Annotated in this window: 42 protein-coding genes (1 of these 42 running past the window's edge); 22 read left to right on the top strand and 20 right to left on the bottom strand. The window is 38.4% G+C overall.

The features are described 5' to 3' along the window. The first annotated feature begins 108 nt into the window (after positions 1 to 108). The 3 genes from H1R81_RS15140 (at position 109) to glpK (ending at position 4,124) form a co-directional block, all read left to right on the top strand. On the top strand, positions 109 to 1,029 hold the full coding sequence (locus H1R81_RS15140; RefSeq protein WP_181841580.1) for a sugar phosphate isomerase/epimerase: 921 nt from the start codon (positions 109 to 111) through the stop codon (positions 1,027 to 1,029). A 199-nt stretch (positions 1,030 to 1,228) separates the two neighbouring features. Next, the gene (gene fucP, locus H1R81_RS15135; RefSeq protein WP_181841579.1) at positions 1,229 to 2,488 is read left to right on the top strand and encodes an L-fucose:H+ symporter permease; all 1,260 of its coding nucleotides are present in this window, start codon (positions 1,229 to 1,231) and stop codon (positions 2,486 to 2,488) included. Positions 2,489 to 2,627: 139 nt separating this feature from the next. Further along, a complete protein-coding gene (gene glpK / locus H1R81_RS15130) occupies positions 2,628 to 4,124 on the top strand; it encodes a glycerol kinase GlpK (RefSeq protein ID WP_181841578.1) in 1,497 nt (498 codons plus the stop codon). Between the two features lie 102 nt (positions 4,125 to 4,226). Here glpK and H1R81_RS15125 read toward each other — a convergent pair whose 3' ends face one another. Then, the gene (locus H1R81_RS15125) at positions 4,227 to 4,994 is read right to left on the bottom strand and encodes an NrtR DNA-binding winged helix domain-containing protein (RefSeq protein WP_310588081.1); all 768 of its coding nucleotides are present in this window, start codon (positions 4,992 to 4,994) and stop codon (positions 4,227 to 4,229) included. Between the two features lie 221 nt (positions 4,995 to 5,215). Here H1R81_RS15125 and H1R81_RS15120 point away from each other — a divergent pair, with 221 nt between their 5' ends. The 3 genes from H1R81_RS15120 (at position 5,216) to H1R81_RS15110 (ending at position 10,426) form a co-directional block, all read left to right on the top strand. Then, positions 5,216 to 7,942, top strand: a complete 2,727-nt coding sequence (locus H1R81_RS15120) for a PQQ-dependent sugar dehydrogenase (protein ID WP_181841577.1) — start codon at positions 5,216 to 5,218, stop codon at positions 7,940 to 7,942. A 25-nt stretch (positions 7,943 to 7,967) separates the two neighbouring features. Beyond that, on the top strand, positions 7,968 to 8,996 hold the full coding sequence (locus tag H1R81_RS15115) for a sugar phosphate isomerase/epimerase (RefSeq protein ID WP_181841576.1): 1,029 nt from the start codon (positions 7,968 to 7,970) through the stop codon (positions 8,994 to 8,996). Between the two features lie 197 nt (positions 8,997 to 9,193). Continuing rightward, complete coding sequence (locus H1R81_RS15110) at positions 9,194 to 10,426, top strand: thioredoxin family protein (RefSeq protein ID WP_181841575.1); 1,233 nt, start codon at positions 9,194 to 9,196, stop codon at positions 10,424 to 10,426. A gap of 66 nt (positions 10,427 to 10,492) precedes the next feature. On the opposite strand, the gene H1R81_RS15105 is transcribed toward H1R81_RS15110, so the two are convergent. The 8 genes from H1R81_RS15105 to H1R81_RS15070 form a co-directional block, all read right to left on the bottom strand. After that, entirely contained in the window at positions 10,493 to 11,080 is a 588-nt protein-coding gene (locus H1R81_RS15105) for an OmpH family outer membrane protein (RefSeq protein ID WP_181841574.1), read from the bottom strand. Between the two features lie 7 nt (positions 11,081 to 11,087). Beyond that, positions 11,088 to 11,645: an OmpH family outer membrane protein gene (locus H1R81_RS15100; RefSeq protein ID WP_181841573.1), complete on the bottom strand. Its 558-nt coding sequence runs from the start codon at positions 11,643 to 11,645 to the stop codon at positions 11,088 to 11,090. A gap of 137 nt (positions 11,646 to 11,782) precedes the next feature. Next, positions 11,783 to 14,443, bottom strand: coding sequence for an outer membrane protein assembly factor BamA (gene bamA / locus H1R81_RS15095; RefSeq protein ID WP_181841572.1), 2,661 nt, complete (start codon positions 14,441 to 14,443; stop codon positions 11,783 to 11,785). 11 nt (positions 14,444 to 14,454) lie between these two features. Then, positions 14,455 to 15,204, bottom strand: a complete 750-nt coding sequence (locus H1R81_RS15090) for an isoprenyl transferase (RefSeq protein ID WP_181841571.1) — start codon at positions 15,202 to 15,204, stop codon at positions 14,455 to 14,457. Between the two features lie 181 nt (positions 15,205 to 15,385). Continuing rightward, complete coding sequence (locus H1R81_RS15085; protein WP_181841570.1) at positions 15,386 to 16,162, bottom strand: DUF6089 family protein; 777 nt, start codon at positions 16,160 to 16,162, stop codon at positions 15,386 to 15,388. 42 nt (positions 16,163 to 16,204) lie between these two features. Next, entirely contained in the window at positions 16,205 to 17,263 is a 1,059-nt protein-coding gene (locus H1R81_RS15080) for a DUF6089 family protein (RefSeq protein ID WP_181841569.1), read from the bottom strand. 54 nt (positions 17,264 to 17,317) lie between these two features. Further along, positions 17,318 to 18,202 (bottom strand): NAD kinase, encoded by an 885-nt coding sequence (locus H1R81_RS15075; protein ID WP_181841568.1) that lies wholly within the window; start codon positions 18,200 to 18,202, stop codon positions 17,318 to 17,320. 174 nt (positions 18,203 to 18,376) lie between these two features. After that, positions 18,377 to 19,771, bottom strand: coding sequence for an MBL fold metallo-hydrolase RNA specificity domain-containing protein (locus tag H1R81_RS15070; protein WP_181841567.1), 1,395 nt, complete (start codon positions 19,769 to 19,771; stop codon positions 18,377 to 18,379). Between the two features lie 179 nt (positions 19,772 to 19,950). Here H1R81_RS15070 and H1R81_RS15065 point away from each other — a divergent pair, with 179 nt between their 5' ends. The 9 genes from H1R81_RS15065 (at position 19,951) to H1R81_RS15025 (ending at position 31,243) form a co-directional block, all read left to right on the top strand. Then, positions 19,951 to 20,724, top strand: a complete 774-nt coding sequence (locus tag H1R81_RS15065; protein WP_181841566.1) for an SDR family NAD(P)-dependent oxidoreductase — start codon at positions 19,951 to 19,953, stop codon at positions 20,722 to 20,724. Between the two features lie 71 nt (positions 20,725 to 20,795). Beyond that, complete coding sequence (gene nadB / locus H1R81_RS15060; protein WP_181841565.1) at positions 20,796 to 22,385, top strand: L-aspartate oxidase; 1,590 nt, start codon at positions 20,796 to 20,798, stop codon at positions 22,383 to 22,385. 71 nt (positions 22,386 to 22,456) lie between these two features. Further along, complete coding sequence (locus tag H1R81_RS15055; RefSeq protein ID WP_181841564.1) at positions 22,457 to 23,365, top strand: DUF5050 domain-containing protein; 909 nt, start codon at positions 22,457 to 22,459, stop codon at positions 23,363 to 23,365. Between the two features lie 20 nt (positions 23,366 to 23,385). Further along, on the top strand, positions 23,386 to 24,510 hold the full coding sequence (locus H1R81_RS15050; RefSeq protein ID WP_181841563.1) for a Gfo/Idh/MocA family protein: 1,125 nt from the start codon (positions 23,386 to 23,388) through the stop codon (positions 24,508 to 24,510). A 168-nt stretch (positions 24,511 to 24,678) separates the two neighbouring features. Further along, a complete protein-coding gene (locus H1R81_RS15045; protein ID WP_181841562.1) occupies positions 24,679 to 25,017 on the top strand; it encodes a LytTR family DNA-binding domain-containing protein in 339 nt (112 codons plus the stop codon). Positions 25,018 to 25,222: 205 nt separating this feature from the next. Then, the gene (locus H1R81_RS15040) at positions 25,223 to 28,312 is read left to right on the top strand and encodes a two-component regulator propeller domain-containing protein (RefSeq protein ID WP_181841561.1); all 3,090 of its coding nucleotides are present in this window, start codon (positions 25,223 to 25,225) and stop codon (positions 28,310 to 28,312) included. Between the two features lie 12 nt (positions 28,313 to 28,324). Further along, positions 28,325 to 29,068, top strand: a complete 744-nt coding sequence (locus tag H1R81_RS15035; RefSeq protein WP_181841560.1) for a LytTR family DNA-binding domain-containing protein — start codon at positions 28,325 to 28,327, stop codon at positions 29,066 to 29,068. 109 nt (positions 29,069 to 29,177) lie between these two features. Continuing rightward, the gene (locus H1R81_RS15030) at positions 29,178 to 30,218 is read left to right on the top strand and encodes a hypothetical protein (RefSeq protein ID WP_181841559.1); all 1,041 of its coding nucleotides are present in this window, start codon (positions 29,178 to 29,180) and stop codon (positions 30,216 to 30,218) included. An 11-nt stretch (positions 30,219 to 30,229) separates the two neighbouring features. After that, the gene (locus tag H1R81_RS15025; RefSeq protein WP_181841558.1) at positions 30,230 to 31,243 is read left to right on the top strand and encodes an OmpA family protein; all 1,014 of its coding nucleotides are present in this window, start codon (positions 30,230 to 30,232) and stop codon (positions 31,241 to 31,243) included. 82 nt (positions 31,244 to 31,325) lie between these two features. On the opposite strand, the gene H1R81_RS15020 is transcribed toward H1R81_RS15025, so the two are convergent. After that, positions 31,326 to 33,083, bottom strand: coding sequence for an SMP-30/gluconolactonase/LRE family protein (locus H1R81_RS15020; RefSeq protein WP_181841557.1), 1,758 nt, complete (start codon positions 33,081 to 33,083; stop codon positions 31,326 to 31,328). A gap of 317 nt (positions 33,084 to 33,400) precedes the next feature. Between H1R81_RS15020 and H1R81_RS15015 the strand changes: the two genes are divergently transcribed. From H1R81_RS15015 to ahcY, 3 genes are all read left to right on the top strand, one after another. Next, entirely contained in the window at positions 33,401 to 34,060 is a 660-nt protein-coding gene (locus H1R81_RS15015; RefSeq protein ID WP_181841556.1) for a hypothetical protein, read from the top strand. Positions 34,061 to 34,463: 403 nt separating this feature from the next. Continuing rightward, positions 34,464 to 35,405, top strand: a complete 942-nt coding sequence (locus tag H1R81_RS15010) for a hypothetical protein (RefSeq protein WP_181841555.1) — start codon at positions 34,464 to 34,466, stop codon at positions 35,403 to 35,405. A 297-nt stretch (positions 35,406 to 35,702) separates the two neighbouring features. After that, positions 35,703 to 37,013 (top strand): adenosylhomocysteinase, encoded by a 1,311-nt coding sequence (ahcY, locus tag H1R81_RS15005; RefSeq protein ID WP_181841554.1) that lies wholly within the window; start codon positions 35,703 to 35,705, stop codon positions 37,011 to 37,013. Between the two features lie 57 nt (positions 37,014 to 37,070). Here ahcY and pbpC read toward each other — a convergent pair whose 3' ends face one another. Beyond that, on the bottom strand, positions 37,071 to 39,323 hold the full coding sequence (pbpC, locus tag H1R81_RS15000; RefSeq protein ID WP_181841826.1) for a penicillin-binding protein 1C: 2,253 nt from the start codon (positions 39,321 to 39,323) through the stop codon (positions 37,071 to 37,073). 324 nt (positions 39,324 to 39,647) lie between these two features. Here pbpC and H1R81_RS14995 point away from each other — a divergent pair, with 324 nt between their 5' ends. After that, positions 39,648 to 40,169, top strand: a complete 522-nt coding sequence (locus H1R81_RS14995) for an HAD family hydrolase (RefSeq protein WP_181841553.1) — start codon at positions 39,648 to 39,650, stop codon at positions 40,167 to 40,169. A gap of 38 nt (positions 40,170 to 40,207) precedes the next feature. Here H1R81_RS14995 and argC read toward each other — a convergent pair whose 3' ends face one another. Further along, on the bottom strand, positions 40,208 to 41,176 hold the full coding sequence (gene argC, locus H1R81_RS14990) for an N-acetyl-gamma-glutamyl-phosphate reductase (RefSeq protein WP_181841552.1): 969 nt from the start codon (positions 41,174 to 41,176) through the stop codon (positions 40,208 to 40,210). A gap of 216 nt (positions 41,177 to 41,392) precedes the next feature. On the opposite strand from argC, the gene lgt reads away from it, so the two are divergent. After that, the gene (gene lgt, locus H1R81_RS14985) at positions 41,393 to 42,289 is read left to right on the top strand and encodes a prolipoprotein diacylglyceryl transferase (RefSeq protein WP_181841551.1); all 897 of its coding nucleotides are present in this window, start codon (positions 41,393 to 41,395) and stop codon (positions 42,287 to 42,289) included. Between the two features lie 58 nt (positions 42,290 to 42,347). On the opposite strand, the gene prfB is transcribed toward lgt, so the two are convergent. Next, positions 42,348 to 43,422 (bottom strand): peptide chain release factor 2 gene (prfB, locus tag H1R81_RS14980; protein ID WP_181841550.1). Its coding sequence is split into 2 segments (ribosomal slippage): positions 42,348 to 43,361 and positions 43,363 to 43,422, totalling 1,074 coding nucleotides; the frame shifts between segments, so codons are not numbered across the junction. 245 nt (positions 43,423 to 43,667) lie between these two features. Here prfB and H1R81_RS14975 point away from each other — a divergent pair. After that, complete coding sequence (locus H1R81_RS14975; protein ID WP_181841549.1) at positions 43,668 to 44,549, top strand: MerR family transcriptional regulator; 882 nt, start codon at positions 43,668 to 43,670, stop codon at positions 44,547 to 44,549. 168 nt (positions 44,550 to 44,717) lie between these two features. Here H1R81_RS14975 and H1R81_RS14970 read toward each other — a convergent pair whose 3' ends face one another. The 7 genes from H1R81_RS14970 to H1R81_RS14940 all read right to left on the bottom strand — a co-directional run bounded on the left by H1R81_RS14970 (position 44,718) and on the right by H1R81_RS14940 (position 56,410). Continuing rightward, positions 44,718 to 46,205 (bottom strand): serine hydrolase, encoded by a 1,488-nt coding sequence (locus H1R81_RS14970; protein WP_181841548.1) that lies wholly within the window; start codon positions 46,203 to 46,205, stop codon positions 44,718 to 44,720. 227 nt (positions 46,206 to 46,432) lie between these two features. Beyond that, positions 46,433 to 49,441: a protein translocase subunit SecDF gene (gene secDF, locus H1R81_RS14965; RefSeq protein WP_181841547.1), complete on the bottom strand. Its 3,009-nt coding sequence runs from the start codon at positions 49,439 to 49,441 to the stop codon at positions 46,433 to 46,435. A 99-nt stretch (positions 49,442 to 49,540) separates the two neighbouring features. Next, a complete protein-coding gene (locus H1R81_RS14960) occupies positions 49,541 to 49,915 on the bottom strand; it encodes a hypothetical protein (RefSeq protein WP_181841546.1) in 375 nt (124 codons plus the stop codon). Positions 49,916 to 50,056: 141 nt separating this feature from the next. Continuing rightward, positions 50,057 to 51,739 carry an alpha/beta hydrolase-fold protein gene (locus H1R81_RS14955; RefSeq protein WP_181841545.1) on the bottom strand — a complete coding sequence of 561 codons (1,683 nt, stop codon included), beginning with the start codon at positions 51,737 to 51,739 and terminating at the stop codon, positions 50,057 to 50,059. A 33-nt stretch (positions 51,740 to 51,772) separates the two neighbouring features. Beyond that, entirely contained in the window at positions 51,773 to 54,586 is a 2,814-nt protein-coding gene (locus tag H1R81_RS14950; RefSeq protein ID WP_181841544.1) for a PQQ-dependent sugar dehydrogenase, read from the bottom strand. 22 nt (positions 54,587 to 54,608) lie between these two features. Beyond that, a complete protein-coding gene (locus tag H1R81_RS14945) occupies positions 54,609 to 55,358 on the bottom strand; it encodes a LytTR family DNA-binding domain-containing protein (RefSeq protein ID WP_181841543.1) in 750 nt (249 codons plus the stop codon). Then, positions 55,355 to 56,410 carry a sensor histidine kinase gene (locus H1R81_RS14940; protein ID WP_181841542.1) on the bottom strand — a complete coding sequence of 352 codons (1,056 nt, stop codon included), beginning with the start codon at positions 56,408 to 56,410 and terminating at the stop codon, positions 55,355 to 55,357. The genes H1R81_RS14945 and H1R81_RS14940 overlap by 4 nt, the downstream gene beginning before the upstream one ends. Before the next feature lie 351 nt (positions 56,411 to 56,761). Between H1R81_RS14940 and H1R81_RS14935 the strand changes: the two genes are divergently transcribed. Then, positions 56,762 to 57,671: the 5' end (the start) of a TonB-dependent receptor domain-containing protein gene (locus H1R81_RS14935; RefSeq protein ID WP_181841541.1), read on the top strand. It continues 1,643 nt past the right edge of the window; 910 of the gene's 2,553 nt are visible here — the first part of the coding sequence; the start codon lies at positions 56,762 to 56,764; its stop codon lies off the right edge, out of view.

The raw sequence follows: 57,671 nt of genomic DNA, 5'->3' as shown, positions 1-57,671 counted from the left end.
AAAACTGATTTTCTTTCCTACCCTATCTCATAAACGTTTGCTTTTTTTTCGATGATTGAACAAAAAGACTTAATTTACGCCTCAGATATCAACCTCCTTCATACAATTATGTTAAAACTCGGTTTTGTAAGTGCTATTCTGGCCGATTTCGGCTTTGAACACGTCGTAGATTTTGCTTCTAAAAATGGTTTTTCTTGTATCGAAATGATGTGTTGGCCTAAAGATAATGGCGATGCTCGCCGTTATGCAGGAGTAACACATATCAATGTCGATAATTTGGACGATAAACATATTAAGTATATAAAAGACTATACCCACGAAAGAAGCATTACTATTTCTGGATTAGGCTATTACCCAAATCCGCTCGACCCCGACATCAAAAAGTCTGAATTTTATATTGAGCATATCAAGAAAGTAATCAGGGCCTGTAATAAATTGGGTGTTCCGGTCATGAATACGTTTATCGGCCGTGACCCTCAGAAAAATATGAAGGATAATCTCGAAATTTTCAAGAAACTCTGGAAGCCTATCATCGAAACAGCAGAGCAGGAAGGCATCAAGATAGGCATCGAAAACTGTCCGATGTTTTTTACAAATGATGAATGGCCGGGTGGAAAAAACTTGGCAATCTCTCCTGCGGTATGGGACATAATGTTTGAAACTTTCCCAACCCCTCTTTTTGGCTTAAACTATGACCCATCACATATGATTTTCCAGATGATGGACGAGATAAAGCCAATTTATCAATACAAAAACCGCCTGCATCATATTCATATTAAAGATGTAAAGGTATATAGGGATAAACTTGATCGAGTTGGTATTATGGCAAATCCTTTAGAATATCATTCTCCTAAATTGCCAGGATTAGGAGATGTAAACTGGCGTGGATTTTTTGCAGCTTTAACAGACGTAAGATACAGAGGCCCGGTTGTGATTGAGGTAGAGGATAAAGCCTATGAAGGTAGCATTGATGATGTTACAGCTGCTATTCTTACAGCTCGTAATTACATTAAGCAATTTCTTTGTTAAATTAAATCAACATTCCATAGATACTCATAGCGAGGCTTAACCCCTCGCTATTTTATTGTTCTGTTCTTAAATGTGCTCAATTACGGCTTTGAGTAGAGATTTATTTAAAAATTATCTTATTATTTCTTAAAAAATTATCATTTTTGAACAAAATCTGTTCATACAGTCAACATATTCAATTTTAACCCTAAAAACTACTATGGCTTCTATTTCCGGGAACAAACAGAGCTTCCAGACTAACGCTACTCAAAACAACTACCTCGTTCCATTTATTTTAGTTACCAGTCTTTTCTTTTTATGGGGCTTTGCTATCAGTATGCTCGATGTACTGAACAAGCACTTTCAGGAAACCCTTAATCTTACTATTTCACAATCTACATGGGTACAGGTGGTTACTTATGGTGCTTATTTCTTAATTGCGCTTCCGGCAGGTATTTTCATGAGAAAATGGGGATATAAGAAAGGAATCTTAGCAGGCTTATTATTGTATTCGGGAGGAGCATTTCTGGTATATCCGGCTACTGAAGCACAATCATGGACATTCTTCCTGGTTTCATTATTCATATTAGCTTGTGGGCTTGCGTTTCTTGAAACAGCAGCCAACCCTTATGCAACAGTGTTGGGTCCACAAGAGTCCTCTGAAAGACGTCTGAATCTCGCCCAATCTTTCAATGGTTTAGGTGTGATTATAGGGCCATTGGTAGGACGAATGTTGGTGTTCAGCGAACATAAACAATCGGTGGAAGAAGGTTTCAAATCTGTTCAGCTACCCTATCTGATCGTAGGGGGAATAATATTATTAATAGCCTTTTTATTTCTGAGAACTCCAATGCCCGAAATTCAGGAGGCAAGTTCGCATGAAGAGGATAGAGGCACAGATAACGCCTCATTTGGAGAATCGTTAAGTGCTCTCTTTAAACATAAGCATTTTGCTTTAGGTGCATTCGCTCAGTTTTTAAATGTAGGTGTGCAGGGCTGTGTATGGGGTTTATTCATCAACTTCGTGATGGAGGCCATCAGCGTTACTAAATTAGATGCTGCCAGCTTACTTTCAGTGGGTATGTTAGTGTTTATGATTGGTCGTTTTGTAGGTACTTTTCTGATGCGATTTGTTAAGCCCAATATATTGTTAGGTTTGTATTCAACAGGTATCGTATTGGCATTATTGGTTGCATCACAGGTAAAAGGTCAACCGGCTGTTTATGCTTTAATGGCATTCTTCTTTTTTCAAAGTATTACATTTCCTACGATTTTCTCTTTAGGTGTAAAAGACCTGGGGAAATATACAAAACTGGGCTCTTCATTTATAATTATGGGTATTGTGGGTGGTGCAGCATTCCCACCAATTATGGGAGCTATTGCAGATAGCACCTCAATGGCCACATCAATGCTGTTACCAGTTGCCATGTTTGCCTATATTGCCTGGTATGGTTTCTCAGGCTCAAAAGTCAGTAAATAATGTTACAAAATAATACTTGACAGAACTCAACCTCATTCCCTGGATCCCTCTGCCTATTGTTGGTGAGAGGGACTTCAGCCCTCTTCCACATTGTTAGGGAAGGGATAAAGACGGCGTTCAAATCCTACTATTCAATCCTATGAAATACATTGCATCTATCGACCAGGGTACTACCAGTACCCGTTGTATTATCTTCGACCGCAAAGGAAATATCGTTTCTGTCGGACAAAAAGAACATGAGCAGATATATCCTAAACCGGGCTGGGTTGAGCATAATCCGGAAGAAATATGGAAAAATACACTCGAAGTAATTGCTAAAGCCCGTATAGAAAAAAGTATCAAAACAGAAGATATTGCTGCTTGTGGTATTACTAACCAACGTGAAACAACCGTTGTCTGGAACAAACGCACAGGCAAAGCCTACTATAATGCTGTTGTATGGCAGGATACCCGTGTAGATGATACCGTAAAGGCCTTAACAAAAAGCCACGGTTCACAGTTTTTTCAGGATCGCACAGGGTTACCTTTGGCTACTTATTTCAGCGGATTGAAAATTAAATGGATTTTAGATAATGTACCAGGTGTAAGAGAAGACGCTGAAAAGGGCAATGCTATTTTCGGTAATATGGATACATTTCTCATCTGGCATCTGACAGGTGGTATTAACGGAGGTTTACATATTACCGATGTAACCAATGCCAGCCGTACGCAGTTAATGAATCTGAAAACGGTAGCATGGGATGCTGAATTAGCTGAAATCATGAATATCCCATTACAAATGCTTCCTAAAATAGAACCAAGCTCAAAGGTATATGGAAATATTACTTCAGAAGTATTATCAGGTATCCCATTAGCCGGAGATTTAGGAGACCAACAAGCAGCGTTAGTAGGGCAAACCTGCTACCAACCAGGAGAAGCCAAAAACACCTATGGAACCGGCTGTTTTATGTTGATGAATACAGGAACAGAATTAGTACCCTCTAAACATGGCTTACTCTCAACAGTAGCATACCAGTTTGACGGGCAACCAGTACATTATGCCTTGGAGGGCTCGGTAGCTATTGCTGGAGCATTGGTTCAATGGCTACGTGATAACTTAGGCATGATTCAGAAAAGTACAGATATTGAAAAATTAGCCAAAAGTGTAGAGGATAACGGCGGGGCTTATGTGGTTCCTGCTTTTTCAGGGCTTTATGCACCTTACTGGAAATCATCGGCAAGGGGAGTTATTGCCGGATTAACCCGCTATGTCAATAAAGGACATATTGCCCGTGCTGTATTAGAAGCAACAACCTACCAGACCAAAGATGTACTGGAAGCGATGGAAAGTGATTCGGGCATTGAAATCAGTTCTTTAAGGGTAGATGGGGGCATGGTAGTGAACGAATTGCTGATGCAGTTTCAGTCTGATATGTTGAACGTACCTGTTATCAGACCTACCATGATTGAAACCACCGCTTTAGGTGCTGCCTATGCTGCGGGGCTGGCAGTTGGCTATTGGACAAGTTTTGACGATTTGCTGCAAAACTGGGGTATAGATAAACGCTGGAAACCAAAAATGAAAGCCAGACAACGAAATATCCTCTATAAAGGTTGGAAAAAAGCTGTGAAGCGTTCGTTTGACTGGGAGAAGTAATTATGAATGTATGCGATAAACAAAAGGCTCAGTTTACTGGACAGCCCTCCAAAATTAGTGTCTAACTTTTAGGGCTGTGCATAACATAGAGCCTTTTTACTTTTACACTGCAAACAAAATCTCCTCTTGCATGGCTCTGTCATATTTCTCTTTATCAAATCTATATAGGAAAGGAGCTTTAAATGCCCCTCCAGTTCGCTTTTCTGGGAGTTTCTCTAAAATATCGTAGCTCAGCATAAGCTTCTGGAAATTCCGGCGGTCCAATTGTTTACCCAGAATAGTCTCATATAAACGTTGCAATTCTGGCATAGTAAATTTCTCAGGTAATAAATTATAACCTATTGGTTGGTAGCTTAATTGTCGTCTTAGTGCTTTTAATGCCACCTCAATCATTTCATTGTGGTCAAAAAGTAATTTGGGTACTGCCGATATTTCACACCACATACACTCATCTGTGTACCAGTCTGGCGTTGCAACTACTTGTTCAAATTCTACCAGAGCCATATATCCTAATGATACATTACGTTTTATGTATTTTTCATCATAGAAATCCGAACCAAATGCCCACTCCAGTTTTTTGACTAAAGCTTCTACATCCATATTTTTATATCTGTCATTACTTCCGAAAGTATAAAACTGTTGCAGAAAGATTTCTTTCAATCCCGTTCTCTCTTGCAGAATACGCACCGCCGCCTCATTAACAGATTCTTCTAAATAAATTCTTCCACCGGGTAAACTCCACCCATCTATTCCTTTCCATTTCAATAATAAAACTTTTAATTCTCCGGCATGAAAACCAAAAATCACGCAGTCGATAGAAACTTCTTTCAAGGTACTTTCAAGGTATATTCTTAATCCTGGATCCATCATTGGTTGTGTTAGAAAATCAAAATTAAAAAAATCTTTGTGTTTCTTGTACACAATGAAAAAAAATATAATATTGTGTAGTTTTTACGCATTGGCCTATTTATTCACCTAAAAATAATCTTTCCTTATCTGTTTTAAATTCTATTCCTTTATTATTCAATTCAAGCGTAGTATTTAAGGCTCCGAAGGCTTCAAATATTCTATTAAAAACTCTTATTTAATCTATGAAAACATTATTCAATAGCATTCTGACAGGTCTTCTGCCTTTATCTCTATTGGCGCAAGTACCAGAAGAAAATCGCTTTCAGAAAGTGGTTCTGACCGAAAATCTGAATGAACCCCTTGAACTGGCTGTTCTGCCTGATGAAAGAGTAATATTCATTGAGCGTCATGGCTTAGTGAAGATGTATAGCCCTGTGACGAAGAAAACGACAGTTATCGCATCAATTCCGGTAAGTACCAAGTATAATTTTGCAGATGGTGGTCAGCCCGAAGCTGAAGATGGTTTGTTGGGGCTGAATATAGACCCCGATTTTGCTAAAAATCATTGGGTATATCTTTACTATTCTCCTGCCGGAAGTGAGCCTAAAAATATTCTGACACGCTATGAACTGAAAGGTAATACTTTAGACCTCAATAGTAAAAAGGTTATTCTCGAGATTCCTACCCAAAGAGACCAATGCTGCCATACCGGTGGCTCTATTGATTGGGATAGTGCAGGCAATCTGTATTTATCAACTGGCGATAATACAAGCCCGAGAGCGTCAGACGGTTATGCACCAATTGATGAGCGTCCGGGTAGAAGTCCTTATGACGCTCAGAAATCATCTTCTAATACTAATGATTTAAGAGGAAAGATTATTCGTATTCACCCGGAGGTTGACGGCACTTATACTATACCTGAAGGAAATCTTTTTCCAAAAGGAACACCTAAGACCCGCCCGGAAATCTATACGATGGGGCACCGTAACCCTTATCGCATTGCCGTTGATAAAAAGAATGGCTTCTTATATTGGGGTGATGTCGGCCCCGATGCAGGAAAAGATTCAACAGGTTTAGGGCCAGCCGCAGAAGACGAGTTCGGACAGGCACGAAAAGCCGGCAATTTTGGCTGGCCATATTTTGTCGGTGATAACAAAGCTTACTGGGATTTTGATTTTGCTACAATGAAATCCGGAGAAAAATTCAATCCTGAAAAACCAGTTAACAATTCGCCCAATAATACCGGGCTTCAAGAATTACCTCCTGCTCAAAAAGCCTTTATCTGGTATCCTGCCGGCGAATCCAGGAAGTTTCCATTATTAGGCTCAGGCGGGCGTAGTGCCATGGCTGGCCCTGTATATCATAAAGAGTTTTTCCAGAATGCCAAACGGGCATATCCCGACTATTATAATAACAAATTGTTTATTTACGAATGGATGCGAGACTGGATTATTGCTGTAACGATGAACGAACAGGGTGATTATGTAAAAATGGAGCGTTTTTTACCTAATCTAAAACTGGAGCATCCGATTGATATGGCTTTTGGCCCGAATGGTGATTTGTATATGATTGAGTACGGTCAGGGCTGGTTTCTGGCAAATCCAGAATCAAAAATTATCAGAATCGAATACAATGGTGGCAATCGCAAACCAATGGTAGTTGCTAAAGCTGACAAACAAGCCGGAGCACTGCCCTTAACCGTTCAACTGTCGTCAGAAGGCACTATAGATTATGATAAAGATGAATTAAAATATGAGTGGAAAATAAGCTCTCTGGCAGGTGGTGCTCCGACAATATTCACAGAAGCTAATCCCAGCTTTACATTTAAAAAATTAGGCACTTATAGAGCAGTTCTGACAGTCATTGATGCGCAGGGCCTAAAAGATTCAAAAGAATTGATTATAAAAGCCGGAAACGAGCCTCCGCAAGTTTCTCTTGAACAGACGCAAGGCAACAAAACATTCTTCTTTCCGAATAAAGAAATTGGTTACGAAGTAAAAGTATCAGACAAAGAAGACGGTAGTCTGGCAGATAAACGTATTCCTGCTTCAAAAGTAAAAATTACGGCTACCTACCAGGATTCGGAAGATGCTCTACAAACGCAGGGACATCAGACAGCGCCAGTTACTTTTACCGCAGGTAAAAACCTGATTGATAAGAGTGATTGCAAAGCCTGCCATTTTCCTGATAAGAAATCGGTGGGGCCTGCTTTTGTTGAAGTTGCCAGAAAATATAAATCTAATAACAATGCAGTTGCCATATTATCTGATAAAATAATTAAAGGTGGTGCGGGTGTATGGGGCGATGTGGCCATGTCGGCGCACCCGAATATTGGTTTGCCAGAGGCAAATCAGATGATTCAATACATTCTGAGTCTGGCAGACAAGAAAATCCCACCTGTGTTATTACCCCCTAAAGGCAATGTAACGGCCAAAATACCTGATGGCGGAGACCCAAATAAGGGCGTTTATAAACTATTAGCTACCTATACCGATAAAGGAGCGAATGGTTTACCTGTACAAACAGCCGAGCAATTAATTGTTTTGAAAAATCCAACCCTATTGTTGGGCAATGCCGAAGAAACTTCAAAAAATATTATGAAGTTTAAAATGGGAGAAACAAATCTGCTGATTGTGATGGGGACTAATACGTATGCGGCTTTGAAGAACATCGACCTTACAGACGTAAAAACATTGAGCTTCGTTGTGGCTGCACCCAAGCAACAACTGAACTCACAAGGCGGTATTATAGAAGTACATACTGGTTCAGTCGATGGCCCACTATTAGGTAAAACAGACTTTGTTGAACCAAACGACGACCCTAATGCCTTTTCAGGCACTAAACCGCCTAAGCCTTATAAAGTTAGCATCCCGGCAACTAATAGCTTTCAGGATTTATACTTTGTTTTTAAAAACGATAAATCTAAAGGTGCTTTGTTTGTACCATTTTCGGTAACTTTTGAACCATAATCTTTCACTCTATAATATCAAATTTATGAACAATCGTCGTGAATTTCTTAGCCAATTAGGTCTTGCTACAGCAAGTCTTGGCTTATCATCTTTACTACCCGAATCTGTTTTTGCGGCGGAAACCGCCAAAAAGTTTACTTTCGAAATATCTCTTGCCGAATTTTCTTTTGCTTCTGAACTATTCTCAGGCAAAATGAAAAATATGGACTTCCCGGCGAGAGCAAAAAATGAATTTGGTGTTTCAGTTTTAGAGTACGTATCCGGCTTTTTCAATAATAAACATACCGACCAGGCTTATTTGAAAGAATTGAAACAACGCTGCGACGACTTAGGCATGAAAAACCACTTAATTATGGTAGATGGTGCGAACATTGCTGCCCTGGATGCCGAAAAACGTCAGAAAGCAGTAGAGGCGCATTACCCTTGGGTAGATGCTGCTAAATATTTAGGCTGTTCAACTATCCGTGTCAATTTAGGTGATGCAATGGCTGCTATGTCGGGTAAAGGTGAAGAGGGGTCTATGGAAGAAGTAGGCAAGGCAGCGGCAGACGGCTACGAAAAGGTATGTGAATATGCAGCCAAAGCAGGTTTGAATGTGATTGTAGAAAACCACTTTGGATACTCAACAGATCCTGATTGGCTGGTAGGTGTGATGAAGAATGTAAAATCTAAAAACAAAGGCTTCTTACCTGATTTTGGCAATTTCTGTGCTGAAAGAAGCAAACCAGCATCTTCTTCCTTGAAAGACCTTATGGCCACCAAATGTGTAAAAGAGCACGATAAATATGAAGGAACAAAAAAAATGATGCCTTATGCAAGGGGTATCAGTGCCAAGACCCATAAATTTGATGCCAATGGTAATGATATTGATACTGATTTCATCAAAATGTTTAAAATCATTAAAGCATCTGGCTGGACTGGTGGATATGTAGGTATAGAATACGAAGGAGGTTTAATGAGAGATATGGGTGGAGACACCAGTTATTTATCAAATGCTGATGGTATTATAGCTACCAAAAAACTATTGGAAAAAGTACAGAAAGAATTAGCGTAATTTTTAAATTTCAGTAGCTATTACAGCCATCATCTTTCAAACAGGTGATGGCTGTAATTTTAAAGTGTATCTTGAAATGGTTTATCAATTTTTGCTGTTTCAAAGTAGAAGTACCCATAAAAGGCAATTTATCAGATTATGGAACGTTTTTTGCAAATACATCTTCATTATTCATACCAAACACAAGCCTGTTTTCGATGAAAAAAATACTTTTATCTACTATTTTTCTTTTAAGTTTTTGTCTCGCTTTTTCTCAGGGTATTAAATGGGAGCCTACCATACAAGGAGCTTTTGCCAAAGCTAAGGCGCAAAACAAACCTGTTTTTGTAGAGTGTTTTCACCCAAACTGTCCTATCTGTATGGGGCTTGAGCCTACTTTAAAAAATGCAGAGGTTGGAAAATTCTATAATCAGAATTTTATCAATTATAAACTTAATTTAAGCGACGCCAAACAGGTAAAGTTTCTAACCGAGAAGAAAATCTATCTACCAGGATTCCCTTTATTTTTATATTTCGACAAGAATCAGAATATTCTTCATCATACTGATCCTATTAATACGCCAAAAGATTTTGTAAATCATGGCAAATCGGCTCTTGATCCTAACATTCAGTCAGGTTCAGCATGGAAAAGGTATCAGGCAGGTAGCCGTGATGTTGGCATGTTGTCTAATTTAGCTTACTTGCTCCGTATCACCCAAGACACAACTCGTAATATTAAGGTGGCCAATGATCTGTATATGGCCTATCCAAAAGACAAATTGAGCTCTCAGGAAAGCTGGGAAATAGCCAAAAAATGCCTGATGGATGTGGATAACGGCTTTGCAGAATTCTGGCTGAGGAATCTGCCTACTGCCAAAAAATACGAAGATGCAAAAGGCCATGCAGGCAACGAAACCAATGCCATGGGTATGTTGGTTCAAATGGCTATTTATAGTCCTAAGGCAAGCAAGTATTCGTTAGCCAAAGTAAATAAGCTAAAACAATACATGAATCTGATTGGAGCAGGGCAATATGTAACAAGCAATACCTGGCAGATTGAATCACAAGCATTGATTCGTGAGCAAGGACAGGACAAAGCCATGTCTTTTATTCAGAATATGGTGAGTCAGACGGCACAACCACAGATGCTGGTCTATTATGTGACTTTCTATAATGTCAATTTCCCTGACGGAAAACTGGCTTCACAAGTCCGTAATTGGATAAACACAGCATTACCTCAATTAAAAACACCCCTTGATATAGCTAATGCAAGATATGAGTCGGCACGTTTGTATAAAAAAGCCGGAGATACTGCCAAAGCAAAACAAGAATTAGCCTTAGCCAAAACAAGCCTGACGGGCGCAAAAGCTAAAGCAACCGATGCTAATAGTAAAAAAGTGGCTGAGAATCTTGGCAATAGTATTAATCAATTAGGTACGCAGTTGAATTGATTATTATAGAAACTGAAAAGCCGCAAAACTGATCAGTTTTGCGGCTTTTCTTTATTTAAAAACCAATTAGTTTTTCTTTGCTGCCGGGGTAGTGGCTGGTGCAGTTGTTGTAGCAGCAGCTTTAGCCGGAGGTGTTACTCCTAATTTTTTGAATACAAGGTCAGAGATATTATCAGCATCTGGGGCTACTAACAAAATAGGTGTAGTACCAGGGCCAGCATCAGTATTGAAAACATAAATATAGCCGTTTTCTTTAGCTACATCTTTGATAGTTTTGTCAATTTTGTCTAACACTGGAGCTAACAATTGTTGTTGTTTTTGTTGTAATGCGCCTTCAGAATTTTGTTGGAACTCCTGAATAGCATTGTTTTGGTTTTGTAATTCTTTTTCGCGGTCAGCTTTGATTACCGGAGACATTGTAGCTGCATTTTTTTGATAATCTTCATATTTTTTCTGAAAATCGGCAACTTTGTCCTGCAACAATTTATCATATTGTGCTTTTTCGGTTTTCAATTTGGTCTCTATATCTTTAGCGTCTGGTAGATTATTGAGAATGTAGTCAACATTGGTATAGCCAATTTTTTGTTGGGCATTCGCAGTAATACCGACAAACATTATAGCCGCAATCAAAGAGGCAAAAAGCTTTGTTTTCATTTTGTTACTAATTTTTTGGTTTGGTTACTTGGTTATTTTGAGTTTTATCTTCCTTTAACGAAATTCCTAATGACTCCATCACATAATCGGTATAATCATGGCGTGGGTCGGTATAAATCATGCTCATATCTGACGCTTTATCAAAAATAAACATTAATTGTTTCTGGCGGGCAACTTTTGAACAGGCTTTATAGATATCGTCCATGATCGGCTTCATTATTTCCTTTTTTTTGGCAAATAGCAACCCGTTCATACCAAAAACTTTATTGTTAAGTTCTTTTACTTCTTTCTCTTTATCTTCTAATGCTTTCAGTCTTTCACGCTTCATATCCGCAGTTAATAAAATCTCCTCCTGTTGATATTGCTGACGCATTTTTTCTAATTCTGCGTATCTGGTCTGTATATCCTGCACCCACTTTTCTGAGTACTTTTCCATGTCATCCTGGGCTTTTTTATACTCCGGCATTTTACTGGTAATAAACTCAGAATCAATGTACCCAAACTTTTGTGCAAAAGACTGTACAGAAAAGAGTGTCAAAAATAGCAAAATTATTGTCTTCTTCATTCAAAAATAATTACGAATGGATAATATTAGCTAATAATTTATTCTTTGGTCAAATAGTAACGTCTTTTCAGATACTTAATTGCCTTATTAACGCCAGTAATGCCCGGCTTGTATCTTATTAACAGAAATTAACAAACTTATCTGATTTGTTGACCTATACTAAAGGTAAACGATTTCAGTCCACGATTCGGAATTCCAGGAATAGGGTCGAAGCCCTGCCCGAAGTCAAGCCCTAATAAACCGAATGCAGGCATGAAAATTCTGGCACCTACCCCTGCCGTACGGCGGAGTTTGAAAGGATTGATATCTTTGTAGCTACCCCAGCTATTACCTGCCTCCGCAAATACCTGCAAAAAGATAGTTGCCTGTGGGTTTAATGATACCGGGTACCGGATTTCGGCAGTGTATTTACTATAAGCCAATCCACCCAAACGGCTCAGAGTAATTTCACCTTTTCTTAGTCTTTCAGCTTCATCCATTGATAACTCATGCACTACACCTTCGTCATATCCACGCAAACCAATTAGCTCGGCACCTACGTTCATGGCATTTTGCATACCTAACCCGGCACCTCCTAAGATGAAACGACCAAACGGGCTATAGGCTGAGCTAGCACTGTATTTGCCCAGGAACCCTAAGTTAGCCTTAGCATGTAATACAAACTTGCCTACCAATGGTGCATACCAGTCTCCGTCAAACATCCATTTATGGCCTTCAATCCATTTGAATCTATCTGTTGCCGGCCCACCTCTCAATACCGAATACGGAGGGTTAAATGTGGCCGTCAAATTGAACTGAGAACCTGAACGGGTAAATTGTGGATTATCTAAAGCATATCTTGAAATCGAGGCAATTAACGAAAGGTCGTTAGCCACTCCTTTCTGAAAACCCGGAATAAAATAACTGTTATCTACATTATATCTTTGATAAGATAATGATGTATTAAAACTAAAGTTTCTATCAGGCCAGTTTAAGCGTTTTCCGTACGTAATTGAGGCACCTGTATTTTTAAAGTATCCGTTATAAATGCTACTTGTGCCTCCATATAGTGCAAGCAATGCCGGATTATTGCCATATTGTCTTTCGAGAGCTCTCTGATAAGCTCTGTTGTCAGAAGAGGTATGGAAAATACTAACAGTAAATGAATTGGGTTTTTTACCTCCCAGCCAGGGCTCTGTAAATGAAATGGAATAGGTCTGATAGAATCTACCACTGGCTTGCAGGCGTAATGCTAATTTCTGACCATCTCCTGCCGGAAGCGGACGCCACTTAGACCAGTTAGTAATATTTTTGGCCGAGAAATTGTTGAAGACAACCCCGAATGTCCCTACAAAACCCTGTAAACCACCCCAACCACCTGAAAGCTCAATATTATCACTTGGCTTTTCTTCAACATTATATTCAATATCTACAGTACCATCGGCTTGTGGAATCGGTTTCGGTTCAATTTTCTGAGGGTCAAAATAGTTCATTCTGGCCAATATCTGTTGCGACTCTATCAGGTCTGTTTTGCTGAATTTCTGACCCGGACGGGTTAAAATCTCACGCATTACCACGTGGTCGCTGGTTTTGGTGTTTCCATTCAGAATAATACGGTTAATGGTGGCCTGTTTTCCCTCAATAATACGCATTTCAATATCAATAGAATCTCCCTCAACCGATACTTCTACCGGAGTACAGCTAAAGAACAGGTAGCCATCATCCATATAAGCCGAACTCACATCCCCCTGCGGAATACCATTGATTCTCTTATTTAATTCTTCAGGGTTATAAATATCTCCTTTTTCAATTGCTAATATTCTCTGTAAGTCTTCTGTTTTACGCAGGTAGTTGCCTGTCCAGGTAATATTACGATAGTAGAAACGATTACCTTCGTTGATATTTAAAACAATTTTCAGGTTGTTGCCATCAGTAGAGAAAGTAGAATCAGAGGTAATCTGTGCATCACGATAGCCTTTCTTGTTATAATACTCTATAAGTTTCTCCTTATCTTCTTCAAATTTCTTAGGAATGAATTTTGAAGGGGTAAAAATTCTTAACGGAGCTTTGATTTTAGTACTTTTCAGTTTGGCTAAAACTTTCCAGTCAGGCAGTTCTTCTACACCATTCAACTGAATATCGTCAATCTTTACTTTCTTTTTCTTATCAACATACACTATCAAGGCCGCATTATTGGCACGGATTGTATCTATTACCTGTTTGATCTGCACATTGGTATTCAGGAAGCCTTTATCAACATATATTTTCTTTATAGTCAACTGAATGTTTTTAATCAAAGCATCAGTAATTACTTTACCTTTGTTTCCCTTTACTTTATCGCTCACGGTTTCAATCTCTCCTTTACGTAAACCTTTAAAAGTAAATTTATTCAGACGAGGGCGTTCGCGCAGGTTCAAGTCTAACTCTACTTTATCTCCATCTATTTTAGTAATATTAATCGCTACATCTTCAATAATTCCCTGCTCCATCAAGCGACGGATAGCAGTACTGATTCTTTCACCGGGTATAGAGATTTTATCGTTGACGCTCAAACCAGATACAGAAATGAGCGTATTAGGATCAAGAAATCTGATACCACTCACTGTTATTTTTGAGATAGTATATTCCTGCGGTCGTTCGTAAGACACGGTATTGTCTTTGGCCTGATCGCCCTGGCGTCCCACACCGATTCTTAATTGAGCAAATATTCCTGTTGAAGAAAAAAGAAGGGCGATAAAAAGGATACCTTTTTTAATAGTAGTAATGTTTATCCCGAAAGGGTGGTGGTTAAACTGATACTTTTTACTTGTAAAAATCATTATCATATATTTTATACCTTTACAGAAGGTAATTGCTCACTTGTTTTTCCGAAGCGTCTTTCGCGCTGCTGGTACTCATAAATAGCCTCGAACAGGTGTTGCCGACGAAACTCGGGCCAATACAAATCATCCATAAAATACAGTTCGGCATAAGCCAGTTGCCAGAGCAGATAATTACTTATGCGGTGGTCGCCACCGGTGCGAATCATTAAATCTACATCTGGAGCATCTTCTGTTGCTAAATACGAAGAAAATACCTCTTCTGTTATATTTTCAATGGCTAATGCTCCTGATTTTACCTGTTGAGCAATTTTCTTTGTTACCTCCACAATCTCCCATTTACCGCTATAACTCAAGGCCAGGGTCAAGGTAAGACCCTTATTATTTTTTGTTAATTCGATAGAATCCTGTAATGTTTTTCGTGCAGATTTGGGTAGCGATTCTATGTCACCAATAGCTTTAAGCCGGACATTATTTTTATTCAGGTCGGGTACTTCTTCGCCAATTGTTTTAATAAGCAATTGCATGATACCATCCACTTCAAGCTTAGGGCGATTCCAGTTTTCAGTTGAAAAGGTATAGAGTGTAAGGTATTTAACCCCTAATTCCACACAGCCTTCAACGGTCTCTCTTACAGACTTGATACCATGATGATGACCAAATATGCGCATGGCTCCCTGTTTCTTGGCCCAGCGCCCATTACCATCCATAATAACGGCTATATGTTTGGGTAAATTGCTTAAATTAATGTTTTCTTTCACGTAAAAAACAATTATCAATTGATGAATTATTAACCAACAATGATGCTAATTAATAAAAAGGATTGCAAAGTTAGGAAAAAAGAACTTTGTTTGATAAGTTTTTACAGATTTGTAGACTTTTGTTAATATTTTTTAACAAAAAACAGCAGAATCTTTCGCATCAAGACCTGAAACAGATTAATTATCTTCTTGGCGGGCAATGCACTTTGTAGAATAAATAGCTGATTGAGATATTGGTATAGTAATACATATCTTTGGCTCTTGTGCCCGGTACACTGCGTTTGCGATTAAGCAAAACAAAAGGCGTAATAACAGCAGGCAAAGGATCGTTATCATAAGTACCGTCTTTATAATAGCCTAAGCCATCCAGAAAATCATCGTTAATCCATCGTGTACCAAACTCTACTCCCCAGTTCCAGCGGGCATTTAATTCTTTTTTTAAACCAATACCCAGAATCCATGAATTAATACGTGTATTACTACTACCCGATGAAGTGCCGTTAAAAACAAACCCTGTACCCGTATCTATTAAGTTTGTTAAAGAATATTTAGTACTTCTCATAGTAATCGCCCCACCGCCAAATACGTAGGGAGTCCAGTTGTTCACAATACGTGAAGCACTGGTTCTGAAATTCATAAAATTATATTCTATCTGCCCTCCGGCCTCCAAAATACTTGCATTAAAGCTAAAGCCTCTTATTCTATGAAACGGATCGCTCACATCATTGTCATTTCCATGTATTTTACCAATTAAGGCATTTGCTTTCAACGAAAGCGAACGGCTATAATTCATCCGGGCAAATACATTCGCTCCCGGGCCTACCGAAAAGGGTTTAAATGTTGGTAGTACATCTCCTTTATAATTCATTCCACCTACACCTGCGCCTATCTCCCACATCTGGGCTTGCAGCTTTGGTAGTGTTCCAATAAGTAAAATCAGAAAAAGGCCTTTTTTCACAGATAAATTAAGCTTAACTAAGAAATTGATTGAGTGATAGTTTTATTTAATTGGCGGACATTTAATAGTACTACCTATGATATAACTGATTGTTATTTGAGATACAAAATAACTGTCCCATTTCGGAGTCCCTCTGCCTAATCCTGCGGCATATCCTATACCTATATTTTGCTCACCCATTGCACTTGGCGTTATTACTCCAGACTTATTAAGTCCATAAACCGGATTGGTCATAATGTCTTCAAATACTGGTATTCTATCTTTACCTGTTCGGGCAGAATAATCTTCTGCCGTACGGTTAGAATAAATTTTGGCGTCTCCCAATAAAGTAGGATTAGGATATTTGTCTGCACTTACATCATCTAAATAATCAAAGGGGGTTATTCTGAGCCCGCATTCGAAATTGAGATCAAACTTCTCATTGATTTTCATCTTTAGCCCCAAAGCCCCTGGAAATACCACCTGCAACAAAGAATATGATTTCGGAAATGAGGGATCTAAGCCTTGTCCTGCTGTTGTTTGCGTTTTCAAAGGTACCCACCCTTTAGTTACGCTTACTACACCACTCTCAATCGTTACCGGAGCTTTTGCCACCGGATTATGGCCATAGAAGCCAATTCCTAAAACAGCATAAGGCATAAAGTTTCTTCTACCCTGCTGTCCTTTGCCGGTTTGTGGTAAAAGGTTGAATACCCCCGAAAGAGTAAATTCCTTAATATCATTTCTGAAATGTAAATTTCTTAAATAATTCGCATAATATCTGGTTAAATTTCTTTGTGCAAAATTAAAGTCGTCCCCTGCAATTCTGGCATAAGTAAATCCTATTCTGGCACCAACCCGGGGCGAAAGCTGGCGAGTATAATTAAGAGTAGCATTCCAACGAACATTGGTATATAAGCTATAATAAAAAACCCTGTAAGGTGCCAAATCGCCAAAGTAGTGTGAAGAGCCTCCTCCTATGCTCAGATAAGAATATCTATTTATTTTGTTTTTCTTACTGAATATACCATCCTGAGCCAGATTTTCTCCAGCAATCAACAGTACCAGAGAAAAACACAATGCAGTCTTTAATAATGCCCCTTTCAAGTGTTGAAATTTCATATGGAATAGCAATGTTAGTCTGAATTATTTAACGTATGATTAAAAGTTTTATTATTAATTGCGGGCATCTACCCCCCATTTTAGTTTGCTTCTTAGTGTATTTAAAAAATTATTACCATCTATTCGGATCATTCTTGCCTTGAATGCCTCTTTTTTTACAGTAATTGTAGCTTCTTCTTCAGAGGCTATAATCTTGGCTCTTGAGTCCATAGATACCAGATAATTATTACTACGGCTCTCTACTTTCAGCGAAATAACGCTATCGTCTGATACAATCATGGGGCGGACGAAAAGATTGTGCGGACAAATAGGCGTAATAATAAAATTTGCTGAATGAGGCATCACCAAAGGCCCTCCACAACTCAATGAATAGCCTGTTGAGCCAGTCGCAGTTGCTACCATCAGTCCATCAGCCCAATACGTGTTCAAAAACTCTCCGTTGATGTAGGCGTGAACCACAATCATCGAAGATGTATCCGTTTTAGAAATGGCTACTTCATTTAGTGCAAAATTCATGCCCTCTTCAAACAATTCGGTTTCAGAATAAGCAGAAAGCATCGTTCGCTCATCAATATCGTACTGCCCATTCACTAATTGGGCAATGGTTGTTTCGATTTGTTCAGACGAGACTGCGGCAAGGAAGCCTAATCTTCCGAAATTAAATCCAAGAATAGGAATCTCTCTTTTGCCTACATGTGAAAGTGTTTCAAGAAATGTGCCATCTCCACCAAGACTGAAAGCAATATCTGCGTTGAATATTTCCTGAGAGGTGGTATAAACATTTTTGCAGTGCAGCTGAATGCCCGATTGGAGTAAAACACGCTTGAAGGTTTCTGATAGCTGAATTTCGACTTTGTATTTCTGGAGTTCATCAAAAACCTGCTGTACATAATGTACAGACTCCACATTGAATTTTCGGCCGTGAATGGCGATTTTCATTTGGAAAGTTTATTAACGCTATTAATCATAGCAAATGAAGTGCAAAGATGTTAATAATACCTAACATCTGAAATTTTTATACAAAGCTATGATTAATTTCTCTAAACAGGAAAGATTCTTATGAACCCTCCTCCGATGGCTATGGCAGCTATAGTTTCCCTTTTTATAAGTGTTTTATAAATCGAAACCTTCACCTTGCGCGGGTATCAGGATATTGTTGAAGCCTGCCAATGACAAACGGTTTTTAAATGCCAGTTGGCTTGATATTTCTCCATGCACAAGAAACAAGGTTTTTACCTTTGAAGCCTCCTGACATTTCAGATAGGTAATCAGCTCTGAATAATCGGCATGCGCAGAAAACGAATCCATTATTTCTATTCTGGCATTTACCCGATGTACTTCACCAAATATTTTTACGTGTTTGGGTTGTGCTTTCAAAGCGGCTCCTAAACTTTCAGGGGAGCAATATCCTACCAGAAGAATCGTATTGTGCGGATTCTCAACATTATTGGCAATATGATGTTTTACACGCCCTGCCTCTGCCATTCCTGAAGCTGAAATAATAATACAAGGCTCTTTATAAGTATTTAAGGCTTTTGACTGGTTAACATCACTGATATAATGCAGATTATCAAAAGCAAAGGCATCACCATCATGCTTGATGTAAGCTAAAATTTCGGGATTGAAACAGTCTTCATTCTGTTTCATTGCCATAGTAGCTTTTACCGATAGCGGGCTATCTACATATACCTCTATTTTGGGCAGTCTGCCCTCACTTTCTAACTGGTCTAAAGCATAGACTAACTCCTGCGTACGATCAACGGCAAAGGCAGGAATAATCAGTTTTCCACGACGAACAACACAGGTATCGTGTACAATCTTAAGAAGATGGGCTTTCATATCAATCTCCGGCTCATGTAATCGGTCACCATATGTTGATTCACAAATAATATAATCAGCCTGCGGAAAAGCTTCCGGGCTACGGAGTATTTTATCGTTAGGCCGGCCAACATCGCCTGTAAAGAATAAAGTCTTTGTAGCATTCTGCTCTTCGAAAGTTAAATAGATACCCGCGCTCCCCAGAATATGACCACTATCATAGTATTCTGCTTTTACACCTTCTTCTAAATAAAAAGGTGTATGATAATCAATGGTTTTAAACAGGGTAAGGGCGGTTTTTACGTCTTCCTCGCTATACAATAATTCGAGGAGTGGCTCACCACGCTTCTTTCTTCTTTCATTTACTCTTTCCAGATCTTTTTCCTGTATATAGGCCGAGTCATATAACATAATATCACATAAATCTTTGGTAGCGTGGGTTGAGTAGATATCCCCTTTAAACCCTTTTTTTACCAATCTCGGCACCAAGCCCGTGTGGTCTATATGTGCATGGCTTAGTACTAAAATATCTATCTCTTTAGGATCGAAGCCAAATTGCAGGTTCAGGTCAGAGGTATTGATACCTTGAAACAAACCACAATCCAATAAAATTTTTGTTCCTTTCTCGGTGGTAATCAGATGTTTACTTCCGGTTACGCGTTGCGCTGCTCCGTAGAATTGAATTTTCATAAGTCCTTTTCAAATAATATTTTATGAGAAATAAAAACATTTATAAGAAATACAAGTGGCAAATACGCCCATCATTTTGACAAATGTATTTAGAAATATTTTTACTTACAGAATTGACTGCTAATTTTGACGAAATTTTAAGATACAAGCACAAATTTAATCTATTAATTTTTCGTAAAATGTTTCGTCTTGATAATAAAGTAGCCATCGTTACCGGAGGTGCAAGCGGCATAGGTCTTTCAATCTCCAGGCTTTTTGCTAAACAAGGAGCGGCTGTACATATATTTGAATTGAACATTGACCAGGCAGAACGTGAGGCTGACCTCATTAATGCCAACGGTGGTGAGTCATATTTTCATAAAGTAGATGTATCAAAACAGAAAGAAGTAAAAAAAGCTATAGATAAAATAGCCAAAGAAAACACTATTGATATTTTAGTTAATAACGCAGGCATTGCACACATAGGCACTGTTGAAAGTACTACTGAAGAAGATTTTGATAAAGTGTTTAATGTAAATGTAAAAGGCACTTATAATTGCCTTCAAGCTGTTATCCCACATTTCAGAAACAAAGGAGGAGGTGTAATTCTGAACATTGCTTCTATTGCCGCCACCGTTGGGATTCCTGACAGATTTGCTTATTCGATAAGCAAGGGGGCTATTTACACCATGACTTTACAGGTAGCCAAAGATTATCTGAAACATAATATCCGTTGTAATAGTATTTCTCCTGCCCGTGTACATACCCCATTTGTAGATGGATTCCTGAAAAAGACGTATCCGGGCAAGGAAAAAGAAATGTTTGATAAACTTTCAAAAACACAACCGATTGGCCGTATGGCAAAACCGGAAGAAATTGGCGCATTAGCTGTGTATTTATGTTCTGACGAAGCCGGATTTATCACAGGTTGTGATTATCTGATTGATGGAGGGTTTGTAAAGCTCAATAATTAATACCAACATTTGAATGACCTAACGACCACTACTCAATAATTTTTATTGAAAAGTATTCAAATTTTATCTCGATGCAAAAAGTAGATTTTTTAGTGATAGGTTCTGGTATTGCAGGTTTAAGTTTCGCACTTAAAGCAGCAAGCAAGGGAAAAGTATTGGTTCTGACAAAAGTAAATGCCGACGAAACCAATACAAAGTACGCACAAGGTGGTATAGCTGCCGTTTTTGACCCTGAAACCGACTCTTTTGAAAAGCATATCAGCGATACATTGATTGCCGGAGACGGCCTTTGTGACCGCAAGATTGTGGAGATAGTTGTAACCGAAGGCCCTGACCGCATTCAGGAGCTAATAGATTATGGCACCAATTTCGACAAGCACGGTTCAGAGTACGACTTGACACGCGAAGGCGGACACTCAGAAAAGAGAATACTACACTATAAAGACATTACGGGCAAAGAGATTGAACGTGCCCTGCTCGAACAGGTAAGTAAGAATCCAAATATTGAAATTCTGACCCATTATTATGCTGTCGAAATCATTACTCAACACCATTTGGGGATTCAGGTTACGCGTGAAACTAACGATATTACCTGCTTTGGCGTGTATGCGCTTAATGTGCATACCGGTCAGGTTGAAACCATTCTTTCAAAAGTTACCCTGATGGCTACAGGTGGGGCAGGCAATATTTATTCTGCTACAACAAACCCTGTTATCGCTACAGGAGATGGTATCGCAATGGTATATCGGGCAAAAGGCAGAGTAAGAGATATGGAAATGATACAGTTTCACCCGACATCCCTCTATAACCCGGGAGAATATCCGAGTTTCCTGATTACTGAAGCCGTGAGAGGTGAGGGTGGTGTGTTGAAAAACAAAAAGGGCGAGGAGTTTATGCAAAACTACGATCCTCGTGGTTCGTTGGCTCCACGTGATATAGTAGCTCGTTCGATAGATGCAGAAATGAAGAAATCGGGGGAAGATCATGTATATTTAGATATTTCTTTCAAGTCAAAAGAGTTAATCCTGCAACATTTCCCGAATATCTATGAAAAATGTTTGAGCATAGGGCTTGATATTACTAAAGACATGATTCCGGTAGTTCCGGCAGCACATTATCTATGCGGAGGGGTTTTAGTTGATGAATACGGGCATTCAACAATTCATAGGCTATTTGCCTGTGGAGAATGCTCTTCTACCGGCTTACATGGTGCCAATCGTTTAGCATCTAACTCCTTATTGGAAGCAGCGGTTTTCGGGCATCGTATTGCCCACCAGGCTACGGAAGATGTAGACAAAATCAGATTTCAGGAAAATGTACCTGACTGGGACGAATTTGGCACAGAGCAATCGAACGAAGAGATTCTCGTTACCCATAATTTACGTGAAGTTCAGCGCATGATGTCTGACTATGTGGGTATTGTCCGTTCTGATTTCCGTTTAGAGCGCGCTTTGCGCAGATTAAAATTAGTAAAAGATGAAACAGAAGAGTTTTATAAAAAAACCAAGCTTTCAGTAAAGCTTTGCGAATTACGCAACCTGATACAATGCGCTGAATTGGTGATTCGCTGTGCCATGAAACGCAAAGAAAGCCGGGGTCTGCATTATACTACCGACTATCCGTATAAATTAGGTGGTAAACCTGAGAATTCCGTACTTTAATTTTAGTGATTTCGTCAAAAATTGAATACATTTGGTTTCTATTCAACTATAAGCCTAATGTATTCAATTCTATGAAATTCTTACTTTATATATTCCCCGTTGCTGTGTTTGCCCAGACACCCCAGAACGTAGAAAGCACACTGGAAACCATTAATATAAAATCAGGCAAACGAACCATCATTCTTAAAGAAAAACGTCATTTTGAAGCACCCAACTGGTCGAGAGACGGTAAATACTTTATTATCAATGCCAAAGGCTTATTAGAAAAAATCTCTACTACCGGCGAAAAACTGGGTACCATCAATACCGACTTTGCCAATAAATGCAATAACGATCACGGCATTAGCTTTGATGGCAAAATGATTGTTATCAGTCATAATGACGATCGCATGAAAGGTACACCAGGTGGCTCTTCCCGCATTTTCACACTGCCGATCGAAGGTGGTACACCAAAATTAATTACCGAAAAAGCACCTTCTTACTGGCATGGTATTTCGCCTGATGGACAAACGCTTGTATATTGCGCTTCGAGAAACGGAGAATTTGATGTGTATAGTATTCCGGTAACAGGAGGCGAAGAAAAGAGACTAACCAATGCGCAAAGTCTGGACGATGGCCCCGAATACTCTCCTGATGGTAAATACATTTATTTCAACTCGCACCGAACCGGAAAAATGCATCTCTATCGTATGAAACCTGATGGTAGCGAGCAGGAACAATTGACTAACGATGAATACAGCAATTGGTTTGCGCACCCTTCGCCCGATGGTAAATGGATTGTATTCATCACTTATATAGAAGATCAGAAAGCCTCTCACCCATTCGGAAAAGATGTGAAACTCCGACTGATGGACTTGAAAACCAGGAAAATAAAAGACTTAACTGATGTTTTTTTTGGCGGGCAAGGAACTATCAATGTACCGAGTTGGTCGCCGGATAGTAAACAATTAGCTTTCGTAACTTATCGTATAGATAAATAAACTATTTAAACCCTAATCTAATGGCCGAAAATCAATCCCGTCGTTCATTTTTACAAAACTTAGGTGTGGGACTTGGCACCACAGCTGCAGCATTTGCTGTGCCCTCTCTGGTGAGTATTCCTGAATCTAAACCCAAGTATGAAGGCAAGAAGCTGGGTATTGCTTTGGTTGGCTTAGGAAGTTATGCCAAAAACCAGTTAGCCGTTGGTCTGGAGCAAACACCTAATTGTTATCTTGCAGGTATCGTAACAGGTACCCCAGCTAAAGCCGAAGAATGGATGAAGAAATATAATATTCCGAAAAAGAATGTCTATAACTACCAGACTTTCGACCAGATAGCCGACAACAAAGATATTGATGTTGTATATGTAGTGCTTCCCAACTCTATGCATCACGAATACGTAATACGTGCCGCCAAAGCAGGCAAACATGTAATGTGCGAAAAACCAATGGCAAATAGTGTAAAAGAATGCGAGGAGATGATTAAAGCCTGTAAAGATGCCGGAGTACAATTAGGGATAGGTTACCGTATGCACTTTGAGCCATTTACCAAAGAAATTATCAGAATGAGTCGGGAAAAGGTTTTTGGGAATGTTAAATTCATTAATACAAACTTTGGTTTTACTATAGGTGACCCCACTCAATGGCGATTGAAAAAAGCAATGGCTGGTGGTGGCCCTTTGATGGATGTAGGAATTTACTGTGTACAAGGCTCCCGATATATAACAGGTAAAGAACCTTTATCAGTCACTGCTCAATTCGGTCCAATTACAGACCCTGTGCGCTTTAAAGATGTTGAAGAATCACTCTCATGGCAGTTTGATTTCCCCGATGCCGTTACTGTTAACGGCTTTACTTCTTACAAAACCAATATTGAACAGTTATATGCCACTTATGAGAAAGGTTTCATTCAATTAAGCCCTGCCTATAGCTATGGGCCTATTAAGGGTCGGACAAGCCAGGGAGAATTACATATGCCAGTTGTGCATCATCAGGCCAATATGTTAGAAGCTATTGCGCGGGAGTTTCAGGAAACAAAAATGTTTCCAAGCCATATTTCAGGAGAGGAAGGTTTGAAAGATATGAGATACCTGACTGCCATTTATGAAGCTGCACAGACCGGGAAGAGGATAATATTAACCTGATATGTCAGGTACAATTATAGCTTTATTACAAAATCGTTGGATAATACTATCCAACGATTTTGCTTTTTATGCAATTATGCTGAAAATCTGGTACTGTTTGCTGAATTTGGAGTATCTACTACACCCATCAAAATTACAATTTTGTAATACCTTTTAATTTCTTTGACCATGAACAATGAAACCCTGGTGCACGTAGGTGGACGAATGAAGTTTGCACCATCTAAAATAATCTTGCTTGAAAGTGATATTAATTATACCCGCCTATATCTTTCAGATGGCTCCATGTTTCTTACTTCTACCAATATTGGTCAGTTAGAGCGTCGTTTTGCCGCTTATCCTTTCTTTCGTATTAACCGTACCTATCTGATTAATCTGCAATTTATAGAAAACCAGCAGGATACTAATTTAAGAATGTGCAACCAGATGGAAATGAATATTTCTCGCCGCAGAACTACCCATTTTTACAGGTTTCTAAGAAAAACTCTTCCCAAAACCTTAAATAAATGAAAATATAGTATTATTTGAATCCATAATAGCCGAGCCTTTTAGGCAACATCGTTAACGCGTACTCATTTCTGGAATCAATATCAAATAATGCCTGATTTTTTAAGCATGCACACCAAAAATAAAATAATTCTTCCCATTTATTAAAGCACCTTGCGAGTATTTGCCCGATTTATCATCTTTGATAAATCAAAAGCCGCAACCTGTATTGATAAAACTTTTACCTATATTTCTTTTTTTTTATTCTTTAACAGTTATTGCCCAGACTGATAAAGGTGCGAATGCTTTTTCTTATCAGAACCTTCGCTTCGATAACCTCACCCTGAAAGACGGACTTTCTTCTAAAGATATTTCTTTTGTTTATCAAGACCAACGGGGGCTTATCTGGATTGGTAGCAAGGATGGTCTGAATCGTTTTGATGGAATTAATATCAAAATCTTCCGGAAATCACAAAAAGTAAATTCTTTACCTGATAATCGCCTGAATTCTATCGTAGAAGATAATGATGGTACTTTATGGATTGGCACTCAGGGCGGAGTCAGTCATTTCAATCCTTTTTCAGAAACTTTTGAGAATTTTGTACATGACCCGAAAAATCCAAAAAGTCTTTCTGATAACTGGGATTGCAATGTTTTTAAAGACTCAAAAAAAAGGCTTTGGGTAATGAATAATAATGGCCTTCATGTGTTCGACCGTAAGTCCGGAAGCTTTACCACACGGTTTAATACTATCCATAACCCTTTTTATTGTTTCGAAGATGAAACAGGGAATTTCTGGTTGGCAGCCTGGAACGGTATTACAAGATATAATCCTGATAACGGACGGTTTACATATTTAGAAAAAACCAATAGTGTGGCTAACTGTGTACTAAAAGATACCCAGGGAAACTGGTGGTTCGGCGCATGGGATATAGGCTTATGCCGATTTGACCCACAAACCGGAACATATAAAAAAATTCCTTTAAACCCCAAAAAGACTGACGAAAAATACAATGTTTTTGGTCTGAAAGAGATTAACCAGCAATTGTGGGTGAGTACCAATACGGGCTTATTTATTGTTTCTATAGAGCAACTAAACAACCTGAAGACTTTGTCTGAAACCAATCATTATCAGTATCAAAATACAAATCCATTTAGTTTAACAGGCGTAACCTGTACTGGTGTTTTCGGTGACAGGCAAGGTACTATCTGGATTTATACTGATGGAGGTATAAGCCGGGTTTTTCCTTCTAAACAATTATTCAGCAAATTAAGTATTCCTAACAAGGCATTAATCAGTGAGTTTTTCTTTGATGAAAACATTAATCTCATAGGCGGTTGGGGAATGTCTGCACTCACTATTACTGACAAAAAATTCAATATTATACAAGCTTATCGGCATTTCCCCCCTCAATTGAATACACAAGCCAACCATGCCATCAATGCTATTATTAAAGATAAAGACAAGTACTGGATTGGCACAATGAATGGCCTGGTATATTGTGATTTTCTACAAAAGAATTTCAAAGTCTTTCAACATGACGAAAAAAAATCAAATTCATTGGCTCATAGACGCATTAATGCCTTACTGAAGGATAGTAAAGACAGGCTATGGGTTGGATTATATGATTGGGGATTGGATTTGTATGTTCCTGAAACAGAATCATTTATTCATTTTAAAAAAGAAGATAAAAACCCGGATAGTCTTGGTGATAACCTTGTGTGGAAACTGATTGAAGACAAAAAAGGCAATATATGGGTAATACAAAACCTTTGCCTGAGCCGATTTGATGAAAAAACAAGAACATTCAAGCATTTCAGACATGAAGCGAATAACCCTGAAAGTCTGTCGGGTGATAGACTGACTTCTATTTTTCTTGATAAAAAGGGAAGATTATGGATCGGAACAGATAATGGCCTGAATCTATTTGATGAAAAAACACAGAGCTTTCTACACTGGACAACCGACGAGGGTCTGGCAAATAATGAATGTACGAATATTCAGGAAGATGATGACGGTAATATCTGGATTGCTACAGCTAATGGTTTATCGAAATTTGATTTACAAAAACAAAAGTTTTTCAATTTTACAGAATTAGATGGCCTTACTGGCAATGTATTATCAGGAGATTTTGAAAAAGACAAAGATGGTACTTTCTACATCGGGCATTACGAAAGAATAGATAAGATTAATCCTAAAAGTGTAAGAACCAATGATTTGGCTCCTGAAGTTTTATTAACAAATCTGAAAATCTTAAATCAGGAGAAACATTTTGATAAACCTTTAGAGCAAATCGGTGAATTACATTTACCCTATTATGAAAATGAGTTTTCCTGCAATTTCGTAGCTATCAATTATAACAATTCAGCTAAAAACCAGTATGCTTACCGACTGGAAGGCTTAGAACAAAAATGGAACTACGTTGGCAATCAACAACTGGCCACTTATTCTAACTTACGCGAAGGCACTTATGTATTCCATGTAAAAGCAACTAATAATGATGGCATATGGAATGAAGAAGGGGCAAAACTTAAAATCATTATCTCTCCCCCATTCTGGCGAACCTGGTGGTTTTCTGCCTTAATGGCTATTACAGTAACTGGTATAGGTTATGCTTTCTTTGTATTCAGAATTAGCCAGGTGCGTAAAGAGGAAGCACAAAAAAGCGCAATCAGCGAACAAATTGCTGAGCTTCGCATGAGAGCCCTACGTGTACAGATGAATCCGCATTTTATGTTCAATTCATTGAATGCCATTCAGGAATGTGTCATTACAGGTCAAACCGATGCTGCTGTTACATATCTGGCGCAATTCTCGAAATTGATGCGGATGGTTCTGGAAAACTCTGACAAAAGACGTATCCCGTTAGATAAAGAACTGGAGACTATTCGCCTGTATCTGGATTTAGAGAAGCTGCGATTTTCGGAAGTTTTTCATACCGAAATAAATGTCCAAACACATGAGGAAAGCAGTTTGTTAACCATCCCTCCGATGATGATTCAGCCTTTTTTAGAAAATGCAATCTGGCACGGCTTATTAAAGAAAAAAGGAAACAAGATATTGAAAATAAACATCAGTTCAGACGAAACATTCTTATATATTCAGATAGAAGACAATGGTATTGGCAGAGAAGCTGCCGAAAATCAGAAAAACCAGATAAAACCGGAACATACTTCTAAAGCGCTGAGCATTCTGGATGAGCGCATGAAGATTATTACAGAAATCAATCAGATAAAAGCAGAATTTACAATTGTTGATTTATTCAATTCAGCACAGAAACCTTTAGGAACAAGAGTAGAAATAAAGATTCCGATTTAAACACACCAGCCCATGAAAGCTATCATTATTGACGACGAACAAAAAAGCCGAAACTTACTGAAAGAGCTGCTTCACCGCTACTGCCCCGAAGTGCAGGTATTAGATTTAGCAGCGAATGCGCAACAAGGCATTGAAATGATTCAGAAAAACACGCCTGATGTAGTTTTTCTGGATATCCAGATGCCCGACCTGAATGGCTTTCAACTGCTTGATAGTATCAACGAAATCAATTTCGACATCATTTTCGTAACCGCCTATAATGAGTTTGCCGTAAAAGCCTATAAATACACCGCTTTTGATTATCTGCTAAAACCCGTAATACCTGAAGACTTACAAAAAACTATAGGTCGGCTTAAACTAAAGCATGAGAAAAGCAAAATAAACGATCAACTCTCACTTTTACTGAAAATCTGGAAAACACCGAAAGAATTACCCAATAAACTCATCATTAATGCCTTAGAAGGAATTACACTACTTAATATTTCAGAAATAATCTGTCTGGAGGCTGATGGGCCTTATACTACTATTTACACAGTGAATGATGGCAGAATTGTCTCTTCAAAAAATCTCCGTGAATATGAAGATGTGCTGACCGAACACCATTTTTTCAGAACACACCATAGCTTCATGGTCAACCTGAACCATGTGAAGAAATTTATCAAATCAGATAACCTATTGGTACTCACTAATGGGCAAACGGTAGACGTAAGCAAGCGTAAAAAGGAAGAATTTCTGGAAATGTTGAAGAATATCTGATGTGCGCTTTAAATTCTCTCCCGATTATTAAGTAAAACTCCTCACTTATTAAATATTGTAGTTCAGTTTAGTGGTTTTTATGATTTTTAAGTTGCCAAATCGGTCAATTATGTCAATAAAAACAATTATTCTATTTCTATATCTTTCTATTAGTGCTTTAGCCCAAAGACCTGCAGGTGTCACAAAGCAAGATTTGGACAAAGCGTTTGCCGAGAAAGGTGCCCGGCTCTCTTTAAGAGCAGATAAAGATTTACTGGAATCTAACGAAAGTACTGTTCTTTCTATCTGGCTTCTCATTCCACCTAAGACGAATGCAGACGACATTCCAGAAGGGATGCCCTCCGAAATTAAACTCCCTGACACCGAAATCTCTCCATACAGGATTACGAACTGGAGAATTGTTGAAGGTGGTGGGAATCTCATTACAGAAAGTCTGACTGCCTCTTATACTGCCCCGTCGGAAGCTCCTGAGAAAAAAATCATGATTGTCTCTGTGGATTGTGAGCCACTCAGTCCCAATTATCCGAAAGTACAACTCTTAAAAACGCTTTATTTTTCCCGAAATGAAACGGCTGTGGTACTGAATATGCCCACTATGGGCATTGTTAATGCCAAATTTGTAAGTAATATCAGCGGTGGGATAAAAATGCCTGATATCCCTGCCAATCTTAAGCTCCCTCCTGATGTACAGGCTAAGCTAAAGGCTGCGCAGAAAATGGCTCAGGCTCAAAAATCGGAGACGAACGCATTGATGAGTAATAATATGGCGATATACAATGCGAAAGAAAATATTACTGCTGTACGCTTCTCGGATTTAGGAATACAAGCAATGGACGGAAACCTCCAGACAATTCCAAGAATGGGGATTTTGGGTATCTCCTTTAAAGGAAAAGGACAGGGGAGCTATTCTCTTATAGGTAAAGATGTAGGCTTGGTGTTTGCGATTCCGAGTGAGCAAAATGCTTTTGGGTGTAGCAAAGATGCCAAAGACAATGATCATGATTTTAGCTGCACAGGCAATGTGGTAATCACGAAAGACGACGGCAAAAGCATTGAAGGTTATTTTGCAACCAAAGTCTTTTCGGCAGTTGGAAAAGAAGTAGTAGTTGGCAGTATTTATGGTAAATTCTCAGCATTGAAAGCTAATTAAAAATAAACTCTATGAAAAAACTATTGATTGTTATGACTTTACTACCTTTTTGCTCTTTCGCACAAGAAATAAAAGCCTATCAGAACTATGATTTTGTAGCAGGCACTAAAATTATTTTCTCTGATGATTTATCTGATACTCAGGATGGCGAATTTGGCATTCACTGGAAATTGAATGGTGGTCAAGCGGTAGTGAACAAAGTGGGTGATGAAAAAGTGTTTTTTATCACAAAATACTATACTGCTCTATCGCCACGTATGAAAACGCCTAATTATTTACCTGCTGAATTTACTATTGAGTTTGACACCTGGTTAGACGAAAGCTACGATAGTAATCCTGGCGTATCGCTATTATTCAAGAATGGCGAAGACATCCCTGCAAGAATATCTACCAATAATATGTATGTCTCGTTTGAGGGGCCTGACGGTAAACTGAACGGAGATTTTCCAGAGGGTATCCGCTCAGAACAATACTTCAACAAATGGCATCATTATGCCATTGCCTACAAAAATAACCAGATGAAAGTTTACTGCGATCAGTATCGTGTTTTGGTTGTTCCAGATTGCAATTTCAAAGCGGTATCTATCGGTATCGCCGGTGATGCCAGCGATGGCAAGAATATGATGTTCAAGAATTTTAAATTAGCAGCAGGTGGAGATATGAATATGATTAGCAAAGCATTTACAGAAGGCAAATATATCTCACATGGTATCCGTTTCGATGTCAATAAAGCCACCATCAAACCTGAATCAATGGGAGAAATCAATGCCATTGCTAAAATTCTGAAAGATAATGCGGCTTTAAAATTCGAAATCGGTGGACATACTGATTCGGACGGAGATGAAGCCAGCAATGTAAAACTCTCACAGGCTCGAGCAGAAGCTGTAAAAAATCAACTAATTTCTTTAGGGATAGACGCTTCAAGATTGTCTACTAAAGGGTACGGAGAAACCAAACCTATCGGCGATAATAATACCTTTGACGGAAAAGCAAATAACCGCAGAGTAGAATTTTCTAAAATGTAATTTAACTATTATTTGACATATCAAGAATACATGCCACGGTCTTTTACGAACAAGTATAGCCGTGGCACAAAAAAACGGCATTTTAAAGCTTAGGCGCAGCCGGTTTGGTGGGTGTATCAAAAGTATTGGCTCCTTTGACTTTTACTTTTCTGCGATAAACCTTATCTACACAGGTAATATACATCACATCAAAGTTTGGCCCACCAAAACATAGGTTTGAAACCTGCCCTTTGGTTTTGGGTACTGGTAAAATAGCATTTACTCGTCCGGTCTGGTCAAGTACCTGAATACCACTCAACGTGGTAACATATACCCGTCCGTCTCTATCGCATTTTAAGCCATCCGACCAGGCATTTTCATCCGTATCGCGTACATGTAGCCAACCATACTTCTGTTTATGAAAAAGTCTTCCATCGGGCTGAATCTGATATACCCATACCCAATGAGAGGCAGATTCTGTTACATACAATTGTGTCTGGTCAGGCGAGAGCGTTAAGCCATTGGCAAACTTCAAGCCTTCATCTACTTCTACTTTTTCACCATTTGGTCTGATTAAGTATAATTTACTTGGATTACTCACCCCATTTGGTGCTGTAATATATACATTTCCATTTTTAGCTACCACAATATCATTGCCAGTCTGATTATCTGCCACTACTGTTTCTTTACCTGTGGCGTCATAGCTGATAATTTGTTTTGCTCCTCCAGCCACAACATAGCGTTTACCATCAGGGCTAAAAGCTGTACCACTTGATTTTTTAGCATCAATCTCTAAGGTTGTCAGCTTACCATCTATGCCTACTTTATAGGTTTTTGAGTTAGGAATATCCTGATAGAATACTTCACCTGCTGCATTGGCTGCCGTGCCTTCTGTAAAAGTATAGCCCTCGCCCACTAATTCCCAACCTTCATTATCTATCAGAATATCGCTTAAAAACGGGTTCTTTGTTTTGCTCCCTGTTACAGGTTTGGGATAATCTTTCCAAAGCCAGCGCATAGCTTCAGGGAAAACAGCGGTTCCATGTTTGCCATTATGACCTCCTTCACCCCACACATGATTCACTTCATAGCCTGCAAAAATCAAGGCTCTTTCCATCAATTCATTCGATTTCCACCAGTCGCCTGCATAAATATTCAAATCATTCGTACCATCCTGTAAATACACACGAATTGGCTTTGGCTCATATTTACGAATTAATGTCGGATATTCGTTAGCCCCTCTCAAACCCACATACGTACCAATAGCACTAAATACTCTCGAAAAGGCATCCGGGCGTTCCCAGGCAGCCGTAAAGGCACAAACAGCACCGCTACTTGAGCCACCAATGGCTCTATCATTACCGTTTTTAGATAAACGAATCGCACGACCATCGCTTGTTTTCTTCTTTTCTACTTCGGGCAAGATTTCATCCAAAATAAATCTCGCATAATTATCTCCTAAACCATCGTATTCATAACTACGATTAAAACGGTCGAGAGCTGTTTCACCATTGGCTGCCTTAACTCGTCCATGCATCACAAAAACACCAATCGTCACAGGCATTTCTTTTTTATGAATCAGGTTATCAAATACTGTCGGGGCCTTCCATTGAATACCATCCTGATTCACATATACGCAAGCAGGTCTATCAGGCGTATATTGCGCCGGAATATATACCCAGTATTCTCTCCAGGTACCCGGAAAAATTTTAGAATCGGCAAATTCAAACTTTAGAATCTCTCCTTTAGGTACGCCCACTTGTTCAACAGAGGCGGGGTCTTCTGTATATTTTTCATTGGGAGTTTGAGCAAAAGTAGTCACTTGCCAACAGGCAAGCAGAGTGAAGAGTAATTTTTTCATAGTTAAGGTTTAGAATAGTTGAAATAGAATAACCAAATATAACAAAAATCAAAAGACAAATCCTTGCTATTTAATCAGATAGCCTGATTTTTAATTTGATATCAATCCAATTATTGATTCAATGATACACTTGGTTAAACCAATTAGAGCATCTATTAAATACAGGACAACCAAAAATAAATACTTTCGACCTTTCAGTAAATTTTATAGACCAATAATCATTAAAAACTTATACTCTCAATCAGGAATGGCGTTATTAGCATAATCTTTCGGGAATTGTTTCCCATCATTATCTAATACATTTAATCAGTAAATACATGAAAACCTCTTACGCATTCATCATTCTGCTTCTTGTTACGGCAAATACTTTTGCACAGATGTCAAACGATAACACCATGAGTGTCATGATTAATGGCACTGAATATAAAACACAGCCCCGCCAGATTAAAATCGGCAATTATGGCTATTTTACAGGCAACTCTAACAAACCAGACAAAATGGTAAGAATCTGGTTAGGTGATTTCTATGGTCGTTCCGCCGTAGAATCAGGTACTTATCTGATTGTAAACGCAGACCACCCAGATACCAAAGAAAATATCAAAAAAGCACAGGATTTAGGCAAATACAAAGGTATTGCGGCTATCAGATACGTTGAAGAAATCAAAGAACCTCGCATGGAATACCACATGGGTGAGTCACAGAATAATGACGAAACGCTGGAAGTGAAAAATAATGGGGATGGTTTTATCGATATAACTTTCAGTAGCAAATTGGCGGGTACTTACTGGAAAGAGAAAACGTCTGCAACCGTATTCGGCGGCTTAGGCCGATTGAAAGACAAAATGGAAAGCAAAGTCATTACTCAAGCTACTGGTTTCGACTCAAACATTGACCCGGAGGGTAACGGTTACAAGAAACAAGACAAAAAAGACGAGATTATCCTGACTGAAGGGAAGATGCACCTGAAGAACAATTAATCCCAATTTCATTAATGATATTTTATTGCTTGGGAGAAAGACTTATTTTTTCCCCTTTTGTTGTTGCCATGACTAAAAAGCCAAAGTACTGTGTATAACATCCATTTTTCAGGGGCTTATTTAAAGCCATCTATCCTCACAAAAAGCAAAATGAGCTGCTAAATCCCACCAGAAACTGTGGCTAATAAAACATCAGGTCTACCAGATTCTTCCTGGATGAATTTAGATGGAAAGCGTTTTATGAATACCTGTTTGCAATGATATAGTAGCAGTGAATTAAGCTTAATGAAAAAATGCACATAGTGATGGATAGTAGGAATACGGGTAGTTGATGTAGCCAATCAGTCTGAAATTGATGCTGTAAAGGCTTTAGCAAAGGCTTTAAAATTTTAAATAAAAAAACATGAAAAAACTAACCTTATTATTTGTCCTGTTGATAGGAGTAGTTTCGCTCCATTTTACTTTTGATGATTTGAACCGATTCGGAACGAATCAGGAAGAATTTAAAAGCCAGATAACCTTGTTGGCTTCATTTAAAGAGTTTCCGGGTTTTAAGTTCTATTACTCCCCCACTATTAAAAAAGCTTGTATGAGTATTCCAGCGGCCGAACAGGCCTCTGCTGCTAAAATGTTGGGCAAAATGGTAAAGGCATTGGTAATGGGGGCCAGTTTTAAAGCTGATTACGAAAAAAGTTTAGCACAAGACCTCAGAAACACTGACAGGAATTCGGCTGAAATGAAGGAAAAGTATGAAAATGATTACAATAGCAATCTGGTGTCAATACAGACTATCTCTAAAATGCCTGAATTTACCAATCAATTATTCCCTTTGCAGGAATCCATTGCAGAAAACAGTAAAAAGGCTTTAGATGATATTAATAGTAAAGACTTGAATAGCGCATCAGCAGAAGAAAAACAAGCCTTTAAAAGTATGCAGACCCTTTACAAACGTGGTTATGATAATGCACAGGCAATTCTGAAAATTAAACCACTCTTAAAATCAAATCCTGTTGAATTTAATAAGCAATATGCCCGAATAATGGCAGAGCAATCGGTAGAATCAGAAATTGAAAGCAATAAAATATCTAATGAAGAGCTATTGGCTCAGGCTGCTGCAAAGAAAGACTATAAAGCCAATATCAAATTACAGCTGCAACAATTTTTAGATGAATCGGCTGATGTAGATTTCGGTGCGAAAGTACTAAAACAATCGAATGGTTTTGAAAACTTTGAAAATGAAGCTTACAGAGAAAAATCAAGAATCTGGAAACAATGCTATCGAATTGGTAAACCAGCTACAATGGCTTTCAGAGAAATAGCCCAGGAATGGATAAAGGAGTTATAACAAAATCTTCCACAGTTTTTGACATCATAAAACCTACAACCCTGTTTTATTCACGTGGAACAGGGATTTTTTGTATCACGATTTTTCAAATCGTAAAAGCTTCTTATTATAAGATTAAATTCAACCCATTAGTCATCAATTGACTATTTAAAAAATCGTGACACACAGTTTTCTTGCCCCTAAATAAAATTATCCAAATAAAATTTATTTTAACAATAATTTATCCTAATTTTGTCAGTAATTTAGAAAAACCAACTAAATTAACAATTTATTAAGGATAAATTAACTTAAAAGATAATGTCAACAAAAAATTACATTCCTTACAAAGTAAAAGACATAGCCCTTGCCGATTGGGGTCGTAAAGAAATCAAATTAGCCGAAGCAGAAATGCCAGGCTTGATGTCTATCCGTAAAGAATATGGCCCATCTAAACCTTTAGCAGGTGCACGTGTAGCAGGTTGCTTACACATGACTATCCAGACTGCGGTTTTGATTGAAACATTGGTAGAATTAGGTGCTGAAGTTACTTGGTCGTCATGTAATATCTTCTCAACACAAGACCATGCTGCCGCTGCTATTGCTGCTGCGGGTATTCAGGTGTATGCCTGGAAAGGACAAACAGCAGAAGAATTTGACTGGTGTATTGAGCAGACCTTGTTTTTTGGCGAAGAACAAAAACCATTAAACATGATTCTTGATGATGGTGGTGATTTAACCAATATGGTGTTTGACAAATATCCTGAGTTAATTGGCGATATCAAAGGTCTATCAGAAGAAACAACTACAGGTGTTCACCGTCTGTACGAACGTCAGAGAAACGGCACATTACACTTACCGGCTATCAACGTAAACGACTCTGTAACCAAATCTAAATTTGATAATAAATACGGTTGTCGTGAGTCATTAGTTGATGCGATTCGTCGTGCAACAGACCTGATGCTGGCTGGTAAAGTAGCGGTTGTAGCAGGTTATGGTGATGTAGGTAAAGGTTCTGCGGATTCATTGCGTGGCGCAGGTTGTAGAGTATTAGTAACCGAAATCGACCCAATCTGTGCGCTTCAGGCAGCAATGGACGGTTACGAGGTAGTTACGATGGACGAAGCCGCCGCACGTGCAAATATCTTTGTAACAGCTACTGGAAACATCGACATTATCCGTGACCGTCATTTCAAAGCTATGCGTGATAAAGCTGTGGTTTGTAACATTGGTCACTTCGATAACGAAATCGATATGGCCTGGTTGAACAAAAACTACGGACACACAAAATCTACTATCAAGCCACAGGTTGATATGTATGAAGTAGATGGGAAAGAAATCATTATTCTGGCCGAAGGTCGTTTAGTAAATTTAGGTTGTGCTATGGGTCACCCATCATTTGTAATGTCTTGCTCATTCTCGAATCAGACATTGGCACAAATCGAATTGTGGACTTACAGCGATAAATATGAAAATAAAGTATATGTATTGCCTAAGCAATTAGATGAGAAAGTAGCTGCTTTCCATTTGGCTCATGTAGGTGCTAAATTAGATACCTTGAATGAAGATCAGGCCGCTTACATCGGTGTAACAGTTGAGGGTCCATTCAAATCCGAAATGTACCGTTATTAATATTGCTGAGATATTCAACGCACAGAGAGGAATTCGCAAGAGTTCCTCTCTTTTGTTTTATTCGGTTTTAACCATTACAGAAATTGTACTGCTTCTGCCTTTATCATCAGTACACGAAATTCTTAGCTTACCGGCTGTGGGTATAAAAAAGACGGGTTGATTAGCCTTAGACTTTTTAAGCAATTTATCATTAAGGTACCAATATACTTCTTTCACGTCATTAGCCGCCTGACAAGCCAATTGCATTTGCTGAGGGTCTTTGGCATTGATATAGTATTCGCTACCCTCGTTTGGATTAGTAATTATCGGTCGGTTATCTATAGCCCCAAAAACTCTTGTACAAGCCGGATTATGCGGCGGAATCCGCTCATAAAGAATATGCTTTAATTCATAGAAGCTAATCAATTCAGGAGCATAGTTCATGTAGTTTTTCTCCTTATAATTGCCATCAATCGGTAAGCACTGCGTGCAATAACTGAGAGACTCAGCATAATTGACAAAAAACTTCTTGATATGGTTACACTTAAGGGTATGAGAAACATTTCGGATAGAATAATCCAGAATCTTATTAGAGCAATACTCATTCGGCAAATCACCTGATTCGGCACAGACCTGACGAGAGACTACACTCTTCGGTTGCTGAAACCATTCATTGCTTGAATTGTAATCAATACTATTGAAGATTTGAAATAGCAAGGGAGTGGCTATTTCTGCCCCACTCAATTCGGGAACACCTTCTCCCGAAAAGTTACCCACCCAAACACCAATCGTGTATTTCTTATTATAACCAATGCTCCATGCATCGCGTTTACCAAAAGAAGTACCCGTTTTCCACGCGATTTTGGGTAAGCGATAAGTATAGTCAAAATTATTAGGCAAATCAGGTCGTTTAATCTGAGACAAAATCTGCGTAGTCAGGAAACATGATTCTGGCGAAATTAATGGTGCAGCACCTCTTCTTTCTTTCTCCTGTCTTTTCAATCTTGCTCTCTCCCATTTTCCCTGATTGGCAAATACTGCATACAATTGGGTCATTTCTTCCAGCGTTACACCACAGCCTCCTAATACAATTGATAGCCCTAAATCCTTTTCCTGCTTTTTTATAGTCTGGAAACTGGCTTTCTTTAATACTTCAATTAATTCTTTCTTACCTAAATCTCTTACGACCTTTACCGCCGGAATATTCAACGAATTAGCCAAAGCAAATTCTACTGTTACTTTACCATTGAACTTCTTATCAAAGTTTTCAGGTTCAAATCCGCTGAAATTGGTCGGTACATCATTAATGATATTCTTAGGCGTAATAATTCCTTTATCAAAAGCCGTAGCATAGAGCACAGGCTTTAATGCGCTACCTGGTGAACGAATGGCCTGTATGCCATCTACCTGCCCCCCATCAGTTTTATTATAAAAATCTGCCGAACCTACATAACTCTCTACCTGCATGGTTTCATTATTGATAATCAAAATCGCGGCATTATGAATATTCATCGCCCGAACTCTATTGGCATAATTCCCAACAATCTGTTCTACTTTTGCCTGTACAGGTTGTTTAATATAGGTCCTGATGGTTGGCTCATCAGGATATTGCTTTTTGAGCCTTAAAGCTAAATGTGGCACCATCTTAGGCGCTTCGTGTCGGCTTACATGAAGAGGTTCTTTAATTGCGTCATTAATCGACTGATTCTCAAAGGCTTTTTCACTTCTGAATCGCTCTAACCATTTATTCCGTTCTTGCACAATCAGAGGATTTTTTGTGCCTAATTGCAGGCTTGTTGGGCGATTAGGTATAATAGCCAGCGTAGTTACCTCTGCCAGACTTAATCTATCAGGCGATTTCTGAAAATATAAATAAGAGGCTGATTTAATACCCTCAATATTAGACCCATAAGGCACCAGATTGAGATACATTTGCAGAATCTCTTCTTTTGAGTAAAATACCTCCAGTTGTACAGCCCGAGTTATTTCAGATAGTTTATTCCAATAAGTTCTTTTATTCGGATATAGCATACGAACAACCTGCATGGTAATGGTGCTTGCACCTGAAGTTCGCCTGCCCTTTGTAACATTGTTATAGAATGCCCTGATAATAGCAATAGGATTTACACCGAAATGATAATAGAAGTATTTATCTTCTTTGGTAATAATGGCTTTACGAAGGGTTGGGGTGATTTCTTTCAGCTCTACATACATACGCCATTTATCGTCAGGGCTTAGAAAGGCGTGCAACAATGTGCCATCAGAAGATGTAATCAGAGTTGAGTATTTTGTGTTTATTTTTAGCGGAAAAATCAGGTTCAGTAAAATCATTACTCCCAGTAATACAATCACTATTTTTCCATAAATGCTTTTGAGGAAGAAATGGAAAAGTTTTTGAGAGAGAGACTTAAACACGAATTTATTTTTTAGAATTTAACATGAATTAAACGAATTTACACGAATATTGTGATTAGAGTCTGTTTAAATTTTGTCTTTCTGACCGAAAAGAGTATATTTTTTAGATAGGCAAGGTATATTTTGTAGACGTAGCCGGCAGCTACGGTGAAAAAATATAACGCAGTATATCTGAAAAAGATACCTTTGTAGGTCGAAATCCAATTTTTAAAGAGACTCTTATAATCACTATAATTTTTCATGAACCTAAAATTAAAATCCAAGCTTCGTAAAATCACTACCTTTATTTTTGATATAGACGGTGTATTAACAGACTCAACCGTACTTGCCCTCCGAGGAGGCGAATTAGCCCGTACTTTTAATGTAAAAGATGGCTATGCGATGGGAAAAGCTGTAAGATCGGGCTATCATATTGCTATCATTTCGGGGGGAAAAGAGGAAAGCGTAAAAGAACGACTTTCACCATTAGGCATCAAAGATATTTTTTTAGGAATACGAACTGACCAGAAATTGTCTGTTTTCGACCAATATTTAATAGATAATAATTTAACAGCCGATCAAACCATCTATATGGGAGATGATTTGCCTGATTGGGAGATTATGAAGCATAGAAATGTGCTTTCAATTTGCCCTGCGGATGCGGTAGACGAAATCCAGGAGGTGGCTTTATATCGTACAACAAAAGACGGAGGGAAAGGGGCCGTAAGAGAGGTGATAGAAATGGTAATGAAAGAACAAGGGAAATGGATGAAGATATTTTAAAACAAAACAGGGTTAGAACGAACCCTGTTTTGTTTATATTAAAACCCAACCGGTTTCAATTTCAACCCTGCGGTTTCATCTAAGCCAAAAATCAGGTTCATATTCTGTACCGCCTGTCCTGAGGCTCCTTTGGTGAGGTTATCAATGATACTGCTGATTAACAGGTTATCACCATGCTTTTCAAGATGTAAAATACATTTATTTGTATTAACTACCTGCTTTAAATCTATCTCTGACTCATCACTTATATAAGTGAACGGGTGAGCAGCATAGTATTGCTGATACAATTCCTGCGCTTCTGCTATCGTGCCATCAAACTTGGTATAAATATTCGCCATAATGCCTCTTGTAAAGTTTCCACGATAAGGAATGAAATTGATGGCTTTCCCGAAATCAGCCTGCAAAGACTTAATGCTTTGGTTGATTTCTTTTAAATGCTGATGGGTAAATGCTTTATAGATAGAAATATTGTTATTTCGCCAGCTAAAATGAGTAGTGGCTGATAATGATTGCCCTGCTCCTGTGCTACCTGTAATCGCGCTTACGTGCACATCTTCTTTCAAAACGCCTGCATTAGCCAAAGGCAATACTGCTAATTCAATACTTGTAGCAAAACAACCAGGATTAGCAATTTTACTGGCAGTTTTAATTTTTTCTCTTTGCAACTCTGGCAAACCATAGGTAAATCCATTACTTTCGTCACGGAAATCAGTGCTAAGGTCAACTATTTTTACATTTTCAGAAATACTATTTTCGGCTAAGAATTTCTTTGATTCGTTATGGCCAGAACAAAGAAATAGCACATCTGCTTTACTGAAATCCTGTTCATCGGCAAACTTCAGGTCTGTTTCTCCTAATAAATCGCCATGAGTAGCATATACCGGTTTCCCTGCCTGACTCTTCGAATTAACAAAAGCTATATTTGTATTCGGGTGATTTAATAAAATTCTTAGTAATTCTCCGCCTGTATAACCTGCTCCCCCAATGATTCCGATATTTATTTTCATAAATGAGTAAAAAATTTAAAACGATACTAATCGTTTAATTGCCAAAGAGTAATGAAATTATTAAAATATTGTTAGTACAAAGAAATTTTGCCCTATTAAAAGGATATGTAGTATAACAACAGATAGTTTGCAGAAGTTTCTGGTGCAATTTACGAATTTTACAACCATGTATCGGATAAAACTTATAATTTTGAGAAAAAATCAAACCCCTACAACATGATATTTTTAGAAATTCCCTGGAATGTCAATCCAATTATTACAAAACTTGGCGGATTTGAACTGCGTTGGTACGGATTATTATTTGCTTCGGGCTTCCTGATTGGCTACCAGATTATGTCTCATATTTTTAAAAAAGAACATAAACCAGAAAAAGACCTTGATGCACTTTTATTTGTAATGATTATTGCCACAGTGATAGGGGCTCGGTTCGGTCATTATTTCTTCTACGAATTTGATAGTTTCAAACAAAACCCGGGTAAGTTCCTGATAGATATGATTGTGCCACCGTATAATGGTCTGGCCAGTCATGGAGCCACAATTGGTATTTTAACTGCTTTATTTATCTATGGGCGCAAACACAAAGATCAGCCTTTTTTGTGGGTTACAGACAGAGTGGTTATAACTGTAGCTTTAGGTGGGGCGTTTATCCGATTAGGAAACCTGATGAACCACGAGATTTTAGGCAAACCAAGCAATGTACCCTGGGCTTTCAGATTCAACACATTTAGCCTGAACCCTGATGGTTCTATGAAAATGACTCCCGAAGCATTTACCCGCCATCCGGCGCAATTATATGAAGCGCTTTCATGCCTTATTCTTTGTGGACTATTATTTTATTTATGGAACCGGATGAAAGAAAAAATGCCGCATGGCTTATTATTAGGTATATTCCTAATATGGGTATTTACATTAAGATTTTTCTATGAATTCCTGAAAGAAAATCAGGAAGAATTTGAAAATAGTATGGTTTTGAATATGGGACAGATTCTGAGTATTCCGGCGGTCTTACTGGGTATCGGTATTCTCTATTATGCTTTTACCAAAGGCAAAAAAGATGCAGAGTATTATTCGACACATACATTTGAAACAGGTAAAGCCGTTAAATCCAAGTAAAGAAAAGATGCCCGTGAGACAGTCTCACGGGCATCTTTTCTTTACTTGCTTTATACTTTTAGCTGGCCATTAAATAGCCCTTGATAAACTCATCAATTTCTCCGTTTAAAACAGCTTCAGTATTTGATGTCTGAATATTGGTGCGATGGTCTTTTACCCGACGATCGTCTAAGACATAACTACGAATCTGCGAACCCCACTCAATTTTCATTTTCCCTGCTTCGGTTTCTGCTTTGGCTGCATTACGTTTTTCGACTTCTAACTGGTATAGTTTCGATTTCAGCATCTGCATGGCATGTTCACGGTTGGCATGCTGGCTACGTTCTATCTGGCAGGTAATCATAATACCTGTTGGTTTATGAGTCAATTGCACTTTGGTTTCAACCTTGTTCACGTTTTGTCCACCTGCACCACCAGAACGGGAAGTCTGAATTTCAATATCTGCATCTTTTACTTCAATCTCAATTGTATCATCTACTAATGGATAAGCATACACTGAGGCAAAGGAAGTATGGCGACGGGCATTAGAATCAAAAGGCGATACTCTCACCAAACGATGCACGCCATTTTCTGATTTCAGGAATCCATAAGCCATCGGGCCTTCAATCTGCAATGAAACAGATTTTACTCCGGCGGTATCACCATCCTGATAGTCTAATTCGGATACTTTGTAGCCTTTTTTGTTAGCCCACATCATATACATACGCATGAGCATACTTGTCCAGTCCTGGCTTTCTGTTCCACCTGCGCCTGCGTTTATTTCCAATATGGCACTAAACTGGTCTTCCTCATTCGAAAGCATTTTTTTCAATTCCAGTTCTGCCAGTATTTCATCAAATTTCTTTCCTTCTTCGTCTACTTCTTCTTCGGTAGCCTCTCCTAATGTATAAAACTCAAATAAAGTTTCAAGGTCTCCGATGGCACTTTCTGCCTTTTCGTAGCCGGTTGTCCAACCTTTGAGGGCACGTACTTGTTTCATTACACTTTCAGCCTTTTCGGCATCTGTCCAGAACTCAGGTTGAGCCGTCTGGTTTTCGAGGTCATCTAATTGTTCTTTCTTACTATCGTAGTCAAAGATACCCCCTTAAAGCCGCTACTCTGGCTTTTAACTCCTTCAATTGTTCGGTAGTCATATTATTGTTTAAAGATTATTTAACTATCTGATGGATTTATCATTTTTCAAAATCAGGGTGCAAAATTACTCAATTTTATTCATTATCTTTAAAGTTGCTTAAACATAAATATCTGTTTATTAATTTTTAAACAAATTCTACTTGTTTAAGTTATATCTATACTATAACAAATACTGTGTTGAGTTCCCTCAAAAAACATCACCTTTATTTATGCACCACCTTTCAAGCGAAAACCTAAAAAAATAATGAGTAATTACTCCATACGAGATTTAGAGCAGTTATCAGGCATTAAGGCACATACCCTCAGAATCTGGGAGCAACGTTATAATATTATTACTCCTAAAAGAACAGATACTAATATCCGCGTTTATGACGATCAGGACTTAAAATTAGTGCTGAATATTGCCCTTCTGAAAGAACACGAATATAAGATTTCTGAAATTGCCAAACTCTCTACAGAAAAACTATCAAAAGAAGTTGTCAGTATAACTGACAAACAACAGAATTATCCTGACCAGATTCATGCCCTGACGATTGCCATGATTGATCTCGATGAAGAGAAATTTGAAAAGATTATGGCTACAAATGCGCTGAAATTCGGTTTTGAGGAAATGATGATTAATATCATTTACCCTTTTTTAAACAGAATTGGTGTTTTATGGGTGACAGGCTCTATTGGCCCGGCACAAGAGCATTTTATCTCAAACCTGATTCGCCAGAAACTAATTGTAGCCATTGATGGGCAGGTAATACGGGCAAATCCCTATGCTAAAAAGTTTGTTTTATATCTACCAGAAGGAGAGCTACATGAGCTTTCGTTACTATTTGCTAATTATGTAATAAGAGCACGCAACAACAAAGTCATATATCTGGGGCAGACCTTGCCTTTCGATGAACTTGTTTACGTATGTGAAACACAACAACCTGACTATATGTTTGCTGCCATTACTTCATGCCCTGCTCAGGACGAAACACAGAAATATGTCAATAAACTGGAAAAAAGGTTTCCAGATATTAAGATTCTTCTGACTGGTTTTCAGGTAATCGGACAGGGTATAGAGACCAGACCAGATACCAGGATTATAACGCACATTAATCAATTGATAGAGATTGCAGAGAGTATATAAGGTGTAAAGCCTTCTTTCACAGGATTTTATAAACAAAAAAAATCTTTAACTTGAATTCGGTTAAGCCTGAAAATGAAAGTATTCGATTCTTTCAATATTTAGTTCAATTCTCACTGAAATAGCATTTAATGCAGAAGGAATTTACTATTACTCCCGGGCTATATTTAATCATTCTGCCTTTTTTAGTTTTACAATATATGAAAGCCTGGGGGCATTGTTATAATCAATATTCATAGTAGATACTACGCCATACAAGGTGTTTTCTTTTTGGGATAAATAAAACCTTAATGAATAAGGCTCATTGCCCATATCTTCATCAATGGGGATTTTATGTATTAAATTAAACGAAACAACGCCATTTTTATAATTGATGCTGGTAACTTTAATATCATTATCTATTTCAATTTTATTTTCACTATTACATTGAATACAAAGTTTTACAGGCACATTTCCATTAAAAGTTTCGATTTCACCACCCCACTCTCCTTTTAAATCTTCAGAGAATAATTCTCCGGGATTATTTAAGGTTGATGATGTTGTTTTGGTTTGTTTTTCAAAATTCTCTTCAAAATTCTTGTTCAATACGGATAATATCTTGTTTGTAATGGTATTACAATCGGCATGCCCAGAGTTGGCAAGGACTATTACTGCAATTCCTTCTGTAGGAATCAGCCTTATACTTGCCTGAGCATCGGTCGTTCCACCCTGTGCATAAAAGCTTTTAAAACCGAAATAATCCTGGTTTACAGACCAGCCAAAATCATTATTCAGGCTTGTTTCTTTTAGTTTTATTGTTTTTAAAGATAGTATTTCCCGATCTATATAACCTAAGTGTAGAAGAGCAAATTTTGTAAGATCGTTAACACTACTATACGCAGATGAACTTGCCGGAGTATTTGAGATTTTTAATTCTGCCGCACTGAAAGGTGGGCCTCCTCTGTATCTTAATGCGGTATTGGCAGGAATTGCAGTTTCGGCCAAAAAGGAGTTTTTCATTTTTAAAGGACTAAATATTTCTTTTTCAAAATATTTAGCCAAACTCATTTTTGACTGTTCTTTTATAATCTCGCCCAATACCTGGTATCCGATATTTGAATAGTCGAATTTACTTCCAGGCTTCCAGATTACATTGGCATATCTCGAAAAAGTGGTTGCCATTGTAATTGGGCAAGTCATTTTATCCGGATAGCAATCTCTGTCATGAGTAGTAAACCCGGCAGTATGTCCTAAAGTCTTGCGAATAGTTACCGAATCAATATTCCAAAATTTGCTCGTTACTTTGTAGTGGGTCAGGTATTTGTTTACCGGGTCATGCAAAGAAATTTTACCTTTTTCAGCCAATTGCAAAATTGCGGTGGCAGTTATGCTTTTGGTAACTGAAGCTAAATAATAGGGTGTATGGATAGTTGCTACAATTTTTCTTTCTTTATTAGCATATCCATAACTTTCCTCCAGTATTACTTTCCCTTTGTTAATTACAGCAATAGAAATAGAAGCTACATTATTATGGTCAACTTGCTGGATCAGTAAATTTTTGATTTTCTTTTTGTCGATATCAGATAAACTCTGACCAAAAATAAGCGTAGAATTACTTAATAAAATGAAAATTATTATTCCTTTATGTAAGCCATATTTGATTCCCAGGAAATTTTTCATGATTAAAAGATTTTATTTTTTTGCATGAAAACCTGAAAGCTCTGAAATGGTTACAATAAAGCTGTTTAAATTTATTTCTTTTGCCTGTAAATGGTGCTTTCTCGTTCGGATGAATAGTTTTTATCTTCCCCCTGATTACTGCCTATATATATTTATACTTAGATGACGTAATATTCTAATAACCTGCGTTTCGGGATAAAGTTTCATCCCGAAACGCAGGTTATTAATTAAGCCTTTTTAGATTTCTTGGTTTCAACTACTACCGGAGCAGCTGCCAGCTTTTCTTCTTCTTTCTTAATATCACGTTGCATACCATCAACAACGATTGGTGTTGCTACGAATAACGAAGAGTAAGTACCTACAATTACCCCGATAAACATTGCAAATACGAAACCACGGATAGTTTCACCACCAAAAATCAATAATACAAGGAGTACTAACAAAGTAGAGAAACCTGTTACTGCCGTTCTGCTCAAAGTGCTGTTCAAGGCATTGTTGATAACCGTTGGAATATCTTCTTTTACACCACGCTTTTCAGACAGGTACTCACGTACACGGTCGAATACTACAACGGTATCATTCATTGAATACCCCATAATAGTTAGTACCGCACCAACAAAAGCCTGGTCAACATCTAACGAGAATGGCAAGAAACCACGCAGGATAGAGAACACCCCAAGGATAATCAGGACGTCATGTGATAACGCTACCAACGCGCCATAACCGAAAGCGAGTTTCCGGAACCGTATGTAGATATAGGCAAATACTAACGCTATCGACAGTAATACTGCTTTCACTGCACCCCAGATTGCGTCATTGGCAATGGTTGGTCCAACTTTAGACGAACTTACTACCTTACCTGAATTACCGTTTACATTAGCAATAGCCTTATTTACGCTGGCTTGCAATTCTTTTTCAACATCTGTATTGGTATTCTCGATTTTGTAAGGAGTAGTAATTTTTACCTGTTCGAAATTTCCGAAAGTTTTTACCTCAATTGCCTGACCTTCGAAAGTTGGTTTCAGAGCTCTTTCGATATCCTCAGTATTCACCGTTTTCTCAAACTTTGCAATATAAGTACGACCACCTAAGAAATCTACCCCTAAACCAAATCCTTTAAAGAAAATTGAAACAATACCAGCAATAATTATGGCACTTGAAATAGTGTAGTATAATTTACGTTTTGATACGAAATCGAACTGAGAATCTTTGAATAATTTCTCAGACCACTTAGTAGTAAACGAAATATTTTTCCCTTTACCAATATAGTATTCAAACAATAATCTCGAAATAAAGATAGCAGAGAATAAAGAGGTGAAGATACCAATTAAGAGTGTAGTAGCGAAACCAAGAATTAGACCTGTACCAAAAGCAAATAAGACAACCCCTGTAATCAATGTAGTTACGTTTGAGTCGATGATAGATGACATCGCATTTTTGAAACCATCTCTTACTGCGTCTTTAAAGGTTTTGCCCAAAGCCAATTCTTCCTTGATACGCTCATAAATCAGTACGTTCGCATCAACTGATACCCCAACTGATAATACCATACCAGCGATACCCGGTAGTGTCAGAGTTGCACCAAATGAAGCCATAACTCCTAATAACAGGAATAAGTTAACGATAAGGGCGATATCGGCAATTACACCGGCTTTGTTATAATAAATTAATACGAAGCCTAATACTACCAATAGACCTATCAATGATGATATAATACCCGCACGTGCTGCTTCTGACCCTACAGTTGCACCCACAACGTCTTCAGAGATAATGTTGGTAGGCGCAGGTAATTTACCGGCTTTCAATACGTTCGCTAAATCTTGTGCTTCTTCTACTGTAAAGTTACCAGCAATACTTGAACGACCACCACCAATTTCACCATTTACATTTGGTGCAGAATACACATAATTATCAAGAATGATGGCAATCGGACGGCCAATGTTAGCTCCTGTTAATGCTTTCCATTTTCTTGCACCTTCAGCATTCATCTGCATTTCTACGGCCGGTTTTCCACGCTCGTCATAATCCTGATTAGCATTTGTTACTACATCACCTTCTAACGGAGCTTTGCCTAAATCTTTTACGAAATACATATCTACAATTTCCTCATTCACATTTGTGCCGTTTGCACGTGGCTTAATATCAAATACATAACTTGCATTGGCCGGGAACAACGCACGCACATCTGAACGATCCATTACCTCTTTCACACGGGCTATATCTTTTGTACGAACAGCCACGCCATAACCCGTTGGAATAAACAAGTTACTGAAAGCATTGTTCTGACGCTGTGCCAGAGAAGCAGAATCTTTTTTGGTAGAATCGCCTTTTGCACCACCACCTGCTAACTGTGCACTTAAACTGTTTTTAGAGGTATCGGTGCTGGCAGTTGTTGCAGTAGCAGTTGTGTCTTTTTTAGTCCCGCTCGTGGCTGTTGCCTTACTTTTGGCATCAATATCCATTTGCAGTAAAATACCTGCCAGACCATCGAACGAAGGCGCAATTTCCTGCATGGTATATACTTCGCAGAACTCTAATTTTGCTGCACCTGATAATAATTTACGTACACGGTCAGGATTATCAACACCAGGTAGCTCTACCTGAATACGGTTTGTACCCGACAATCTTTGTAAGTTAGGGTTAGCAACCCCGAATTTATCGACACGTGTCTGGATAATTCTGAAAGCACGGTCAAAAGCACCATCAACTTCTTTTTTAATATAGCTAACGACCTGACTATCTGAAGACTCCAGGCTAAGTGTACCACGGTTAGAACTATTGGAGAAAACCTTTGCCAGTTTTACATCTGAAGCCAGTTTTTTGAATTCTTCAGCAAATAAATCAACAAAATTTGCACTGCTTGTAACTGCCCTTTTTTGTGCGTTGGCAATAGCAGTAGCTACTTTAGGGTCTCTTGAGCCTCCGGCTAAAGAACGAACGATTTCGGCAGGAGAAACCTCAAGAATCACACTCATACCGCCTTGCAAGTCAAGACCCAAGCCTAACTCCTGTTTGGTAAGGTCTTCAGTTGTTGTACCTAAAAATACAGGTTGTTTCCACAAAGAATCAAGGTATCTTTGTTTCTTGGCTAAATCTATTTTGCCTGTTTTTTTATCAGTAGCAAATGCTTCTGCATCATTTCTGATGTCGTTTGCTTTCCAGGTACGTAATAAAAAGTAAGCACTAAGTGTTACAAAAGCCACTAAAAGTGCTATAATTCCACCTCTGTTGTTCATTATAGGGAATAATTTAAAAAAATAAAATTGAATGATTAACCGATTTCATGAAGAACTCATGAATGAAAAGAAGGAGACACCCCATACAGGGTCAGAAAACTACGGTGCATTGGGAGCAATATAATGCTCAAACAATTTTTCGAAATACGATAGCCTGTAAAGTGGTTTTGTAAAAGTTTTAACAGACGTCTCAACGATTACATAAATAATTTGCGGAGCAGGTAAAATGATATCGTAGTGTCCAAAATCGAAAGCATGGCTCGGCACAACTACCTCTAAAGATACTTCACTTACAACCGTCTGTTCTTTTGACTGCTCTTCTTTATTGGTCTTTTTGGATTTTATTTTCTCTGCTGCAACAGGTACCTCATTGGAGTGTGTATGGTAAATCTGTTTACCTAAAACACTCGTCAGAACCACCATCATAAACATGAGTAGCCCAAAAGAACGTGATATGTAAGTATTTTTTCTCATTTAGGGTTGCAAAGCTACTATAATTTCTCCTAATAAGTCAAATCTAATGCCAGAATTTAAGTAATTTAAACTAAAACGTGCTTTGTTCCGGAAAATTATATCCGGAACAAAGCACGTCTGCTCTATTAAAAAAGAGTACTACTATTTAAAAACCACCACACCAGAGGCTTTCATTTTATCAGCTTCTGCAGCTGGTAGTGTCCAGTCATTATTGAACCTTCCGCCAGATACTACAGTATTGATAGTTCCTTTGAAGAGTACAAAATCCTGAAATCTGCCTAAAATGTTCATCGGTGCGGGGGAGTTCTGACGTGTGGGAGCATTCGGATTATCTGATAATGTCCACCAGGGTAAACCCGAATTTACCAATACGTAATGGTTTCCTAAAGGAAATACATAGGCCAGCCCATAACTATCTGCTGATGCTTTTAATGATAAAGGGAGCTTATCATTATATTTCTCAATCAGACTATTGGTTTCTTTGTTACCAAACAGAATCAGATTAGAGCTTTCGATATCACTTGCCCGAACTTCTTTATCACTTAATAAACGCGGAAAAACCATTACTCTCCCTAAGAAATCGCCTCTATAAGTAGACCATTCCATAGCCTTTTGGGCCTCTGCACGTCTTTTGGCTAATTCATCAGGTGACGGACTTCCACCTGTTCCATAAACATATATGTGGCGGCTGGCAATAGCCTCAGACATCGGGCCTTCAGCTCCTGTTTTTTTGGCAGAGGTTAGAGTATTCAGCGCATTTACTGCCCAGGCATCTCCACTTTGTGTTAGTGTTAGTATGGCACCTGCATCTGCCCGAATTGTCTGACCGTTAATCACCAGTTCTAAAGGTGATTTTGATTTGAAGCTTGGGTGGTCTGTCAGATTAAGCGTAAAGGTTTTCAAGCCTTTAGTAGTAATTTCCAAATGATTCTTGCCTGTAAATTTAGCATCTATCAAAGCGGTTATACCCGGTGTCAATTCATCTAAAGTTACCCAGTAAGCCTTATTATGTTTATACTGGCTGGTAGCAAAGCGTACACGCTCAGGCATTGGATTACGTTTATGCCTGGCAAACCAATCAAAAATAAACTCATCTTTATAGGCATTTACCCAGCTATCATGTTTCACTCCCGGATACTCGGTATATTCAACCTGTGTTCCGGCGTCTTTCAGTCGTTGAACCCATTTACGCGTTGAATCTACTTTCACAGCAGGGTCGGCGTCTCCCTGAAAAAAATACACCGGAAAATTAAGGGCATTGGGCACTAATTCTAAAGTTCCGCCCGGAGGAGCCGGACAAACTGGTGCAATAGCAGCCCAAATATCAGGACGGCTCAGGCCAATCCACATAGTTCCACCGCCACCCATTGATAGGCCTGTCAGATACGTGCGGTTTTCATCAATATTAAAACGCTTTTTAGTATCTGCAAGCATATCCATTACATCTTTTTCCACTACTCCCTGATACCCCATAGTACCTCGGGCGAAAGAGCTTATTACAATATACTCAACATCTTTCCACTCAGGGAAATAACGGCTTGCTTCTACATCTGACTCTCCTTCGGCATTACTTTTACCAAATACCCGGCGTAAAGCCAAACGGTGGTTAGAGCCGGCTCCATGCAACATCACAACAAGCGGATACTTTTTCTTTGGATTATAGTTTTTAGGTAGATATAAACCATAAGGTTGCTCTGTGTCGTCGGTATCTGAATGAAAAGTCAGCACCTGTGGACCAGAAGATAGTTTCTGCCCGAACAAAACCAGATTGAACGATAAAAGAACAACCCCTGAAAGGATTGTTCTGAATTTCAGGATTTTCATAATATACAAGTAGGTTGAATAGTTTAAATGATTTTACAAGTTACCATTACTTTTAAAATCTATTCCCATTAATTGCATTACAATTTGCGTAGCTAATGCTTTTTCGTTTTTAAAGACAAAATATACATCATGGAAACCCTCTGCTGATATTTTTACAGGGGCCATAACTGCCCCTCTTCTTACAGCCATCACCATTTCTGGTCTTACACCCGGAAGGTCATTTGCCTGCGCTTGCTGCCCTTGTGTCGGCGGGCGGAACGGGGCTGGTTCTTTTACTGCAATCATTTCTGTCTTACCTGCCAATGGGCCAGTAGGAGAGTCAAGGTGGATTTCTATTATCCCTCCTGCGGCTCCTACACGGGTGGTTGCCTGTACATAAAAGTCAATCTGGCTTATATTAGTGAAATCTATTTTATCATACCCAATATAAGAATCATTACCTACCATAAAGAATGATTTCGAAGGCGTCATTACTTTTTGTGTACCTCTGGCTTTATTAGCTAATTCAGGGTCTAAGAAAGAGTTTCTTAAAACAATCGTCTGTTCTGAAGCTAAAGCCGGCATGAGTTTAGTACCCCTGTCTTTATAAGAAGCCCTTAATACAAAAGAACCGTTTTCTTTTTGCCCGGCAGGGATAGCTGTTGTATAACTGCCTGTGGTAGGATAGGTTTTTATATCTTTTTTCTCACCTATGCTTAAAATGTATTCAACCATTGAGGTAGCATCACTTTGTGAAAGTTGCGGGTGCGCACTCATAGCGTGTTCGCCCCAAACGCCCATTCCCCCATTAATTACTTTTTTAGCCAATGTTTCTACCATTGCGGTATTCCCTCTGTACTTATTGGCAATATCATTATAACTTGGCCCTACTGATTTTTTATCAATCACATGGCAGGCTTTGCAGTCGCTGGCCTCAATTAAACGCTGTCCGGTTGAAGCAAAAGCCGTTGCATCAGCCCCCCGGTGGTTTTGAGAAACTTCAATTTTATCATAGCCGATAGGCATATAATCTATATTTACGGCTACCTGTTCGGGTTTGATTTTTCCATTCTTCAAGCTACCATCTTCTTTGTCTTCTACTTTTACATCATATTCTATTGGCTTATTCGGGAAGTAGAAAGTTTTATTACCTTTCATAATATCAAAAGCCACCACCGGAGGCTCATTTCCTACTTTAATATCTAACGACTGGCTGTTTTTAGCACCTTTAGAGTCTGTTACTGTTAACGTAGCTTTATAAACACCTGCCTTATCAAAACTTACAATAGGGTTAGCCGTTTTAAATACCCTTGTTCCGGCCGTCTTATTACTTACTTTCCATTCATAAGACAGTACATCGCCATCTGCATCTTTACTGCCTTCAGAAGATAAATTTACTTTAAGCGGAATAGCCCCCCCTGTCTTATCAGCGGCAATCTGTACTTCGGGCTTACGATTACCTGCGTTGTATTCTACTTTTACCAGGCGTGCGTTGTCATTACCTTTAAACCAGGCAGTACCATATTCTAATACATATAAATCTCCATCAGGGGCAAAGTCTATATCAATGGCACTACCAAAATCAGTATTAGGCATAAAACGCTCCATTGACTTATAATTACCGTTTTCATCCATTGTTATACTCATAATCCAGCCACGCATAAACTCTACAATCAGCCATTTGCCTTCATAATAATCTGGAAACGGACGTTTGGCATTCGGAAAATCAGAGCGGCGGTACACAGGGCCGCCGGTAGCACTACGACCTGAGCTTCCGACCAACGGAAATTCTTCTGAGATAGCATACGGATACCAGATAAAGGCTTTCTGTGCAGGTGGTAATTCTCTTAACCCTGTGTTATTCGGAGAATCATTAATAGGTTTGGCAGGGTCAAATTGTGAGTCCGGTTTGGGTTTATTGGTTACAAAATCCCAGTCTGTATAAGGCTTGCTATCGCCAATAAAGTATGGCCAGCCAAAAAAGCCTGGACCTTTGGCCTGATTAAACTCATCATACCCACGTGGGCCACGCTCTGAATCCTTGGAGGCATCCGGGCCTACTTCTCCCCAGTATAAATAACCTGTTTTGCTGTCAATGCTTGGTCTCCAGGGGTTACGATGACCCATTGTATAGATTTCCGGGCGGGTTTTAGGGGTACCTTCCGGAAAAAGATTCCCTTTAGGGATTGAATAGGTTCCATTCGCTTCAGGTTTAATTCTCAGGATTTTCCCGCGTAAATCGTTAGTATTGGCTGCACCACGTTGGTCGTCCCAGTTTTCCTGATTCGGACGTTCGTCAATCGTGGCATATCCATCTGAATTACTATTGCTGGTATTATTACCAACCGTCAGAAACAGATTCCCGGCTTTGTCAAAAACCATTCCACCACCTGTATGACAACATTCTTCTCTCTGGGTTGGTACTTCCAAAAGAATTTTCTTTGAAGTTTCCACTAATTCTTCACCTTTTAACTCCCAACGAGCCAGCACATGTTTTGCTACGTCAGGGTCGGCATAATACATATAAATCCAGTGGTTCTTCTCAAAATTCGGGTCTTGTATCAATCCCATCAGACCTTCTTCCGCCTCACGTTTTACTCCCTGGCGATTAGTATATTTGGTATTAACCGGAATCGTAGCCAATGTTTTGATTTCCTTAGTAACAGGGCTGTATTGTTTCAATGCACCCTTACGCTCAACAAATAAAACACGACCGTCTTTCAATAAAGCCATTTCCATAGGCTCGTCCAATTTTTCGCCTAAAACTATTTTAGTAAAACGGTTTTCTTCAGGTGCCTGAGCAAGGCTTTGAAGGGCAATAAAAAGCCCCCCTACAAATAGATTTGTAAACTTTTTGTACTTCATCATAGTAAAATCTGGTGAACGGGTTTTATTTGGAATAATTTAAGAGTTTCAATAAGTCGTCAATACTTGATTCACTTACCGGAATATCGTGTGTACCAATTTTAATGCGCTGCCCTCTAATTGATTCTATTTTATCGGTATTTACGATAAAAGATTTATGAATACGCATAAATTGTTTAGGCGGCAATTTTTCTTCAATTGCCTTCATAGTAGATTTGGTAAGAATTGGTTTGGTCTGAGTTGTAAGAAATATTTTGATATAGTCTTTCAAACCCTCTATATGGGTAATGTCTTTTATGATAATCTTGACTAACGAGTACTCGACGTTTATAAAGAAAAAATCCGGAAATTCGTCGGCTTTTGGAAGATGTTCAGCAGATGATACAGCCGATGCCGACGTTGCTGCCACATGATTTTTAGTATATATTTCGAGGGCTTTATAAGTAGCCTTAGTGAAACGTTCTAAACTTACCGGCTTCATCAGATAATCTACCACATCCAAATCGTAACTTTCTACAGCGTAGTTGGCATAAGCGGTTACAAAAATAACAAGGGGTTTTTCTCTTAAACTCTGCAAAAACTTAGTACCTAACATACCAGGCATCTGAATATCAAGAAACATCAGGTCGATTTTCTCCTCTTGTAAAGCCTGCATTGCTTCAAAAGGATTTTTACAGGTACGAACCAACTCCAGGAATGGTATTTGTCTGATATTCTCTTCCAGGAGTTTGCGCCCCATACTTTCGTCATCAACGGCAATACATCTGAGTGTCATAAGCCAATTGTTTTTAGTTGTAAAAATAGAGAAACAATAAACCAATTATCCTCTTTTTTAATCTCTAATTTGTGCTTCTCAGCATATAATAATTCTAATCTGCGTTTAACATTCTTCAAACCAATGCCTGAGCTATTGTCTTTGTCTTCTGCTAATTCAGGGGCTATTTTATTTTTTACTTCATAAAACAGGTTATTACCATCGCATCTTACCAATACATCAATTATAGGCGTGTCAATCATGCCTACACCATGTTTGAACGCATTTTCAACAAACGGAATCAGTAACATTGGCTCTATAATCTGTGAGCCTATATTGCCTTCTACTTTCATATTTATTTCTACATCTTCTTCAAATCTTACCCTTTGCAACTCTATATAGTTATTCAGGTAATTGATTTCCTTATCTAAAGATACCTGTACATCATCTGCCTCATATAACATATAGCGCATGAGTTCTGATAGCTGAATAGTAACCGGCTCTGCTGCACTTGATTTAGTACGAATGAGATAAACTATGCTATTTAATACATTAAAAATAAAATGTGGGCTTATCTGTGAGCGTAGAAATGACAGCTCGGCCTGAAGTTTTTCCTGTTTTTCCTCTCTTTTTAATTTCTCCTGATCGGCCATGTAGAGAATAAGACCATATACGGTACTTATGGCACTGACAAAGAGAATAGGAAACATGGTCTTCATCTCAAAAAGTTTGATTCTATGCCCACTCATATCGACAGGATTATCCCACAGTCCAAGTTTCAGTAAATACTGAATGATAACAAAAGCGAAACTCAGGATAATGACAGAAAACACATAAGACCCGACACCTCTTTTCCGAAGAAAAAATGGCATTAAAATCAAAGTATTAATAAAAAACTGAGGAACATGCGTAATAGACAACGGGGCAATATGACCTAAGTACCATCTGTCTCTTTCGGTGTCATTTAAGTATGCATTAATAATAGGCCATACCACCCATACTCCCCAGAACAATATATGAAAAAGCAGACGAAAGAGGTATTCAACAGATATTTTTCTATTAAGTATTGTCATTAATTGTTAAATTGTTTTTATATTTTTTTGCACTTTTTAAAGTTTATAACTTAGTAAGGCTAATTAATACCGAAAGTACAAAACGCAAACAAATCTATAATATTAAAATAATTCAATTACCATCAAACAGACCAAAGTTCTCAATTCGACGACAAAAAACCCTAACACGCAATCAAAACTGCATTTCGGGCTATTTTGAAGGGTTTTCATGTATATATAAGCTATGTTTCTACTTTCATCTTCTCTCTTGTGTATTTCATCTATTCTGCAAAAATGTACAAAAAACATACATTTATTTTGTGTCGTTAAATCATTGACATAGAAAAAAACAAAATATAATAGATCAATACAATGAAAAAGTTTATCACTATTCTAAGTTTGCTTGCCCTGGTTGGTACTACAGTAATGGCACAATTCCCCGGAGGTGGCCCTGGCGGTAGAGGTGGCCAGAGAGGAGATGGAAATGGACGTCCGGGCAATCAACAACAAACACCAACTTTAAATCTTGAAGGCAATGCCCCAAGAGGTAACTCGAAGATTACAGGCTTTGTAATTGATGAGGCCGTAACAACCGCTGTTGAATTTGCAAGTGTTGCACTGTATAATAAAGAAAATAAGGTAGTAGACGGAACAATGGCAGATGAAAAGGGCAAGTTTACTCTATCAAGGATAGCCCCAGGTGAATATAAATTAGTGATAACTTTTATTGGTTATGCTGATAAAACCATCGATAATATTAAAGTTGAAAAAGGTAAAGATGTTGATTTAGGTGTAATCAAGCTATCTACAAGTACCAAGCAATTAGATGAAGTAACTGTGACAGCCGAAAAATCAATGATTGAGGAGAAAGTTGACCGATTGGTTTATAATGCAGAAAAAGATATTACTTCGAAGGGTGGAGATGCTGCTGATGTACTACGTAAAGTACCTCTATTAACAGTTGATTTAGACGGTAACGTATCATTACGCGGAACATCTAATATTAAGGTTTTAATCAATAACAAACCCTCTACTATCATTGCAAGTAGCATTGCTGATGCACTTAAGATGATCCCATCTGACTTAATCAAATCTGTAGAGGTAATTACCTCTCCATCGGCAAGATATGATGCAGAAGGCTCTGGTGGTATTATCAATATCATTACTAAGAAAAGCACGATTCAGGGTTTGACATTGAATGTGGATGCAGGTGTGGGTATTCGTGGCTCTAACTTAGGTTTGAATGGTAGTATCCGCAAAGGTAAATTAGGTGTAACCATGG

The organism is Emticicia sp. BO119 (assembly GCF_013912375.1).
Classification (GTDB): Bacteria; Bacteroidota; Bacteroidia; order Cytophagales; family Spirosomataceae; genus Emticicia.
The sequence above is the reverse complement of the archived record's forward strand: the minus strand, read 5'-3'. Positions and strand labels throughout refer to the sequence as shown.

What these genes read in the sequence shown, in the direction of transcription:
- H1R81_RS14945 (WP_181841543.1), bottom strand. Translation starts at nt 55,358, where the DNA reads ATGACACTCAGATGTATTGCCGTTGATGACGAAAGTATGGGGCGCAAA.
- nadB (WP_181841565.1), top strand. Translation starts at nt 20,796, where the DNA reads ATGCAAAAAGTAGATTTTTTAGTGATAGGTTCTGGTATTGCAGGTTTA.
- H1R81_RS15050 (WP_181841563.1), top strand. Translation starts at nt 23,386, where the DNA reads ATGGCCGAAAATCAATCCCGTCGTTCATTTTTACAAAACTTAGGTGTG.
- H1R81_RS15110 (WP_181841575.1), top strand. Translation starts at nt 9,194, where the DNA reads ATGAAAAAAATACTTTTATCTACTATTTTTCTTTTAAGTTTTTGTCTC.
- H1R81_RS15115 (WP_181841576.1), top strand. Translation starts at nt 7,968, where the DNA reads ATGAACAATCGTCGTGAATTTCTTAGCCAATTAGGTCTTGCTACAGCA.
- argC (WP_181841552.1), bottom strand. Translation starts at nt 41,176, where the DNA reads ATGAAAATAAATATCGGAATCATTGGGGGAGCAGGTTATACAGGCGGA.
- H1R81_RS14995 (WP_181841553.1), top strand. Translation starts at nt 39,648, where the DNA reads ATGAACCTAAAATTAAAATCCAAGCTTCGTAAAATCACTACCTTTATT.
- H1R81_RS14950 (WP_181841544.1), bottom strand. Translation starts at nt 54,586, where the DNA reads ATGATGAAGTACAAAAAGTTTACAAATCTATTTGTAGGGGGGCTTTTT.
- H1R81_RS15140 (WP_181841580.1), top strand. Translation starts at nt 109, where the DNA reads ATGTTAAAACTCGGTTTTGTAAGTGCTATTCTGGCCGATTTCGGCTTT.
- glpK (WP_181841578.1), top strand. Translation starts at nt 2,628, where the DNA reads ATGAAATACATTGCATCTATCGACCAGGGTACTACCAGTACCCGTTGT.
- H1R81_RS15030 (WP_181841559.1), top strand. Translation starts at nt 29,178, where the DNA reads ATGTCAATAAAAACAATTATTCTATTTCTATATCTTTCTATTAGTGCT.
- H1R81_RS15080 (WP_181841569.1), bottom strand. Translation starts at nt 17,263, where the DNA reads ATGAAATTTCAACACTTGAAAGGGGCATTATTAAAGACTGCATTGTGT.
- H1R81_RS15045 (WP_181841562.1), top strand. Translation starts at nt 24,679, where the DNA reads ATGAACAATGAAACCCTGGTGCACGTAGGTGGACGAATGAAGTTTGCA.
- H1R81_RS15105 (WP_181841574.1), bottom strand. Translation starts at nt 11,080, where the DNA reads ATGAAAACAAAGCTTTTTGCCTCTTTGATTGCGGCTATAATGTTTGTC.
- H1R81_RS15075 (WP_181841568.1), bottom strand. Translation starts at nt 18,202, where the DNA reads ATGAAAATCGCCATTCACGGCCGAAAATTCAATGTGGAGTCTGTACAT.
- H1R81_RS15070 (WP_181841567.1), bottom strand. Translation starts at nt 19,771, where the DNA reads ATGAAAATTCAATTCTACGGAGCAGCGCAACGCGTAACCGGAAGTAAA.
- H1R81_RS15055 (WP_181841564.1), top strand. Translation starts at nt 22,457, where the DNA reads ATGAAATTCTTACTTTATATATTCCCCGTTGCTGTGTTTGCCCAGACA.
- H1R81_RS14940 (WP_181841542.1), bottom strand. Translation starts at nt 56,410, where the DNA reads ATGACAATACTTAATAGAAAAATATCTGTTGAATACCTCTTTCGTCTG.
- H1R81_RS15100 (WP_181841573.1), bottom strand. Translation starts at nt 11,645, where the DNA reads ATGAAGAAGACAATAATTTTGCTATTTTTGACACTCTTTTCTGTACAG.
- ahcY (WP_181841554.1), top strand. Translation starts at nt 35,703, where the DNA reads ATGTCAACAAAAAATTACATTCCTTACAAAGTAAAAGACATAGCCCTT.
- H1R81_RS15020 (WP_181841557.1), bottom strand. Translation starts at nt 33,083, where the DNA reads ATGAAAAAATTACTCTTCACTCTGCTTGCCTGTTGGCAAGTGACTACT.
- secDF (WP_181841547.1), bottom strand. Translation starts at nt 49,441, where the DNA reads ATGAACAACAGAGGTGGAATTATAGCACTTTTAGTGGCTTTTGTAACA.
- H1R81_RS14975 (WP_181841549.1), top strand. Translation starts at nt 43,668, where the DNA reads ATGAGTAATTACTCCATACGAGATTTAGAGCAGTTATCAGGCATTAAG.
- H1R81_RS15015 (WP_181841556.1), top strand. Translation starts at nt 33,401, where the DNA reads ATGAAAACCTCTTACGCATTCATCATTCTGCTTCTTGTTACGGCAAAT.
- pbpC (WP_181841826.1), bottom strand. Translation starts at nt 39,323, where the DNA reads ATGATTTTACTGAACCTGATTTTTCCGCTAAAAATAAACACAAAATAC.
- H1R81_RS14970 (WP_181841548.1), bottom strand. Translation starts at nt 46,205, where the DNA reads ATGAAAAATTTCCTGGGAATCAAATATGGCTTACATAAAGGAATAATA.
- H1R81_RS15120 (WP_181841577.1), top strand. Translation starts at nt 5,216, where the DNA reads ATGAAAACATTATTCAATAGCATTCTGACAGGTCTTCTGCCTTTATCT.
- H1R81_RS15035 (WP_181841560.1), top strand. Translation starts at nt 28,325, where the DNA reads ATGAAAGCTATCATTATTGACGACGAACAAAAAAGCCGAAACTTACTG.
- H1R81_RS15065 (WP_181841566.1), top strand. Translation starts at nt 19,951, where the DNA reads ATGTTTCGTCTTGATAATAAAGTAGCCATCGTTACCGGAGGTGCAAGC.
- H1R81_RS14955 (WP_181841545.1), bottom strand. Translation starts at nt 51,739, where the DNA reads ATGAAAATCCTGAAATTCAGAACAATCCTTTCAGGGGTTGTTCTTTTA.
- H1R81_RS14960 (WP_181841546.1), bottom strand. Translation starts at nt 49,915, where the DNA reads ATGAGAAAAAATACTTACATATCACGTTCTTTTGGGCTACTCATGTTT.
- bamA (WP_181841572.1), bottom strand. Translation starts at nt 14,443, where the DNA reads ATGATTTTTACAAGTAAAAAGTATCAGTTTAACCACCACCCTTTCGGG.
- H1R81_RS15010 (WP_181841555.1), top strand. Translation starts at nt 34,464, where the DNA reads ATGAAAAAACTAACCTTATTATTTGTCCTGTTGATAGGAGTAGTTTCG.
- H1R81_RS15125 (WP_310588081.1), bottom strand. Translation starts at nt 4,994, where the DNA reads ATGATGGATCCAGGATTAAGAATATACCTTGAAAGTACCTTGAAAGAA.
- lgt (WP_181841551.1), top strand. Translation starts at nt 41,393, where the DNA reads ATGATATTTTTAGAAATTCCCTGGAATGTCAATCCAATTATTACAAAA.
- fucP (WP_181841579.1), top strand. Translation starts at nt 1,229, where the DNA reads ATGGCTTCTATTTCCGGGAACAAACAGAGCTTCCAGACTAACGCTACT.
- H1R81_RS15025 (WP_181841558.1), top strand. Translation starts at nt 30,230, where the DNA reads ATGAAAAAACTATTGATTGTTATGACTTTACTACCTTTTTGCTCTTTC.